We start from the raw sequence: 55,592 nt of genomic DNA, 5'->3' as shown, positions 1-55,592 counted from the left end.
CACCGAAATGACCGAAGACGACACCGCCGATGGGGCGGGCTGCGAACCCGATCGCATAGGTGACGAACGCGATCAGGGTGCCGGTCAGCGGATCGGCGGTGGGGAAGAAGAGGTCGTTGAACACCAGTGCGGCGGCGGCACCGTAGAGGAAGAAGTCGTACCACTCGACGGTGGTGCCGATCAGGCTGGCACCGATGACGCGGCCAATGCCGCCGCGGCGGGGCTGCGGTCTTGCCATGGGGAGTCACCACACTTCGATCGGGGGACGGATGCGGGTCGTCGCGACCGCGACCGCGACGCGGGGAGAGCGGGGGACGGGGAGGGCGGGGGCGGGGGACGGGGATGGCGGGGGGACGGGGAGGGGTGGTCCGCCGCCGGATGGCCGGCAGGAACGGCCGTGCAAGCGGCCGCCAGGAGCGACCGGTGCCGATCAGCGCGACCGTGTCACTGGGCGGTCCAGCCGCCGTCGATGGGCAGGGAGGCCCCGGTGACATAACCGGCGTCGGCACCGCAGAGCCAGACCGCGACGGCCGCCACCTCCTCGGGCTCGATCAGCCTTTTGATCGCGGGCCTGGACAACAGCACCTCCGTGACCACCTGTTCGGGTTCGACGCCGTGCGCCTCGGCCTGAGCGGCGATCTGCCCCTCGACGAGTGCGGTCCGTACATAGCCGGGGTTGACGCAGTTGCTGGTCACGCCGTGGGGTGCCCCCTCCAGCGCGGTGACCTTGCTCAGCCCCTCCAGGGCGTGTTTCGCCGCGACGTAGGCGGCTTTGAAGGCGCTGGCACGCAGTCCGTGCACGCTGGAGATGTTCACCACCCGGCCCCAGCCCCGTCCGTACATGTACGGCAGGCACTGCCGCAGCAGCAGGAACGGCGCGGTGACCATCACCTGCTGCATCCGCTCGAACTGCTCGGGCGGGAAGTCCCCGATGGCCGCCACATGCTGCAGCCCCGCGCTGTTGACCAGGATGTCCACCTCGGTGGGCAGGGCCCGGATCGCCGCGGGATCGGTCAGATCAGCCGCGTGCGGCCGGGCGCCGACGCTCGAAGCGGTCGCCTTCGCCGCGTCGGCGTCGATGTCGACAACGTGGACCAGGGCACCGGCCGCCGCCAGCGCCTGTGCACAGGCCCGGCCGATGCCGCTGCCGCCACCGGTCACCAGTGCACTGCGCCCGGTCAGGGCCGCCGCACCGGGCAGGGCGGATGAGGCGTGAATTGGGCTCGTCATGGCCGGAAACGCTAGGGACACCGGCCGTTCGTGCCCATGTGCGCCGCCCCCACAGTATGGTCCGGCCGAGTGTGGGCATCGCCCATGCCGCCGGCGGCACCGGGTCGTTACCGCCCCCACTTCCCGGGGGCTGGCACCACCCCCGACTGGGCGGAGTGCCCCATGCCTTCCGGCCCGCGAATCCGCGACCGTTGAGGACGTCAGCACGGCACGTCCCCACCGCGATGATTCGAGGCTCCCATGAGCACCAGCACCCTGCCGTACACCGCCACCCGCACCGCGCCCGCGACTCCGGCCGAACGGCCCACAGGCTTCTGGCGCGCGCCGTTCGCCGCTGTGACCTTCCGCGAGCTCGGCTACACGCTGATCTCTCTGCCGGTCGCCATCGCCGGGTTCGTCTTCGCGGTGACCATGTTCTCGCTCGGGACGGGGCTGGCCGTCACCTTGCTGGGGGTGCCCGTACTGGCGGCGATGCTGGCCGGGGCACGCGGGCTCGGCGCCGCCGAACGCGGCCGGGCACGGGCCGGGCTCGCGCTGGACGTCGCGGAACCGGCGCCGCGCAAGGCCCCGCGGCAGGACGGCTGGTGGGCCGGCATGGCATCACGGCTGACCGACGCGGCGGCCTGGAAGGCGCTCCTCTTCCAGGTGGTCATGTTCCCCTGGCGCGTGGCCAGCTTCTGCCTGTCGCTGTCCGTCCTGCTCTCCGGCTGGGTCGCCGCCCTCTACCCCGCGTACCACTGGGTCTTCCCGCACTACGTCGACTGGCCCGGCTACCGCGTGTACGACTTCTACTCCGGCAGCACCCACCACGAGCTGTACCTCGACTCCGTGCCAGAGATCGCCGGTGCCTCCCTGCTCGGAATGGTGATCGTCCTGCTCACCCCGAAGCTGATCCGCGCCCTGACCAACGTCGACCGCGCGGCGGTGCGCTCCCTCCTCGGCTGACAGAGCCGCTCACCGCTCACTGCGCACTGCGCACTGCTCACCGCTGTCGCAGGCGCAACCGCAGGCCGTAGAGCGCGGCACCCGTGAGGAGGACGGCGGCGCCCGGGAGGGAAGAGGCCAGAGGGAGGGAGACGGCGAGGGCGGCGCAGCCCGCCAGTCCCAGCAGGGGGACGACGCGGGGCGGGCGCCCTTCGGCGGGCGTGAGGGTCCAGGCGGCGGCGTTGGCGACCGCGTAGTAGGCAAGCACCCCGAAGGACGAGAAGCCGATGGCGTCACGCACGTCGGCCGTCGCGGCGAGTACGGCGACGACGGCGCCCACCGCCAGCTCCGCGTGGTGCGGGACACCGAAGCGGGGATGCACGGCGGCCAAGGTGTGCGGCAGGTGGCGGTCGCGGGCCATGGCGAGGGTGGTGCGGGAGACTCCGAGGATCAGTGCCAGCAGGGACCCCAGGGCCGCGATGGCCGCGCCGGCGCGCACCACCGGGACCAGTCCGGGTGCGCCCGCCGCTCGTACGGCCTCGCTCAGCGGCGCCGTGGAGTCGGCGAGCCGGCCGGGGCCGAGCACGGCCAGCACCGCGACGGCGACCGCCGCGTACACGACGAGCGTGATGCCCAGGGCGAGCGGAACCGCGCGCGGGATGGTGCGCCGCGGGTCGCGTACCTCCTCGCCGAGGGTGGCGATGCGCGCGTACCCGGCGAAGGCGAAGAAGAGCAGTCCGGCCGCCTCCAGTACGCCGCCCGCCGTGGCGTCCGCGCCGATGTCCAGCCGGGAGGCGGCCGCGCCGCCGCTGGTGAGGCAGGTGGTGACGACGGCGGCGAGTACCGCCAGGACGAAGGCCACGACGGCGCGCGTAAGCCCGGCGGACTTCTGTACGCCGGTGTAGTTCAGGGCGGTCAGGGCGACCACGGCGCCGACCGCGACCGCGTGCGCCTGGCCGGGCCATGCGTAGAACCCGACGGTGAGGGCCATCGCGGCACAGGAGGCGGTCTTGCCGACGACGAAGGACCAGCCCGCCAGATAGCCCCAGAATGCGCCGAGCCGCTCTCGGCCGTAGACGTAGGTGCCGCCGGAGGCGGGGTAGCGGGCGGCAAGCCGGGCGGAGGAGGTCGCGTTGCAGTAGGCGACGAGCGCGGCGAGGGCGAGACCGAGGAGCAGCCCGGAGCCTGCGGCGCTGGCCGCAGGGCCGAGGGCGGCGAAGATGCCCGCCCCGATCATCGAACCCAGTCCGATCATCACCGCGTCGGTGACGCCCAGCCGCCGCTTGAGCCCACCGCCACCCGCCGGTCCCCGCGCTGCCTGCACTCCGCCCCGCTCCTTCGCCCGCCTTCGGTGGCCTGGGTGGCCCCGCGCACCGTAGCGGAGCAACATGTCGAGTGCCGCGCGGCCAGGTTCGCGGGGCGGCGGCCACGTTTCGGCAGGGGCCGAAGCGTCGTGGCTCTACGGTCGCCGCATGACGTCACCTCTCCACGTACGCCGCCACGCCGAGGTGTGTGCCGTGCTGCGCGATCCGTACTTCGTGGTGCCGCCCGCCGGGGCCGGGGCCGGCGACATCCTCGACGGACCGCTGGGATGGCTGCGGCGGAATGTCTCCCGATTCAGCGAGGGAACGGTGCACCGGCGCCGACGGGCGCTGAGCGAGGGCCTGCTGGACGGGATCGGTCCCGTCCGGTTGCGCGCTGAGGCGCGCGACCGGGCACGCGTCGCGCCGCCGGAACAGGTGCCGTTCGTGCCGGTCACCGTGCTCGCCTCCCGGCTCGGGTGGCCGGAGGAGCGGCTGGAGGAGGTTGTACGGGCGACCCGAGCGGTTGCCGGTGCGTACCAGCCGGGGGCGACGGCGGAGCGGGCGGAGCGTGCCGACGACGGTGTGCGGAGGCTGGTCGCCGCACTGCCAGGCGGCTGGTACGGCGACGGCGCGGGCAGGGAGACCGAGGAGACGGCGCAGCGCATCGGGCTGCTGGTGCAGGCGTGCGAGGCGACGGCGGGGCTGATCCGCAACACGCTGCGCCTGAAGGGCACCAGCACCTCACGGGCGGACGTGCCCGGCTCCGCACGCACCGAGGATCTGGTGGCGGAGACGCTGCGCCTCGAACCGCCGGTGCGCGGTACGCGGCGCCAGGCCCTCGCCGGTGCGGTGCTCGCGGGGCACGGAGCCGTGCCGGAAGGGACCGCGGTGCTGCTGGACTTCGCCGCCGCCAATCGGGACCCGGAGGTCTTCGCCGACCCCGACCGCTTCAATCCGGCACGTCCTGCCCCGCCGCACCTCACTTTCGGGCACGGCATCCGGCCCTGCCCCGGCTCGGCACACGCCCTGGCGCTGGCCTGCGGCGTGCTGGACGACAGCACACCGAGCCACAGCGCACCGAGCCACAGCGCACCGAGCCACAGCGCACCCGGAGGGAAGCCGAGGATGAAAGCAATGGACCGCTTTGAGGAGTTCCGGCTGCTGCATCGCGCCGGGGTGCCGCTGCTGCTGCCGAACGCGTGGGACCACGCGTCGGCCGCGGCACTGGCAGGGGCCGGATTCCGTGCGGTCGGGACGACCAGCCTGGGTGTCGCGGCAGCCGCCGGAAAGCCGGACGGGGTGGGCGGTACGCGTGAGGAGACCGTGCGGCTCGCCTGCGCGCTCACCCGTCTGGACGCGCTGATCAGCGTGGACATCGAGGGCGGCTTCAGTGAACGGCCAGAGCAGGTCGCGGCGCTCGCCGCCGAGTTGGCCGGTGCGGGCGTCGTGGGCGTCAACATCGAGGACGGGCGCGCGGACGGCACGCTGGCCGGCCAGGGCAGGCAGTGCGCGCTGATCCGGGCGGTGAAGGACGCGGCGCCCGCGCTGTTCGTCAACGCGCGTACGGACACCCACTGGCTGCCGGGGCCCGGGCACGCGGCGCAGACGGCGGGCCGGGTGGCGGCCTATCAGCAGGCCGGTGCGGACGGTGTGTTCGTACCCGGGCTCCAGGACGGCCCGGCGATCGCCGAACTGGCCGCTGGTCTGGAGGTGCCGCTGAACATCCTGCACTCCCCCACCGGGCTGTCTCTCCCGGCACTCGCGGAGCTGGGCGTACGGCGCGTCAGCTGCGGTTCGCTGCTGTTCCGGGCGGCACTGGGTGCGGCCGTGGCGACCGCCGAGGCGGTGGAGCGCGGCACCTCGCTCCCGGCGTGGCCGGGCGGCTCGACGGGCATCCCGTCGTACGCGCAGGCCCAGGCGCTGGCCGACGAGTACGGGGCGGGGCGGCCGTAGGCCCCGGACGGGCCCCGCGCAAGCCGCCCGGCTCAGGCGGTGCCCGGCTCGGCTCCGGGTGCTGGTTCCCATGCGGCGACCAGGTCGAGGAGGCCGGGGAAGCGGGCGTGGAGGTCGTCGACCCGCACGTGGCTGCGGCGCTCCAGCCCGTACTGGCGCTGGCGTGTGACGCCCGCCAGGCGCAGGGCCCGGAAGTGGTGGGTGAGCGAGGACTTCGGGCGGTCCAGGCCGAACCAGCCGCAGGAGTGGTCGAACTCCTCCGATTCGAGAAGGAGTTTGCGCACGATACCCAGCCGCAGCGGGTCGCTGAGCGCCGCCAGCACGGTTTCCAGACGCAATTCGTCGACGGCCGGCTCGGGCAGTGGCTCGGGCAGCCCCGCCGGCTCGGGCAGCCGCTTGGGCCGCCGGGCGGGTGCGTGCGTGTTCGGTGGCACGGACAGCTCCTCGTCGCGTTCGTAACGTCCCTCCATGTACGAGTCCGATCGTACTGCATGCTAAGTTCGATTGAACTCGTACTGAGCTCGAGAGGGGAGCGGCCGTGGCGTGGAGCCGAACGACGACCGGAGGTGACACACGCACCGGAGGTGACACACGCACCGGCGCGGACATCGGAGGTACCGCCGCGCCGACCTGGTGGATCTGGGCGGCGGCCTGGCCCGTGACCGCCGTGTTCGTCCTCTCCAACGCGGCGACGCCGCTGTACGTGCTCTGGCAGCGCGACATCGGCTTCTCCCGGGGCACCCTGACCGTGGTCTTCGCCAGCTACATCGTCGGACTGCTGGGATCGCTGCTGGTCTCCGGAGTGGTCTCCGACCGGCTGGGCCGCAGGCCCGTGCTGCTGCCCGCACTCGCACTGGCCGTGGCCGCCTGTCTGATCTTCGCGACCGCGTCGAGCGTTGCCGCACTGGTCGCGGCGCGGCTCTTCTCCGGAATCGCCGTCGGCGCCGTCGTCTCCGCCGGGATGGCTGCGGTGACCGAGGTGGCCGGGCCGGGACGCAGGCGGCTGGCCGCGCTGCTCGCCTCGTGCGCGATGGTGTTCGGGGCGGGACTGGGGCCACTGCTGGCGGGGGTGCTCTCGGAGGCCCTCCCGGCGCCGACCTCCACGGTCTTCCTGGTGGAGGCGGTGCTGCTGGCGACGGCGATCGCCGTCGTGCTGCGCATGCCCTTGCCGCGCCCCGCCCCGGCCCCCGGCGCCGCAGCTTCCCCGGATGCCGTGAAAGGCGCCTGGGTGCGGGTGCCGGGCGTGCCGCACGGAAGCGGGTTTCCGCTCCTGCTCGGCATCGCCGTGTTCGCCCCGGGCATCACCGCGACCGCGTTCGTCCTCTCGCTCGGCCCTTCGCTGCTCTCCGGTCTGCTCGGTACGACCAGCCGGGTGGTCGCCGGAGCCCTGGCCTTCGTGATGTTCCTCGGCGCCACCGGTGTGCAGTTCGCCGTCCGGCGCCTGGGCAGGCGTACGATCCTCGCCGCCGGAGCCGCGAGTACGACGGCCGCCATGATCGCGCTGATCGGTGCCGTGCAGACCTCGTCCGTCCCGGTCCTGGCCGTCGCCGCCGTACTGGCGGGCACCGGGCAGGGGATGGGGCAGCTCGGCGGGCTGTCACTGCTCAACTCTTCCGTCCCGCCCGAACGCCTGGCCGAGGCCAACGCGGCGCTCAACGTCGGCGGCTATCTGCCCGCCGGTGCCCTGCCGGTGGCGGCCGGGTACCTCAGCGACGCGGCGGGGCTGACGACCGGGGCGACGGTCTTCGCCGTGGTGCTCACCGCACTGGCCGCCGTCGGCGGACTGGTCGTCGTCGCCACCCGCCGACGGGCGCCGGAAGCAGCCTGAGGCGGCGGCGCAGCGGCTGCGGCTACTCCCCCGCGTACGCCTTCTCGAGGGCGGCCACGTCCAGCTTGGTCATCGAGAGCATCGCCTCGGTGGCACGGGCAGCCTTCGTACGGTCCGGGCTGCTGATCATCTCCATCAGCCGGACGGGGACCACCTGCCAGGACAGGCCGAACTTGTCCTTGACCCAGCCGCAGGGTCCTTCCTCGCCGCCGTCCTTGGTCAGCTCGCTCCAGTAGTGGTCCACCTCCTTCTGGTCGTCGCAGTGGATCTGGAAGGAGATGGCCTCGTCGAAGGTGAACTCCGGCCCGCCGTTGAGCGCCACGAACTTCTGGCCGTTGGCGACGAAGTCGGCGGTGATCACCGTCCCCGCCGGGCCCGGTCCGGCCTCGGTGTAGCGGACGGTCTCACCGAGCTGGGAGTTCGGGAAGATCGAGGTGTAGTACTGCGCCGCCTGCTCGGCCTGGTCGTCGAACCACAGGCAGGTGGTGAAGCCGTCGGTGTTCATCGCTACCTCCGTGGGCTGGGGTGCTGCTACCCATACCGACGGTTCCCGGCGCGGAAACTCATCGGGGCGGCCGAGAGGGTGGACCGCGGCGGCGGTCCACCCTCGGGCGCCGTGCCTCTCAGGCGTGAGGCCTCTCCGGCGCGGGGCGTCTCAGGCGCGGGGCGCCGCGATCAGCGCCGTCGTCTCCGCCGGCAGCTCGGCGATCTCCACCAGATCCAGCCCGGCCCGGTCCAGCATGCCCCGGAACCGCTCGACCGTACGGTGGCGCCCGCCGTTGGTCATCAGCAGGTGGAGGTCCCACAGGGCGGGCAGCACGGTGGAGCCGTCGTCCACCACGACGCGTTCGAGGATCAGCAGCCGCGAGGACGCGTCGGCCATCCCCCTGCGGCAGTTCTCGAAGACCCCGACGACGTCGTCGTCCTCCCAGCCCGCCAGCACCCGGCAGAGCGTATAGACGTCCCCGCCCTGCGGTACGGCGTCGAACATGCTGCCGCCCACGATCTCGACCCGGTCCAGACCGATGGTGGCCGCGAGGTTCTCCCGGGCCGCGGGCACCACATGCTCGCGGTCGAGCAGGGTGCCGCGGGCGTCGGGTGTGGCGCCGAGCACGGAGGCGAGCAGCTGGCCGTTGCCGCCTCCGACGTCGACGACGCTCTTGCCCGAGAAGTCGAAGATCTCCGGCACGTAGTCGAAGAAGAGGTTGCCCGCCTTCATCGCCCGCTGGAAGCGGAGGGAGGCGTCCTCGTCCTGGCTGAGGTACTCGTACAGCGGCTTTCCGTACGCCACCTCGAAGCCCGCGCTGACCGTGCTGATCGCCTCCGGGGCGTGGCCCCAGGCGGTGTAGAACTCCTCGCCGTAGAGCAGGCACATGTCACGCATCGAACCGGGGCGGTCCAGCAGTACGGAGCTGACCGGTGTGTTCCCGTATCCGCTGTCCTCCGAGCCGTCGAAGACTCCCATCGCGACGAGCAGCCGCATCAGGCGGTGAACGCCCTCCTCCTTGGCACCCGTCGCGGCGGCCAGCTCGACGCTGGTGGTGCGCCCCTTCTCGATGTGGTCGGGCAGGCCCAGCTTGCAGGCGGTGTAGACCGCCTGGGCACGCCAGCCACCGGTGATCATCTCGATGGCCTTCTGCGAGGCCTGCAAGTCGACCCGCATCCCGTTGTTCGTCTCGGAGGTCACGTCGGAATCCCCGCGCGCTTGATCACCGGGATGTCAATGCCGAGTGCACGCATCTGATTGTACGGGTTGTGGAATTCTCGCTGCGTGACGATCTTCCCGTCCTTCATGAGAAAGTGGTGGATGAAATGATTGCGATACTCACCGGCGGGGTAGTCCGGGTAATGGATCTCGCCCTTGCCGTCGCACTCGACCCAGAACCGATTGGGATCCTGAGTCTCGGAAACCTCGATGTTGTACCAGACCCAGTTCGGGAATATCTGGAGCGACCACCGGCCATGGGCCTCCAGCTTCTCGTGTCCGCGTGACACGATCGGCTCGGGAGTGTCGCCCGTGTAGAGGCCCGCGCTGCCGTCCTCGGTGAAGAGAAGGTAGCGAGTCAGACGCGTCTCGCCCTTCCGGCCCATATAGTCCTCGACCACGGCACGGTGACGGCGGCGGAGCTCCGTGGCGTCCTGGAATCCGGATGTGTTCGCGGTGGCATCGGTCATATGGATTTCTTAGCAGCTGGGTAATGTCGTCCTCAAGTGTCCAGTTGGACAGACACTCACCCGGACGCTCTCAGACGGGGTGTCCAACCTCGGAAAATCCACAGTTGGACACCTGGAAACATTGACTCCTAAACTTCTTTTCTTGGCGAGTCCGGTGGCGCCCGCTACGGTAAGGGAATGTCCGACTACGTGATTGCAGATGTGTTCACCGAGACCGCCCTGGAAGGCAACCCGGTAGCCGTATTCCTGAAGGCGGACGGCATTTCCGCCGCACTCATGCAGCGCATCGCACGCGAGATGAACCTCTCGGAGACGACGTTCGTGCTCCCGCCCACCAGCGACGGGGACGTGCGGGTGCGCATCTTCACGCCGGTCAACGAACTGCCCTTCGCCGGGCACCCCACGCTGGGCACCGCCATCGTGCTCGGCGCGTCGAGCACGGACGACGGGATACGGCTGGAGACGGCGATGGGCACCATCCCGTTCACCTTCCAGCGGGGAGAGGGCGGCGCCATCACCTCCGCCCGCATGCGCCAGCCGGTGCCCACCTGGGAGCCGTACGCACAGGCGGACGAGCTGCTCGCGGCCCTCGGGCTGGAGGACTCCGTGCTGCCGGTGGAGGTCTACCGCAACGGCCCGCGGCACGTCTACGTCGGGCTGGAGAGTGTTGCCGCGCTCTCCCGGGTGCGCCCCGACCTCCGTGCCCTGGCCGAGCACCTCGACATGGCCGCCAACTGCTTCGCCGGCGAGGGGGCGCACTGGCGGATGCGGATGTTCTCACCCGCCTACGGCGTGGCGGAGGACGCGGCGACGGGATCGGCCGCGGGCCCGCTCGCGATACACCTCGGACGGCACGGGCTGGCCCCGTTCGGCCAGGAGATCGAGATACTCCAGGGCGTCGAGATGGGCCGCCCGTCCCGGATGTACGCGCGGGTGACGGGCAGCGCGGAGCGGATCGACGGTGTCGAGGTGGGCGGCTCGGCCGTGGTGGTCGCCCGGGGCAGCCTCCGGCTCTGAGCGGCCGCGAGGCGGTGGTGCCGCTCTCGCCGGTGGTGCCTCGGCGGGGTCACCCTCGTCAAAGGCACCTCGTCAAAGGCGCCCTCGGTAAAGGCCCGGCCCCCGGGCCGTCGATCCCGGGAGCCGGTCCGCCGTCAGGGCTGGAGCCGCATGCTGGTCCAGCCCTCGGCGCTGTGGTCGTAACGCAGCCTGCGATGCAGCCGGTCGTCGCTGGACTGCCAGAACTCCACCATGCTCGGCACGAGTTGGTAACCCACCCAGGCGGCGGGCCGGGGCAGCATCCCCTCGGTCCTCCCGAGCCGCTCAGCTTCCGCCCGCAGCGTCTCCTCGTCGTCCAGCGGCTCGCTCTGGTGCGAGGCGACGGACATCGGGTGGAGGAACGGCGGGCGTCCCGCCCACAGTTCGTCCGACTTGTGATCGGTCAGCTGCACGACCGGGCCCATGAGCTGGACTTGCTGCTTGGTCTCCCGCCAGTAGACCAGCCCGGACGCCCACCCGTTGGCCTCGATCTCACGGCCCTTGCCGCTGTTGCTGTGGCTGGCGAAGACCAGCCCCACCTCCGTAATAGAGATCACCGAGATAATGCGGTTCGAAGGGCGCCCCGAAGTATCCGAGGTGGCCAGTGCGAGCGCGCCCGGCTCCTGCACCTGACGCTCGACCGCGGTGTCGAACCACTCGCGGAACAGCGCGATCGGATCGGCCGGCGGCTTGTCGAACTCGGGCAGCACCAGTGCGGCGGCCGGTGCGGATGTCGGCGCGGTGTTGTCGGTAGTCCCGGTCATCGCTGCTCATTCCTCCAAGGCCAAGCCTCGCCCGGCCAGTTGCGTATGGGTGAAAATCCCCTCGACGGTGGCTTCCACATCGAAGCGCACCCGCTCGGTGGGTGGGTAGCCGATCAACTCGGCGGCCCGGTGCGGCGGCAGCGGCTGATCCCCGACGTCCGCCGACTCCCACAGCATCACCGCGCCCCAGCGGTCGCCCGCCCGGTCGGAGATCCAGAACTTCAGGCGCAGCCCCTTCACCGCTTCCCAGGGGCTCACCCCTTCGTCCCGGAGATAGACCCGCAGCGAGTCGATGGTCTGCTCGGAATCGCTCAGGTCCCACCAGGCGATCGTCGCTCTCATCAGCCCAGCACCTCCTTGATTCGGTCGGCGAAAATACGGGGGCCGCCGTGGGTGAGCACGGATTCGGCGTGGAACTGCAGTGAGGCGAAGTGCGGCCCGCGCAGGGCGTGCACCTCGCCCGTCCGGAGGTCCCGGCTGACCTCGACCAGCCCGACGCCCGGGGCCTCGACCTTGCCGTCGGCGCTGTGCGCGGCGAAGGTGTTGTAGAAGCCGACCCGTTCACGGTCGCCGAACAGGTCGATCGTGCGCTGTGCGCCCTGGTGGGGCACCTCGCAGCGCTCGATCTCCAGGCCGAGGGTGCGGCTGAGCACCTGATGGCTGAGGCAGACCGCGAGGAACGGCCGTCGCTGGGAGAGCAGTTTCGCGATCGCCCCGTACAGATGGGCGATGCGGGGGTGACTGGTTTCGCGCGGGTCGCCCGGGCCCGGGCCCATCACGACCAGATCGTGCCCGTGCCAGGAGTAGTCCTCGTCGAACCGCCGGACGGCCACCTCCAGTCCGAGCGACCGGAGTTGATGCCCGATCATTCCGGTGAAGGTGTCCTCGGCGTCCACGACGAGCGCCCGCCGCCCCGCCAGCGGGCCGGCGGCCCACCCCGCCCCGTCCTGCTGCCGCTCCTCCCGCACCATGGACCCCTCCCGCACCGCGGACTCAGCCCGTGCCGAGGACTCCGCCCGGGGCCGCTCCGACAGCCAGAATCCCCCCAGTTGGGTGCTGCGCCTGCTCAACGCGGCCCGCACGCCTGCGTCCTGGCCGAACCGCAGCTTCCGTCCGGTGTCCAGCGCGTTCAGCAGACCGGCCGCCTTCGCGCGGGTCTCGGCGGCTTCGGAAGCCGGATCGGAGTGCCGGACGAGGGTGGACCCCACCCCCAGCGTCACCCGTCCCGCGCTGTCGATGTCGGTGGTACGGATCAGGATCGTGGAGTCCATGAACCGCTCGCCCCGGCCGTCCCGCCCGATGAGCGCCAGGACACCGCTGTAGTAGCCGCGGCTGGACGGCTCGTACTGGCTGATCACCCGGCATGCGCTCTCCAGCGGGCTGCCCGTCACCGTCGGCGCGAACATGGTCTCCCGCAGGATCTCGCGGGGCCCCCGGCGGGAGCGGCCCTCGATGAAGTACTCGGTGTGCGCCAGCCGGGCCATCTCCTTGAGGAACGGACCGACGACCCGCCCGCCGTCCTCGCAGATCCGGGCCATCATCTTCAGTTCCTCGTCGACGACCATGTGCAGCTCGTCGCTCTCCTTGCCGTCGCCGAGAAACTCCATCAGGCCTTCGAGCGTCGGCCCGTCCGGCGGATAGCGGTAGGTGCCGCTGATCGGGTTCATCACCGCGTCCCCGCCGTGCAGGCTGACGTGCCGCTCGGGAGTCGCACCGACCAGCGTGCGGGTGCCGGTGTGCAGCAGGAAGGTCCAGTAGGCGCCGGACTCCAGCTCGCACAGGCGGCGGAAGAGGGTGAGAGCGCTTGCTGCGGAGTAGTCCTCGATGTCGACGACGTAGGACCTCTTCAGTACGAAGTTGGCGCCCGTACCCCTGCCGATCTCGTCCCGGACGATCCGGCGGACGATCTCGGCGTACGCGTCGTCGTCCACGTCGAAGTGGCCGCCCGCCAGCTGGATCGGCGTCAGCGGTATCCGCTCCAGCGACTCCTGGAGCGGCAGCACCACCTGGTCGGTGACGCGCATGGCGAGCAGCGGCACGCCGTCGTCGGCGCAGGCGTAGCCGCGTTCGGTGATCTGCCGGTACGGCACGGCGACCAGCACGTCATTGCCCGTTCCCGAGACGTCCTCGGGCAGCGGGATGTCCGCCAGAGCCGGCGGGGTGGTCATCTCGCCGAGCAGTACGTCCAGCCGGTCGGGGCCCGCTCCCGGGCCGGCGGCCTCGGGGCGGTGCAGCAGCGCGAACGGCGCGCCGGGCGGCGCCGCCAGCACCTCGTCCAGCAGGTCGGCACCGGTCATGTGAAGACCTCCGCCGTCGTGACGACCGCCGCGCAGCGCTCCGCCGCGTACTCCAGGGCCAGCCGGTGGTAGTCGGCGGAGAAGTCGGCAGTGGCGTCGACGACCATGAAGGGCTGTATGTCGTTGCTGAACGCCTCGACGGCGCTCATCAGCACGCCCACATGCGCGTAGACGCCGCAGATGATCAGCTGGTCCCTGTCGTGCTCCCGCAGCTGGGCCAGCAGCCCGGAGCGGAAGAAGGCGCTGTACCGCCACTTGGTGAACACCCAGTCGTCCGGCGCCGGATCGAGCGGTGCCACCACCTCGCGGTCCGCCGGGTCGACCCGCATGCCCGGCCCCCAGAAGTCGTTGAGCAGACCGCGCTCCTCGCGCGTCATGCCGCCGGGCTGCTTCGTGTACGCCACCGGCACACCGAGCGCCCGGCACCGGTCCAGGAGCGTCGCGGTGTTCCTGATGAGCTGTTCGGCGATGACGTCGGGAAACGGCCGCAGGAAGAACCGCTGCATGTCGTGGATCAGCAGTACGGCACGGTCGGGGTCAGCGACCCATGGTGCGGTGTTGCCCGGCAGGTCATCCGGTGTCGGTAGCGAGTAGGGCTCGATCGTCGGGATGCCAACCATGTCCGTCCGTCCTCAGCGTGTGTCCGGGAGCGACCGAGCCCCGGGAAGGAGTGCAGGGGTTCCCGCGGTCGGCGCGTTGTTCGTGGTGCTGCTATCTCCGGTCGTGGGCGTCCGGTTCCTCCTGCGCGAGCTGCTCCGCCAGCAGGCGCCAGCCGTCGGCGCATTCGGCCGCCAGCTTCGCGATCACGTGCCGGGTGTGCGGGGGGACTTCATGGACGAGGGCGGTCCACTTCTCGTTGCTCAGCATGTGGACCTCGAGCAGACGCAGCAGGGCCCGGCCGGTCTCGGTGAACCGGAGCGAAGGGTCGGCCCGCAGCCGCTGGACCGTGCGGGAGAGGTCGGGTACGTGGCTTCGCACCGTCGTGTCCACCGGTCCGGCCGCCGCCGGTGCCCGCCGTGCGCCCCGGCGCCGGGGCAGCACCGGATCCTCGCCACCGAGCAGGCGCGCACGCACCGTCCGTACCGTCTCCGGGGAGATGCCCACGGCGGCGGCGACCTGGCGCAGGGAGAGTTGAGGGTTCTCCCGGAGCATGTCGCTGGCGAGCCTGCGCTGTTCCAGGCTGTTCACGGGCCGGACGCGCCCGTCCCGGCCGACCCGGCCGCGCTCTGGAACCTTGGGGGCGGCGCTCCCCCGGCGCAGCTCGGCGATCGTGCGCGGGGAGAGTCCGGTCACCGAGGCGATGAGCCGGTCGGACCACTGCGGGTGGGAGGCGACGATGCGGCATCCCGCCGCCTTGCGGTCCGCAGTGGAAAGGGGCAGCCCGTGCACGACGTTGGCACGGACCGCGAAGACGAACGCGTCGTCGGCGTCGCCGTCGAAGAAGCGGACGGCGATCTCGGGCTGACGGCGCAGCCGGGCCGCCTGGAGCCGGTGCAGGCCGTCGATGACGCGCATCGTCGTACGGTGGACGACGATCGGCGGCAACTCCTCGGAGGTACCGGCCAGGGCCCGGACATGGTCCAGATCCGGGCCCGCCGTGCGGGGTGAACCGGCGCTCCGCAGAGCGCCGACGGCGACCGTGACCACCGGCCCCGGGGCCGCCAGTAGATCCCCCGTCACCTCGCTCGTCCCCGCACCGGGGTATTCAGGTGCTTCCCGTGGCGGGCTCGCAGCGAAATTGACCACGTCTACGCCCTTCAGTCGCCATGGATACCGAAAGTGATCGTGCAGCGCGCCGTTCAACTGCCGCCGCCAGCAACACAGGTGGGCATGTCTGGTCCACGGACTGGCTCAGGAGACCTGTTATTCGTTGCGTTTCCGCCTACCGCCCCGTGCTCCCCCGTCCGGCGGAATTCCTTACTGGCTCAAAGCATGGTTGGAGGTGAGGTGCGATCACGTCAACAGCGAAAATTCTGACGCGGTGAGGGGTTGGCCAGAATGCCCGTCTTGACGGCGCGCCACGCGCGGAAACCGATCATGTGGCCCGCTGGTGGCCGAGGTGCACCGCCGAAACCCGGGAAGGATCCGGAGCGGGCGCAGCTGTCCTGAAATGCGTGTTGCACAGATCACAGCTGCAACTTTTTCACGGCACGACAATTCCGTTAGCACAACTACAATTCCCGGCTCACAGCTGCAATTCTTCGTCAGAACCGTGGCAGGGAAGCTGATGAGGGAAGCCGGTCCGGCAGGCCGCCGGAGGTGGACACCCAGGTGTCCACCTCGTTCCCGGAGTACTCCCGGATGTCCCGCAGGCGCTCTTCCAGGGCGCGAGGGACCTCAAGAGTCACGGCCCGGTCGCGACCTCCCGGTCGGGGTCCGCGATCCACTCGCTCCAGGACCCGACGTACAGCGCCGCGTCGATCCCGGCGAGCCGCAGCGCCAGCACCTGATGTGCGGCCGTCACGCCCGAGCCGCAGTAGGCCGCGGCAGGGGTGCGGCTGGTGACCCCGAGGTCGCGGAAGCGCTCGCGCAGCTCGCCGGGGGGCCGGAAGCGGCCGTCCGGCGCGCTGTTGTCGAAGGTGGGGGCGGAGACGGCGCCCGGGATGTGCCCGGCGACCGGGTCGAGCGGCTCCACCTCGCCCCGGAACCGCTCGCCGAGCCGGGAGTCCAGCAGTACGCCCTCGGCGGCGAAGCCCGGCACCTCGTCCACGGTCAGCCGGGGCATCCCGCCCGGCACGGCGGTGAAGTCCCCCGGCGCGGAGGGCTCTTCGCCCCGCCCCTGTACGACCGGGCCGCCTGCCCGCTCCCACGCCTCGTAGCCGCCGTCCAGCACGCGTACGTCCCGGTGCCCGAAGTACCGCAGCATCCACCACAGCCGGGCGGCGGCGGCAGTGGCGTCGCGCTGGTCGTAGACGACGACCGGCTCCCCGCCCCGCACGCCCACGCGGCGCATGGTCGCCTCGAAGCCGGCAGTCCCGGGCAGCGGGTGCCGACCGCCCGCGCCGGGAGGCCCGGCGAGGTCAGCGCCCAGATCGACGCGGACCGCGCCCGGCAGGTGTCCGGCCAGATAGTGCTCCAGCGGAGGCGGTCCCGAGCGGCTCCAGCGCACGTCGAGCAGGTGCGGCGGCGATCCGGCCGCCAGCAGCTCGCGCAGTTCGGGCACGGTGATCAGGGTGTCCTGCGCATCTGGCACTTCGGACCGCCTCTTCGGGTGCGACATCGGGCGCCCCACGGTAGCGCCCTGCCGGCCCGTTCACGCGGAAAGACCGCGGTCCCGCCCTACCGGCGGGTTGAGTCGGGCGAAGCCCTCCTGGCGCTCGTACGGGAAGTAGGGGTACGGCGCGGGCTTGCCGCTCGCGGCGTCGAGCTTCGCGACCTGCTCGGGCTCCAAGGTCCAGCCGACGGCGCCGATGTTCTGGCGCAGCTGCTTCTCGTCACGGGCGCCGATGATGACGGAGGAGACCGTCGGCCGACGCAGCAGCCAGTTGAGGGCGATCTGCGGGATGGTCCGGCCCGTCTCCTGGGCGACCTCGTCGAGGGCGTCGACCACGCTGAAGAGGTGTTCGTCCTCGACGGGCGGGCCGAACTCGGCGGTCTGGTGCAGCCTGCTCCCGGCCGGCAGCGGCTGGCCGCGCCGCACCTTGCCGGTGAGCCGCCCCCAGCCGAGCGGGCTCCAGACGATCGCGCCGACCCCCTGGTCGAGGCCGAGGGGCAGCAGCTCCCACTCGTAGTCGCGGCCGACGAGCGAGTAGTAGACTTGGTGGGCGACATAGCGCGGGTAGCCGTGCTCGGCGGCGACGCCGAGGGACTTCATCAGCTGCCAGCCCGCGAAGTTGGAGACACCGGTGTAGCGGATCTTCCCCTGGCTGACCAGCTGGTCGAGCGTGGACAGCACCTCCTCGACCGGCGTACCGGCGTCGAAGGCGTGCAGTTGGAAGAGGTCGATGTAGTCGGTGCCGAGGCGGCGCAGCGCGTCCTCGGTCGCCTTGATCAGCCGCGAGCGTGAGGTGCCCGCGTCCTGCGGTCCGTCGCCCATCGGCAGGCCGGCCTTGGTCGACAGGATCACCTCGTCCCGGCGGCCCTTGATCGCCTGACCCAGCACCTCTTCCGACGCACCGCCCGAGTACACGTCGGCGGTGTCGAACATGGTGATGCCCGCCTCCAGGCTGATGTCCAGGAGCCGCCGGGCGTCCTGGGCGTCGGTGCTGCCCCAGTGGCCGAACAGCGGACCCGAGCCACCGAAGGTGCCGGTGCCGAGGCTCAGTGCGGGGACCACGAGCCCGGATGCGCCCAACCGTCGGTATTCCATGGGTGATTCCTCCTTTGTGGTGCACGGCTCTCGCCTTACTCTCGTCTTAACGGAGCTTTGGGCCCGTTAAGACGAGAGCAACGTACCACGACTCTGACTATTAACGGAACTACAGCCCCGTTATCGCTGGCTCGGCTACTGACTCGGCCGTTGGCTGTGCTGCCGGCGGTGGGGCGGGCCCGGCGACCGGCCGCGCCCCCGCACGCAGCCCGAACGCGCTGATCACGGCCGCGAGCAGCGCGGCAGCCAGCGGTACGACCAGCCCCGCGTGGTAGCCGTCCAGCAGCGCGGCGGGCGTATCCCCGTCCGTCGCGGCCACGTTGACCGCCGTCACCGTCGAGAGCCCGAGCGCGGCGCCGAACTGGAGGGAGGTGTAGAGCAGCCCTCCGGCCAGGCCCTGCTCCGCCTCCTCGATGCCGTCGGTGGCCGCGATGGTGAGCGGCCCGTACGCCAGCGAGAAGCTGAGCCCGAGGAGGACGAGGCTGGGCAGCATCACCAGATAGGTCCAGTCCGAGCCGACCGGCAGGAAGAGGGCGTACGCGAGCGCGGCCAGCAGCATCCCTCCGAAGATCACCCGGGCGTTGCCGAACCGGCTGACCAGCCTGGGGGTCAGCGTGGGCGAGAGCACCGCGTCGATGCCCAGCACCATCAGCGCGAAGCTGGTCTCCAGGACCGACCATGCGCGCAGTTCCTGCAGATACAGCACGAGAAGGAACTGGAAGCCGAAGAACCCGGCGAAGAAGAGCAGCCCGGCCAGGTTGGCGCGGACGAGCGGCCCGTTCCGGAAGATGCCCAGGCGTACGAGTGGCTGACTCGTACGCCGCTCGACCCCGACGAAGACGGCGAGCGCGGCCAGGCCCGCCGCGAGGGTGCCGAGAGTCCAGTCCAGGCCGGTGTGGGAGGCCCGTTCGACACCGAGGACGAGGAGCACGATGGCTGCGGTGATGGTGACGCCGCCCGCCAGGTCGATGCGCTGGCCGCTCCGGTCCGGACGTGGCGCCTTCGGGATCAGCGCGAGCGCGGCGACCAGGATGAGGAAGGAGAGCACGACCGGCGCGAAGAACACCCAGCGCCAGCCGATCGAGGTGAGCAGACCGCCCACGACGAGGCCGACGGAGAAGCCGCCCGCGGCGGTGCCGGAGTAGATGAGCAGCGCCTTGTTGCGCTGCGGTCCGGCCTCGAAGCTCGTGGTGACCAGGGAGAGTCCCGCCGGGGTCATGAAGGCGGCGGCGACCCCGGTGACGAACCGGGCGACGATCAGCATCCAGCCCTCGGTCGCGAAACCCCCGAGGCCGGAGAAGAGCAGGAAGACGCCGAGCCAGAAGACGAACATCCGGCGACGCCCGAAGAGGTCCGCCGCCCGGCCGCCCACCAGCATGAAGCCGCCGTAGCCGAGGACATAGGCACTCATGACCCACTGGAGCTGCCCGGTGGCCAGCCCGAGATCGGCACGGATGGACGGCAGGGCGACATTGAGCATGGCGATGTCGATGCCTTCGAGGAAGATCGCACCGCACAGGACGAACAGTACGCCCCATTTGCGCGGACTGATCGTGTTCATATGGATTCCTCACGAGACGGGAGGTTTTTACTGGCTCCCTCAGCTTCGATCACCGCGCGCGGTGGAACAACGGCGAACATCGCAACGTTCATTCAGCCAGACTTACCGATCGTGCCTGCCCGCCGGACACACCTGGGGACTTCCATGGAACGCGATGAGCTGGACTGCTTTCTGATCCTCTCCGAAGAGCTGCACTTCGGCCGCACAGCCGACCGCATGCGGCTGTCGCGGGCCCGGGTGAGCCAGCTGGTCCAGCGCCTGGAACGCCGCGTCGGTGCCCCACTGTTCGTCCGTACGAGCCGACGCGTCGCCCTCACCGCCCTCGGCCACAGCCTGCGCAAGGACATCACCCCGCACCATCGCGCGATCGAGGCCGCCTTCGCCCGTGCGAGCGCCACCGCACGCGGCACCGACGGGGTGCTGCACGTCGGGTTCTCCAACCCGCTGGCCGGAGAGATCGTCATGAAGGCGACAGAGGCCCTGCGCGCCGGCCATCCCGGGCTTGCGGTGGAGATCTGCGAAGTCACCCTCTCCGACCCCTACGGGCAGCTGCGCAAAGGCGAGTTCGACGTACAGCTCACCCCGTTCCCGATGCGCGAGGACGATCTGGGCGGCAGCCAGGCGCTGCTGACGGAGGCCCGGGTGCTGGCAATCTCCACCGGACACCCGCTCTCCGGACGCGACTCGCTGACACTCGAAGACCTGGCGGACGTCCCCCTGCTCACCATCGACGGTGAACTCCCGGACTACTGGCGGGAGTACCACGTCCCCTCGCACACCCCCAGCGGCCGTCCGATCGGCCGGGGCCCGGCCATCACCAACATGGAGGAGGCGCTGACGCTCGTCGCGGGCGGCAAGGGCGCCCTGCTCTCGGCCGCGCACACCGCCACCTACCGCGCCCGTCCGGGCGTCGCCTACGTCCCCTTCGCGGATGCGGCGCCACTCGGCTACGGCCTGGTCTGGCGCGCGGGCGACCACACCGGCGCCGTCCGTGCCTTCGCCCGCACGGCCGCCGAGGCCGCCAGGTCCCTCACCCTGAGCGACCCCGCCCCACCTGACGCCGTGACGGTGGCGCCGTGACGGAGTGGCGCCGTGACGGGGTGACGCCATGACCCCGATAGCCGGTTGTTCCGCCCGGTGCACCGGTCAGGTGCCGGTGAGGATCTCGACTCCGCGGCCCGGGAACAGCGTGCCGACCAGGAAGTCATGCACCTCATCGACAGGGTCGGCACAGACCCCGCTCGCCACGCGGACCCGGAAGTCGCGGTCCGCGGCATCGTAGACCGTGGCCGCCACCATCGCGCCGGTCGCGACACCGGCGACGACCAGCGTCTCGGCACCGCTGCTGCGCAGCACCAGGTCGAGGTCCGTCCCGGCGAAGGCGCTTACCCGTTTCTTCGTGACGACGACATCACCGGGCCGGCGGCCCAGACCAGGATCGAGCTCCACGCCCGTCGAGCCCTCGTGGAAGTCGTCACCCATGGCGAATGCCGCCTGCACGGCCGCGTTCCGCTCCGGCACGTCCGTGCCGTTCGCCCGGAGCTGCGTACGCACGAACACGACAAGGTCCCCCCGCTCCCGGGCCGCAGCCGCAAGAGCGGCCGCCTGCGGGACCAGCTCCGCCGCGAACGGGTAGTTGCGCGTGATGCCGACCTGAAGATCACCGATGATGACTGCCGACTTCGCCATGGATGTGACACCTCCGGGCTCGATAGCGGTGGATATACACCTGTTCACACAGGAAGCACCCACTCGATGGAAAGCCGCTTCAGACTTCTCGCGCAGATCCTCCCCGAGGACGGACCCATCGTGCTCGTGATCTACGAAGTCCCCAGAGGCCCGTCGCGGACAACCCGTTCGCCGCAGGCGGGGGTGGGCGGGTAGCGTCGGGCGGCCGTCGGTGTCGCGGCGGGTGGTCACGGTGCAGGTGCAGGTACAGGTGCAGGGCAGCCAAGGGGAGCCGGTTCCATGTCAGTCGATGTCCGTTTCAGTACGTCCGGTGCGTCCGGTCCGTTCAGCCCGGGGACTGGCGGGGTGGGCGCCGCTGACAGTCACGATGTGATCCGGGTGCGGGGCGCCCGGGAGAACAATCTGGCGGATGTCTCGCTGGACATACCCAAGCGCAGGCTGACCGTCTTCACCGGAGTCTCCGGCTCCGGGAAGTCCTCGCTCGTCTTCGGCACGGTCGCCGCCGAGTCGCAGCGGCTGATCAACGAGACCTACACCGCGTTCATCCAGTCCTTCATGCCGAGCCTGGGGCGGCCCGACATCGACAGCCTGGAGAACCTGAGTGCCGCGATCGTCGTCGACCAGGAGCGGATGGGGGCCAACTCCCGTTCCACCGTGGGCACGGCGACCGACGCGTACACGATGCTGCGGATCATCTTCAGCCGCCTCGGCACCCCGCACATCGGCACCTCGACCGCCTTCAGCTTCAACAGCGCCGAGGGCATGTGCCCCACCTGCGAGGGGCTGGGCCAGGTGTCGAAGATCGACATCGACCAGCTGGTGGACCGGCAGCGGTCGCTCAACGAGGGGGCCGTCACCGTCCCCGGATTCGCCGTGGACTCCTGGTACTGGCAGGTCCTCGCCCATTCCGGCTTCTACGACCCCGACACCAAGCTGGGCGACTTCACCCCCGCCGAGTGGGACGACCTCATGTACAGGCCCACCACCAAGATCAAGGTGGGCACGAACAACATCACGTACGAGGGCCTGATCCCCAAGGTCCAGCGGGTCTACCTCAGCAAGGACCGGGAGTCGATGCAGGCCGGGCTCCGGGCCTTCGTGGACCGGGCCGTCGTCTTCGCCGACTGCGCCGACTGCGGCGGCACCCGGCTCAGCCCCGCCGCGCTGTCCTCCACCATCGACGGCGTCAACATCGCCCAGTGCTCGGCGATGCAGATCAGCGACCTGGCCGGGGTGGTGCGCGGCATCGAGGACGAATCCGTGGCCCCGCTGCTCGCCACCCTGCGCCAGACGCTGGACTCGCTGGTGGAGATCGGGCTCGGCTATCTGAGCCTGGACCGCACCTCCTCCACGCTGTCCGGCGGCGAGGCCCAGCGAGTGAAGATGGTGCGCCATCTCGGCTCCAGCCTGACCGATGTCACCTACGTCTTCGACGAGCCCACCATCGGACTGCACCCGCACGACATCCAGCGCATGAACGGCCTGCTGCTCCTCCTGCGCGACAAGGGCAACACGGTGCTCGTCGTCGAGCACAAGCCCGAGGTCATCGCCATCGCCGACCACGTAGTGGACCTCGGACCCGGCGCGGGCACGGCGGGCGGCCGGATCTGCTACACGGGCGACGTCCCCGGGCTGCGCGCCTCCGACACGCTGACCGGGCGGCACCTGGAGCACCGGGCCCGGCTGCGCGAGACGGTACGGGAACCGCGCGGGCAACTGCCGGTGCGCGGGGCGGGGCTGCACAACCTCAGGAACGTCGATGTCGATCTCCCGCTCGGTGTGCTGACCGTGGTCACCGGTGTCGCCGGTTCCGGCAAAAGCTCGCTCATCCACGGCTATGTGTCGCCGCTGGAGGGCGTGGTAGTGGCCGACCAGACACCGATACGCGGCTCCCGCCGCAGCAACCCGGCCACGTACACCGGACTGCTGGGCCCCGTCCGTACCGCATTCGCCAAGGCCAACGGCGTCAAGGCGGCGCTCTTCAGCGCGAATTCGGCGGGCGCCTGCCCCACCTGCAACGGCCTGGGCCTCGTCTACACCGACCTGGCGATGATGGCCGGGGTGGCGTCCGTCTGCGAGAAGTGCGAAGGCAGGCGCTTCACTCCCGAGGTGCTGACGTACACGCTGCGCGGAAAGAACATCAGCGAGGTACTGGGCATGTCGGTGGCCCAGGCGCAGGAGTTCTTCCCCGGCGGCCAGGCGCGCACCATCCTCGACCGGCTCGTCGATGTCGGGCTGAGCTATCTGCGGCTCGGGCAGCCGCTGAACACCCTCTCCGGCGGCGAGCGGCAGCGGCTCAAGCTCGCCATCCACATGGCGGAGAAGTCGGCGACGTACGTGCTGGACGAGCCGACGACGGGGCTGCACATGGCGGATGTGGACCAACTGCTGGCCCTGCTGGACCGGCTGGTCGACGACGGGAACACGGTGATCGTCATCGAGCACCACCAGGCGGTGATGGCCCGCGCCGACTGGATCGTGGACCTCGGCCCGGGCGGCGGCCACGACGGCGGGCAGGTGACCTTCACCGGCACGCCGGCCGACCTCGTCGCGCACGGGGACACGCTCACGGCGGAGCACCTGCGGCGGTACGTGGGCGCCGGTTCCGGCGCGTAGCGGCTAAAGCCGGGGACAGCCCTTAGGCCCCCGGCGAACGGCCGGTGAGCAGGCGGTAGGCCGTGGGCCCGAGGGCGCGGGAGCGCGTGTAGCGGCGGGTGGCGAGGGCTACCAGCGCGGTGCCGGTCGCAGGGCGGAAGCCGAGGAACGTCTCCTGGCCCATCGTCGCGCCCGAGTGGAAGTAGAGCGGGCCTTCGTCGGTGGGGTGACGGAACCAGGACAGGGTGTGCGTGTGGCGATACCCCAGCCCCCGTCTGAGTACGGGTTTCTGGACTTCACGCAGTGCCGCGCGCAGCCCCGGGGGCGCGTCACCGGGGGACAGATGGGCTTCCAGATAGCTCAGCAGATCCCCCGGCGTGGCCCTGACCGCACCGCTCGCGAAGAAACCGCCGGCGTCGAACGGCGGGAGCGCGGTCACTCCGTCGCCGGCGTGACCAGTCGCGTCCTTACCTGCCCCCAGCGGCACGGTCCCGGTTTCCCACAGGCCCAGCGGCTCGAAGATATGCCGCGACAGCAGCCGCTCGTACGGGCTCCCGGCGGCGCCGGAGAGTGCCGGGCCGAGGAGGGCGGCACCGAAGTTGGAGTAGTGCCAGCGCCTGCCGGGCGGATGGCGGGGGCGGCTGCGCGCGAAGGCGGCGAGCAGCCGCTCGCGCGAGTATCCGGCGTACGGATTGGTGCGCCAGTGTGGCAGCGCCTGAGGGTAGAAGTCCCAGGGCAGCCGGGGCAGTCCGGCGGTGTGGGTCACCAGGTGCAGGAGGGTGACGGCGCTGAGATGCGGGTGGGGGCGCGCATCCGGGTGCGGATGCCGGTGCAGGTGTGAATGCCGGTGTGCGTGCGGCGCGGGCAGGTGGTCCAGTGCGCGGTCGTCCAGTTCCAGCTCACCGCGCAGAGACAGGTCCGCGAGCAGCAGGCCGGTCAGCGTCTTGGATGCCGAACCGATCTCGTAACGCAGCGCCTCACGCGGCGTGCCGGGGGCCGCGGGGCCCGTACCACCGGTGACGACGGTGCGCCGCCCGTGCTGGGAGTGCGCGAGGACGACGTCGGGCGCGTCGAAGCCGCACACCGCCGAGCACAGCAGCGGAGCCACCTCCGGATCGGCGTCGTAGCCCGATACGGCCGCGGCGGACGTACGGACACCCGCCCGGGTCACGGCTGCGGCACCGTCAGCGCCGTCATGGCACGCGAGGTGGCCATCACCGAGGCGAACGCCGCGACCAGCGTGGGGTGATAGGCCAGGTCGAAGGTGTCCGCCGGGTCTCCGGGCGGCAGGGTGCGCTGCACGGGCATCGCACCGTCCGGCTGCTGCGCCGCCGCGTACAGCTGCCAGGCAGCCGGGTCGAGGGTGGGACGCGGCAGGCAGGCGTCGACGACGAGCAGCTCACCGAGCAGATCCCAGTGTTCGACGGAGGCCCAGTCCTCGATCCACACCGGCAGCCACAGTTCGAGATAGTCGGCGATGTCCGTTGGCAGCGCCTCGGGATGCTCTCCCCAGTCGGTGAGGTGGAAGACGGTGTGGGTGACGTCGTACGCGATGTGGTAGACGGCCGTCCACGGTTCGGGCGTACGCCCCAGCCAGGTGCGCCGGGCGGCCTCCGCCACCTCGATGCTGGGCGGCAGCCCCGCACGGATCTCGACCCGGGCCAGGCCGAGCCGCCGGTTGGGCGCCATCTCCAGGGCCGTCCAGCTGGTCAGCCCCCGGGCGAGCCGGGCCCGGCCCTCGACCTCCTGATTGCGGTAGCCGAGCTCCTGGAACGGCACGTACAGCTCCAGCGGGATGGGCGAGAGCGGCTCCCGGCGCTGGAGCCAGGCCAGCAGCTCACCTCCGTCCAGCACCTCCCGCCAGGCGTAGTCGAGCAGCTTCCGGATGATGGCGGACTGCTGGGATCCGGCGACGCCCTCGCGGAAGAGCACCTTGCCGATGACGGCGAGTTCACCGATGGGCTTGAAGCGCTCCCCGATCTCCAGGGCCGAAGTGGACGCGTCCGTCCGGGCCCTGAAGTGCGTACGGTTCGCCGCGAGCCACTCCAGCGCTCCGGCACCCACGCGGTGCAGCAGTTGCGGGCTGATGGGAGGTGCGCTCGTCGCGAGGGGGCCGGGCGGGGGCGGGCTTGTGGGGGAACTGGACGGGCGACTGGTCACGAACGGCCTCCACCGGACGTCGAAGGGACGGGTGCCGCGCGCGTTCCGGATTCCGGTGCCGGGGCCCGTGACAATCCCGGTGCCGCATCCGGCGGCACGGCGGCGGCACGGATGCGGGCGGCGGTCAGTACGGCGGCGAAGGCGCCGACCAGAGTGGAGTGGTAGCAGGAGAGGAAGGACTCCCGGCTGCCCGGCACGGGCCGCACATCGACGGCGGGCGGCGGCCCGGACTCCGCGATGGCTCCCGCGGCGTTCTGCGCCCTCGCGTATGCCCCCCACACCTCAGCGACCGGTACCTGCCACGGGCCGGAGCCGGGCAGGCTCGCGGCGACGGCCAGCAGTTCGCCGGTGAGGTCCCACAACTCGCTCTCCGCGCAGGAGTCCAGCCAGGCGGGCAGCCACAACGTGAGGTGGTCGCAGACCTCCACCGGGAGCCGCTCGGGCTCCGCACCCCAGTTGGTGACATGGAAGACGTAGTGCGTCAGGGCGTATCCCGCGTGCACTTCGAAGGTCCACGGCTCGGCCAGACCGCCCAGCCAGGTGCGCCGCATCGCCTCGTCGAACTTTGCTTCGGCGCGGTACGCGTCCGCGATCCTCGCCTCGATGCCCGCGCCCGGGCCGTCCTCGGGCCAGTCCGGTCCGGGACAGACGCCCAGCCTGCGCTGCACGTTGAGCAGCGCGAGTTTGCGGGTCGGCTCGTGTTCGGCCAGCCCCCACGCCCGTGTCGTGGCGATGAAACGGGCGAACTCCTCGAACTGCGGGTGCCGCAGCCCCGCTTCGGCGAACGCCCCGTAGACCTCCAGCGGGTAGGTGGCGTACGGCTCACCGCGTGCCAACGTCTGGAGCAGTTCGCCCTGGCCGGTCTCGCACCAGGCGAAGTCAAGGAGTTCACCCGCGAGTTGATGCTGAACGCTGCCTGCGGGGCTCACTCGCAGAGTGTTCGAGCTGATCTCGGCAAGCTCCGCCAGCGGCTTCAGGGTGAGGCTGCGGCTCACCTCGGGTGCGGTGACGTCCTCGGGCAGCCGGAAGTCCGGGAGGTGGCCGTGCAGCCAGGACAGCGCGGAGAGCGAGACACGGTCCAGCTCCGCCGCGGTGTCCTGCGCCGCCGTGGAATGCGCCGCGCTCACCCGGACGCTCCTTCGCGGGCGAGCTGCGCGGCCCGTACCTGGAGGGCCACACGGGCGTCAGCCGCACCCATGTGGTGGATGAGGTCCAGGCCGCCGTCGAGCCCGAGCGAGGCCGGGACCCCTTCGGTCACCGCCAGCCAGCGCCCCGCTCCGGCCGCCTGCAGCCAGTCCCGCCGCCGCACCGCCCGTACGAAGCCCCGCGCCAGGTCCACCGGCCGCTTGGCGACCGCCGCCGCCAGCGGAGAGGGCAGGCCGGGGACGGCCAGCGCGGCGAGTTGGGAGAGCTGATGGGTCATGCGCTGCCAGGGCTCGCTTGCGACCCAGCCGGTTTCCGGGTCCGGTTCGGGACCCAGGTCGGGACCCGGTGCACCCGTCCGTACGCGGTGCAGCGCCGCACGCATGCCCCAGTGACTCCACGCGCTGGCGGACGACGCACCGGGCTTCGGCGGGAAGGCTCCGACGGCGCCTTCGACCAGCGCCACATCGGCGTCCGTGGGTGTCTTGCCGCGCAGGGTGCACGGGGCGAACGCATCGGCCCCCAGCACCCGTACGGCCGCGACCGTCGCCGGGTCGTCGGAACGGCTCAGCACCGAACCCAGCAGGTCAAAGGGGTCGCCCCCGCCCCGAAGGGCGAGGACGACCACTGACGCGAATTCCTGTACTACGTCCGACACGCGGCTCGCAGTATCAGAGTGCTCCGCTGACACGATTCGAGTCAGCCCTTCTTCGGCCGCGGGGTCTGCGGCGAGAGAAGCAGCGCACCGACGAACAGCAGGAGGCCGGCGCACTCGGCCGAGTCACGGAAGATTCCGTCTGCTTCTGTGGGGTTGAGGAGCGATTCGACGTCGTCCGCCATCGTCTCGGTAGCCAGGGTGTTCGGAGTGCCAACGGGCATCATGGGATCATCCCCTAAGGGGTAGGTTGTCTGACTTTAGTCAGTAGAAACCGATATGCACGGTTCTGCAAACCCAGTGGGCGGGAACTTCCCAAGGCCCGCTCCCACCAGCGGATTTCCTCGACAACTGAGGGAGCGCCATGGGCCGTTCGGGGGAGAGTGCTTCGCGCGTCCGGCACAAATCCGGTGGCCGATCCACACCCGCGCCGCGATGATTCCCGCATGGCGTCCCAGAGATCACGTACGTTCGAGGACCTTGCGGCCGAGGCCGAAGCCGCACCCGTGGAGGGGTGGGACTTCTCCTGGCTGGACGGCCGCGCCACCGAGCAGCGGCCCTCCTGGGGGTACCAGCGCGTGATGAGCGGGCGGCTGGCCGAGGCGTCCGCCGCACTGGACATCCAGACGGGCGGCGGCGAAGTCCTCGCCGAGGCACCGCGCTTCCCTGCGGCGATGGCCGCCACGGAGTTCTGGCCACCGAACCTCGCGAAGGCCACACAGCTGCTGCACCCGCGTGGAGCCGTCGTGGTGGCGGACCCGGACGAACCGCCGCTGCCGTTCGCCGACGCCGCGTTCGACCTGGTGACCAGCCGGCACCCGGTGACCGTCTGGTGGGACGAGATCGCCCGGGTACTGCTGCCCGGTGGTACGTATCTGGCGCAGCATGTCGGCCCCGCGAGCATGTTCGAGCTGGTCGAGTACTTTCTTGGGCCGCAGTCCGAGGAGGTACGGCACAGCCGCCACCCCGACGATGCCCGGCGGGCGGCGGGAGAAGCCGGTCTGGAGGTCAGGGATCTGCGGATGGAGACGCTGCGCTCCGAGTTCTTCGACATCGGCGCGGTGATCTACTTCCTGCGCAAGGTGATCTGGATGGTGCCCGGCTTCACGGTCGGCGCCTACCGGGAGCGGCTGGGCGAGCTGCACGACCGGCTCGCAACGGAAGGCCCCTTCGTCGCCCATGCGACCCGCTACCTGATCGAGGCCCGCAAGCCCGCCGGGTGAGGAGCCCGGCCGGGTGATGTGCCTGCAATCGGGTGACGCGGCTCAGCCGCCCGGAGTAACGAGCCGCGCCTCGTACGCGAAGACCGCCGCCTGCGTACGGTCGCGCAGTCCGAGCTTGACCAGGATGCGCCCCACATGAGTCTTCACCGTCTGCTCGGCGACCACCAGCCGGGCGGCGATCTCGCCGTTCGACAGGCCCTGTGCGATCAGCGACAGCACCTCCGTCTCACGCTCGGTGAGTGTGCCCAGCCGCTCCACGCGCGGCCCGCGTACCGTGCCCTGCTGGGCGAACTCGGCGATCAGCCGCCGCGTGATGTTCGGCGCGAGCAGCGCCTCGCCCGCCGCCACCACCCTTACCGCCTCGGCGAGCTGCCCGGCGGAGGCGTCCTTGAGCAGGAAACCGCTGGCTCCGGCACGCAGCGCGTCGTAGACGTACTCGTCCAGATCGAAGGTGGTCAGTACGAGGACGCGGGTGGTCTCGCCGGACCGGGCCGCGATCTGCCGCGTGGCCTCGATGCCGTTCAGCTCCGGCATCCGGATGTCCATGAGCATGACGTCCGGGCGGAGCGCGGCGGCCTGGGTGACGGCCTCCCGGCCGTCCTCCGCGTGGCCGACGACCTCGATGCCCGGCTGCGCGTTGAGCAGCACGGAGAAGCCCTCGCGCACCATCATCTGGTCGTCGGCGATCACGACGCGGATCGTCTCCACCGTCATTCGCGTTCTCCTTCTGGGTTGCGGGGGTCGGCGTTGCGGGCGCCGGCGGGAGGGGCATGTGCGTCGGGGTGGTCGGCCGCTTCCTGATGAACGGGGAGGAAGGCGGTGACCTGGAAGCCACCGTCCGGGCCTGGTCCGGCGGCGAGCTCACCGCCGAGCATGGTGGCGCGTTCCCGCATGCCCAGCAGTCCGTGACCGGCGCCCGGCGAGGGCTCGGGCGGCTGGCGTGGCGCGGTGTTGGCGACGCTCACCCGTATGCCGTCCGGCCCGTGCGCGATCTCCACCCGCACCCGCGAGCCCGCCGCGTGACGCAGCGCGTTGCTCAGCGCCTCCTGCACGATGCGGTAGACCGACAGCTCGACGCCCGGCGGCAGGAGGCGGGGCTCGCCGGTGACGTTGGTCCGTACGTCCAGCCCGGCCGTACGGACGTTGGCGACCAGGTCGTCGAGCCGGTCCAGTGAGGGCTGCGGGGCGTCGGGGGTGCCGTCGGACGGGCGCCCGCCGTGCTCCTCGGAGCGCAGGACGCCGAGCACCCGGCGCAGTTCGGCCAGCGCCTCCAACGCGTTGGAGCGGATCACGGTGAAACTGCGGGTGAGTTCCTCAGGCGGATCCTGCACCCGGTACGGCGCGGCCTCCGCCTGGATGGAGATCACCGACATGTGGTGCGCGACGACGTCGTGCAACTCGCGCGCGATGCGGCTGCGCTCCTCCAGGAGCGTGCGCCGGGCGCGTTCCTCGGCGGTCAGCGTCTCTTGCGCCCGCAGCTGCTGACGCGCCTCGCGCGCCCGGTGCATCGAGACGCCGATGACGGCTGCGAGGGAGAACAGGGCAGCCGCGAAGACGACGCTGTCCGAGTACTCCCCTCCGGGGCCGCGCGCGTTGATCGCCACCGTCAGCAGCAGCGCGGCGGACAGCGTCTGCGCGGTCACCCGCGCCGGTACGCGGAGTGACAGCAGCAGTTGCACGGCGGTGTGCGCGAAGAGCCCGGCCACGGGCCAGGGCCAGACCGCGCTGGGGTCGGCGGGCGGGGCCGTCGCCGCGGCGCCGGCGACGAAGACGGCGATCGAGAGCCACCAGCCCAGCATCGGCCGGTACAGACCGAGCGCGACGGCTGCGGAGTGGCCGAGCCCGAGCACCGTCGCTGGGCCGCTCGCGACCCCGTAGGCGTCCTGGAACTGCACGGCGCTGGTCAGCAGCACCAGCGCCAGGGCACCGAAGAACACGTGCGGCAGCCTGCGCAGCAGGCGCGGCCCGGCCATGGGGGGCATGGGCAGCACGGGTGCCCGCAGCAGGTCCTCCCGCAGCCCGCCCGCCGCATGGCGCAGCCACCCGGTGATCTTCTCCCTGGCCATGGCGGGGAGTCTAGGCGGCAGCATCACGGCCCCCGCCTCCCCGCGGCGCCCGCGGCGTTCTCCATCCGTCGGCGCGGAGACCACGGAAGGACGGTGGAAGCGCTCATACCGTCGACCGGTGAAGAGGTGCCCCACCGGCTCCGCGCCAGGGCCACCGCCGCGCTCCGGCAGGGCGGGCGAGCCACCTTCGCAGGGGCCCGCGCAGCAGCAGTGCTCCCCCGCACTGAGCGAGACCGAGGAAGACAACGGTCAAGCTGGGCGGCTGGAGGCCGGGCGGCTCGGTGGGGGAGGCGCCGGCCCACAGCACCAGACCTGTGAAGCCCGCCGCGCCCACGGCCAGCAGCGCGGCAGCCGTACGAGCGCGGGCGAACGCGCCGTGCGCCCAGGAGGCGCCCAGACAGTACGGGACCAGCCAGACCGCCAGGACGTTGGTCCAGCTGAGCCATTCCGGGGTGCTCTCGTGGCCGGAGCGGTACAGGTCGGCATGGAGCACCACGGCCAGCGGCCAGAGCGGATTCAATCGGGCGGTCAGGGGTGTGATCGCGATCAGTACGCCGAGGACCGGCAGGAACCACAGGGGTGCGACCACCATCGTCAACAGGGTGTGAACAGTCCCGCCGTCCGCGCCGATCGTGACAAGTGATACCGCCGACGCGGCCCACGCCACCAGCAGTGCCAGGACCGGCCGCGCGGCACGGCCGAGCCACCCCCGCAGCCATGCTCCGTACGGCGCTCCCTGGGCGTGGGCCTGACTGCGTACGGCGGTATAGCCGCCGAGCAGGAACAGGACGGCGAGGGGGTACAGCACCCAGGAAGCCGGGGCCAGTGCCGGCAGCCAGGTCAGCGAGCCGGCCCCGTCCAGTTGCACGTCGCCCTGGCGCGATGCCGCGAGCAGCCAACCCCCGAGGACGAGAACCAGGGCGAGTAGCGCGAGCGCGCCCGGCGCCCCGGTGGCGCCGTCCTGCCCGCGCCGTTCAACCATGGCCGACCGCCGATGATTCACCGCGCGCGATCCGAGCGAGGTTGCGCAGCGACTCCGATCCGGGGCGCAGATAGTCGCTGTGCCCGCCGTCTCCGGCGGCGAAGCGGCGGGCGCCGAAGTCGCCGGAGAGCGGGTCGGGGCCGAGCCCCAGGTGCGTACCGAGCAGGTCGGGGCCGGCATGGGGGACGTGCTCTATCCAGTCGTCGCCACCCCGCCCGGCCCAGACACGGGCCTCGGTGCCGAGCGCGTCGGCGCTCTCGGCACCCGTGCCAGGGCTGCCGAAGAAGGCGATGTCGGTAACCGCCCGATCGACCGCAGCCGCACCCCGCCCGCGGGCTGTTGCCGCCGGAAGCTCATCGGCAGCACGCCCGCAGACTGCCGAGCCGTACGAGTGGCACAGCAGCGCGAACCGTGCGTCCGGAGCGGTGACGTGGCGCAATGAGTTGATGAAGCTCCGCAGTTCCACGGCCCCGTCGTCGGCGCGGCCGGTGGTCAGGGCCTCCGTGCTGACCGTCCCCGGAGTGTCGTAACCCAGCCAGGCCACCACGGCGACACGCGCGCGCGGGGCCTGCCGCCGGGCCTCCGCGTACAGAGAACGGGCCGCACCGGCAAGCGACTTGGCGGGGTTGTCGGTGCCCTCGGACGGATCGAAGGTGTCCACGGTGGTATCGGCGCCTGGCACCAGGACGGCGATGCGGTCGGCGGTCGCCAGCTCGCCAAGCACCTCGACGGCGCGGCCGTCGCCCCGGCCGTCGAAGGCGAGCAACTGGCGCTGGGGGGAGGCGAGTGCGTAGAGGTTCGCTGCCCGCTCGCCGTCTCCGTGGGTCTGTGCCATCCGGGCGGCGGCGCGGGCCGCGGCGCGGTCGGCCGCGTAGTGCTCCGCCAGATTGGCGGCGGTGAGGGCGGGAAGCCGGGGCGGTGCGGGTGCGGGCGTCGCCCGCGCCTGCCCGGCACCGGACAGCGGCACCACGACGGCCGCCGCCACGATCGTGGCAAGCACTCCCCTGCGCAGCCGCCCGCCCCGCTCCCACCAGCCTCGCAGCCGCAGCCCCATCGCTTACCCCCTCCGCCACCCCGGCCCCAGCGGCCGGTCATGGCAGAGAACTTACGAATCACAGCAGGTCAACCGCGTCCCGCTACGGAGCCCACCTCGCGCCTGGCTCTCAGGTATGACCGGTACGGGGTGCAAGCGCTCAGGGTGCAAGCGCTCAGGGAGTAAGAAGCCGTTGTCGTACCGAGAAAAGGCAGGACCTCCTGCGCAGCTCGAAGGTTGGTGAAGCCGAGCGCAAGGAGGCCTGTTGTCGCAGTTGTACGCGGTTGCTCGGTGATGCTGGTCCCGCGCTCCTCGGCGAGGACGCGGAGCCGGTCCCGGACGGCTTCGGTGGTCTTCATACTCGTCGGCTTACTCAGCCACGGATGATGGCCGGCTTCGACCCATTCCCCATCGCCGGGGCGGAGGGGGAAGTACCCGAACGGCCGCGCCCAGCGGCGCACCTCACCCTGCCGCATTACGGTGAAAAGCAGCATTTCTTTGCAGGTCAACTGACAGGGGAAGAAGGAGGGGGCTCGCATGGAGAGTGACAGAGCCTCACTTCTTCTGGTCCTGGGGAACAGGAGGGCATGATGAAAACCGGCAGGCAGCGAATGCGGCATGCCGCTCTGGCGACAGGCGCCGCCGTCGTGGTGTCGCTGACACTCAGTGGCGGAGGCCCTCCCGGGGGCAGGCAGGACCACACCCAGGCCCCGGCGCCGCCCACGGTGTCGAAGGACGGCGGGTCGCAGGCGAAGGATGCCCCGGTGAGAGGCGGCCGCACCATCCGTGTGACAGCGAATCTGCAGGTCGGCGAAGAGCTGGATCTGGGCGCGCAGGGCCGCAGTGTCGGCGACCAGTTCGTCTTCAGCGGAAACCTGCGCTCGAGACCGGGAGATCGCCCCGTTGGCCGCTTTGGCGGGTTCTGCGTCATCAACGACCTGCAACGCAACGCCGGGGAGTGCTCGCTGACCGCTGTACTGGAGGGGGGACAGATCGCCGTTCAGGGCGAGCAGGCAGGGATTCCGACGCCGAGTCCGGTGACCAATGCGATCACGGGCGGCACCGGGAAGTTCCGTAATGCGCATGGCCAGATGACACTGAGAGTCCTGACGGCGTCGACGTGGGAACTCACGTTCCACGTGACCGGCCACTGACCGTACCGCCGGGAATCCGGCTATGACTTCGCCACATGGGACGCCCCGGACCATGATCGTCCAGTCGTTTATCGTGGTGGGCCAAGGCTGCTGTGGCCTGGCGGTCCTGGCGCTGAACACACTGCTGCTCGATGTCCCTGCCCAGCGCGCCGCCGAGGCTGCCGAAGGCGAGGACGACGGCCCGACGCGATGCCCCGGACACGCGGACGAGGTTGACCGCTTTGGAAAGACAACAGCTTTGGCTGTTGTCTTTCCGGACCTGAGGGCTGCGTTTCCGCTGGTCGGGCGTAGGGTCGGCGGTCCCGTGGGAGTAGTGGCCTGTCGTGCTGTTGCTCCCTGGGAGGTCGCGGATACCGTCGGTGGTCGGGCTGCTGGAACAGCGTGAGCTGGGTGCTCGCCGTCGCGTAGACGAGCTACGGGAGGAGGCCGACCGTATCCAGGCCGAACTGGCCGTGGCCGAGCGGGAATGGAAGGAGTGAGCCATCGCCCGCTCGCGGGTCGGCGAAGTGCTGGCCCCGGCGGACGAGACCGGGCAGGACCACGCCCGGGCCGACCGGACCGCGCAGGCCGCCGAGGAGCAGGCCGGAAAGACCGCGCAGGTGCCGGATGCAGCCAAGGCGAAGCCGCAGGTGCCGGTGTGGCGTGAGGGGCTGGACAGGTCGGTGCTGTCGGTGGACTACCAGCGCATCCTGGAATTGCTCGCGGACCGGTGTCGGCTGGGTCAAGGGCCGCTGACCTGCCAGGAGATGGCCGCAGCGTTCGGCATGGACGTGGTGCCGGCGCGGGTGGAGGCGCTGCGGTCGAAGGCGAAACGACTGGTCGCGCGCGGCTGGCTGGCCGAGCCCGCGCCGGGCCGGTTCACGCCTGCTGCGGGCGTGAGCGGGCAAGGCGGCGGGTCATGAGCAGGGTCATCGACCAGTAGACCATCGCCTCGGCACTGGTGGTGCGCCGCTCGTAGTCGCGTGCCAGGCGGCGGGTACGCATCAGCCACGCGAAGAGGCGCTCGACGATCCACCGCTTGGGCAGCACCACGAAGCCGCGCATGTCGTCGCTGCGTTTGACGATCGCCAACACCAGCGCGAGGAAGGTAAGGACGCAGGAGCAGTTCACCGCAGGGTGGCCGACAGGGCCGCCGAGAAGGCCCGGGTGTGCGCCGTCTCCTTGCCCTGGGGCCAGATCAGGCCGAGGGCGGAGTCCGGCAGACCGGCGACCGGGACGAAGCGGATGCCGCGCGCCCCCGCGTACTCGGCGGTCGGCCCGCACAGCAGCATCGCACCGCGTCCGGCGGCGATCAGGGTCAGGCCCTCCTGGAGCGTACGTACGGCCGTCTCATGCCGGACGGGCGCGCCGCCCGGCGTACGGGAGGGGGCGTGCGCCCGGCGCCAGTATCCGGGCGCCGGTCCGGCGACCGGGATGAGCGGGACCTCGGCGAGATCCTCCGCCGTCAGCGACTCCCGTGCCGCGAGCGGATGGTCGGCGGACACCGCGAGGTGCTGCGGCTGCTTCGAGAACACCGGACCGAGCGTGAGCCCCTTCTCCGCCAGCGGCAGCAGCACGACCGCGAGGTCGACCTCCTGGCGCCGCAGCGGGCCGAAAGGGTCCGAGAGCGGGATCTCCACGATGTCCGTGTCGCACTCCGGGCAGTGCGTCTGGAAGGCGGTGATCGCCGTCATCACGGCGCCGTGCACCGTCCCCTGGAATCCGACGCGCAGCCGCCCCCTCACTCCGCGCGCCGCACTGCGGGCGTCCTCGACGGTGAGGCGCAGATTGTCGTAGGCGGGACGCAACGAGGCGAGGAAACCCTCCCCGAAGGGGGTGAGCCGCACGCGGCGGCTGGTGCGGTCGACGAGCCGGGTGCCGATCCGGTGCTCCAGCGCACGCAGGAGCTGGCTGACCCGGCTCTGCGAGACATAGAGCCGCTCGCCGGTACGCCCGAAGTGCAGTTCCTCGGCGAGCACCAGGAAGCACTCCAGCTCCCGTACCTCCACACCGCTCATACGGCTCCCCTCACTCCCTCCTCGCCGATCAATGAGCCCAGCTCATAGAAGGATGAGGAACTCACCGTTGTTCCCGAGAGCGTTCGCGGCTTCCCTGGGGCCATGTCCAAGAGTGCGCAGAGCGCGGAAGCCGCAGGCCGGACCGACACCCCGGCGGAACCCGCCACATCACCGCCCCGCCCGTCAACGGGCGCCACACCTCCGCGCGGCTGGCTCGCGGTGGGCGCCGTGGCGCTCAGCACGTTCACCGTGGTCACCTCCGAGATGCTGCCGGTGGGCCTGCTCACCCCGATGGGGCGGGCCCTCGGCGTGTCGGAGGGCACGGCGGGCCTGACCCTGACGATCACCGGCGTGCTGGCGGCGCTGTCCGCACCGCTGATCACGCTCACCGTCGGACGGCGCGACCGGCGCACGCTGCTCGTCGCCCTGATGACGCTGCTCGCGGCGGCGAATCTGCTGGCGGCCTGGTCGCCGAACTTCGCGGTCATGGTGCTGGCACGGGTGCTTGTGGGCTTCGGAATGGGCGGCGTGTGGACGCTGGCGGCCGGGCTCGCCGTACGGCTCGTACCGGCGAAGTCGGTGGCCTCGGCAACCTCGTTGATCTTCAGCGGGGTCGCCGTCGCCTCCGTGCTGGGCGTGCCGGCGGGCACCTATCTCGGTGATCTGGCGGGCTGGCGCGCCGCGTTCGCAGGTGCCGGGGGGCTGGCGCTGCTGGTGGCGGCGGCGTTGACCGTACTGCTGCCACGCCTGCCCGCCGAGCGTGCCGTACGGCTGGGCGGGGTGCTGCGGCTGCTCCGCGAGCCCCGGCTGCGTACCGGACTGACCGTGGTCGCGCTGCTCGTCACCGCGCACTTCGCCGCGTACACCTACGTCCGGCCCGTGCTGGAGGACGTCGCCGGGGTCGGCCCGGCACTGGTCGGCACTCTGCTGCTGGTGTACGGAGTCGCGGGCGTCGCGGGCAACTTCGCCTCCGGCACGCTGGCCGCGCGCTCTCCGCGTACGACGGTCGCCGCGCTCAGCGCGGTGCTGGCGGCGGCGGTACTGCTGCTCCCCGCGCTGGGCGGTTCCGTGGCGGGCGCGGTGGTGGTGCTGGCGGTGTGGGGTGTGGCGTACGGCGGGGTGTCGGTGGGCGCGCAGACCTGGCTGATGGCGTCGGCGCCGGAGCAGCGGGAGGCGGCCTCGTCCCTCTTCGTGGGTGTCTTCAACGGCTCGATCGCTCTCGGCGCGCTGACGGGCGGGCTGCTCGCCGACGGCGTGGGGGTCGCGTCAGTGACCTGGCTGGCAGGCGCCCTGGCCGCCGGCGCGACGGCGGCGGCGCTCACCGGCCGCGCGCCAGCGGGGACGCGCGCCTGAGGAGGGGCGCACCGACCGCCCCTGCCGAGGTCGGCCCCGGTCGTACGCCCCGCGACCGGCTCCCCCTCATGCGAATGCCGGATGCCGGGCCCGACCTCCCTTGCGAGGATCACGGCATGACCCCCTCCGACTCCTCCGGCTCCTCGCTCTCCTGGCCCGCACACCTCGATGTCGGCGCCGTCCGCTTCGCCCGGCCGACCGCGAGGTACGGCGAGGTGCTCGTCTTCTACCGCGACGTACTCGGTCTGCCGGTGCTCGCGCAGTGGCGCGGGCACGCCGGCTACGACGGCATCGTGCTCGGGCTCCCCGGCACCCCCGTACACATGGAGATCACCCAGCACGGAGACCCGCCGCACATTCCCGAGGCGCACCCGGAGAACCAGCTCGTGCTCTATCTGCACGGCCCGGAGGCCCTCGCGGCGGCGGTACGTCGGCTCACCGCGCACGGCCACACCCCCGTCGAGGCGGCCAACCCGTACTGGCCGGAGCGCGGCGCGGTCCTCTTCGAGGATCCCGACGGCTGGCTCCTCGTCCTGGCGCCCTGGGTCTTCGGCGTCCAGGACCCGCCCCTCATCTCCGCCCCCTGAGCCGGCCCGCCCTCACCGCTCCCACTATCGTCAACTGAAGGTTGACGATGAGCGGTCGTCAACTTATGGTTGACGCATGGAGAATCCCATGCGGCTCGCGCATCCCGTCCGCCTCGACGACCTGATCGAGGCCATCAAGAAGGTCCACTCCGACTCCCTGGACCAGCTGTCCGACGCGGTCATCGCCGCCGATCACCTCGGCGACGTGGCCGACCACCTGATCGGCCACTTCGTGGACCAGGCAAGGCGCTCCGGCGCGTCCTGGACGGACATCGGCAGGAGCATGGGCGTCACAAAGCAGGCGGCGCAGAAGCGGTTCGTGACGAAGGACTCCGGCCAGCCGCTGGACCTCGACCCCAGTCAGGGCTTCAGCCGCTTCACCGTACGGGCGAAGAACGTCATGATGGCGGCGCAGAACGAGGCCCGTGCGGCGGGCAACGACGAAATCCACCCCGTACACCTCGTGCTGGGCCTCCTGAGCGAGCCGGACGCGCTCGCCGCACAGGCGATGGGCACGCAGGGCGTGACGCCGGAGTCCGTCCGGGAGGCGATGGGCGGGGCGCTGCCCCCGAAGGCCGACCGGGTGCCCGACCTCATCCCGTACGCGGCTCAGGCGCGCAAGGCGCTGGAACTCACCTTCCGGGAAGCGCTGCGGCTGGGGCACAACTTCATCGGCACCGAACACATCCTGCTCGCGCTGCTGGAGCACGAGGACGCCACGGGTGCGGGAACGCTCGCCGGTCTCGGCCTCGACAAGGCCGCCGCCGAGGCCCACATCACCTCGGTACTCGCGGTCCTGGATCAGTCGGCGGACTGACCGGGGCCGGGACCGGGGCCGAAGCCGGGACCGGGACCGGCAAGGGGAACGGGACCGGCGGGGACCGAACCCCGGCGGCTGCCCCGGTCAGCCCGGCCAGCATGCGGAGGGCGGATGCGGAGGGCGAGCCCGGCTCCGCGTTGAGCACCGCCACCCGCTGGCCGTCGTCCTCCGGGAGCACCATCAACTCCGCCCGGATCGCCATGCTGCCGACCACCGGGTGGTGGTACGTGCGGGTGTCGGTGCCGCAGTCTCCCACCGAATGGGCAGCCCACAGCTCGGCGAACTCCGGGCTCCCCTCGGTCAGTTCGCCGAGCAGCCGGGTCAGGCGCGGGTGGTCGGGCCAGCGGCCGGAGATGAGCCGCAGGTCGGCGACGGTGGCCCGCGCCTTACGGATCCAGTCCCCGTACAGCTCGCGTGTGCGGGGGTCGAGGAAGAGCAGGCTGGCGATGTTGGGGCGGTCGGCGGGGCGGTCCGGCGCGGCGAAGTCGAGGTGCCCGGCCAGCACCGCGTGCGCCATGGGGTTCCACGCGAGGACGTCCAGGAATCGCCCCATGACCAGTGCGGGCACCGTCCCGAACGACTCGATCATGACCCGTACGCCGGGCCGCACCCGTTCGGGCCGGGCCGGTGCCGCCGGTCGGGGGCGCGCCTGGGGGCGGACCAGCGTGTAGAGGTGGGACCGTTCGGCGGCGTCCAGGCGCAGTACGCGGGCGACGGCATCGAGCACGGCATCCGAGACGTTGGGGCTCAGGTTCTGTTCCAGCCGCGTGTAGTAGCCGGGGCTGACCCCGGCGAGCTGCGCCAGTTCCTCCCGGCGGAGACCGGGCACGCGCCGCTGGCCACCGTAGGTGGGGAGCCCGGCGTCGCCGGGCGTCAGCCGGGCGCGGCGCGAGCGCAGGAACTCACCGAGGTCCGGGCGTGTGTCCATACCCGCCATTGTCCCGGACGTGCTCCCTCTGAGCCTGTACCTGCCAGGTGTACCCACGGCGGGAGTACCTCCGGTGCGGGTACCCCGGGTGGGGGGCTGGGCCGGGTGGACGCGCCGGCCCAGCCTGGTTCCGGGGCAGCACGTGCCCACAGGACAGCGCGGACAGGACGGAACATCATGAAGGTCATCGTGATCGGGGCGACGGGCACCATCGGCAGCGCGGTCGCCGACGCGCTGGAGGCACGGCAGCACGAGGTCGTACGCGCGGCCCGGCGCGGCCCGGTACGAGTGGACATGACGGACGCGGACTCGATCGACGCGCTGTTCACGACGGCCGGGCGTACGGGGCCCGTCGACGCGGTGGTCTGCTGTGCGGCGAGCGGCGGGCTGACGCCGCTGGACACGGCGTCCGACACGGACTTCTGGCGCGGCATGGACGGGAAACTGACCGGCCAGGTCAACCTGGTCCGGCGCGCGCTCTCCCAGTTGCGGGACGAGGGGTCGATCACGCTGTCGAGCGGGCAGTTCCCAGGGCCGGTACCGGGGAGCTCGATGACCTATCTGATCAACTCGGCACTGGAGGCGTTCGTGCACCCCGCCTCCGTCGAGCTGCCGCGCGGCCTGCGGCTGAACACGGTCAGTCCCGGCTGGGTGCGCGAAACCCTGGTCTCCCTGGGCATGGACCCGGCCGGCGGCACCCCGGCAGCCGAGGTCGCCCGGCGCTATGTCGACGCGGTCGAAGGCACCGCGCAGGGCCGCACGCTCACCATCCCCTCTGGCGAGGAGCGGCCGTAGCGCCGGCGGGACGAGGCGGCCGTACGGGGGAACGTACGGATCGGGCGGGGTGTGGCTGAGGCGGGAGCGGGCGGGGCGCGGCTTCACTGACGATCGGGAGGCCCTGTCCGATTCGGTCGGCTGCGGGGGATTCGCGGTGAGGGTTTCTCTCAGTTCACCGAGGAGAAGTGGTCCAGTTGCGTTCGGAGGGTTGTCGCGTACATGGCGTTCTGGCTTTACTAGCTACGCGCGTAACCAGCCAGCAGGCACCACACCGCGCCGCCTCGCATCGCCGCGAGCACAGGCTTCCCTGGCAACAACGGGACTCCCCCCACGGTTTGTCCCACCCCCCACTGCCGAAGGAGACCGGAAGATGGCCGTACAACCACACTTCGACCGCCGCGCCCTGCTGCGCGGCGGGCTGACCGTCGGAGCCGCTGGAGCGCTCGGGCTGACCGGCGCGGGCCTCGCGAGCGCCGCGACCCGCAGCACCGGCGCCGCCGCCCCCGAGCCCCGCGTCTACACCACCGCCGAGTGGGGTGCGCGCCCGCCGTCGAGCGGGATCAACATCCTGGACCACGTACCGACGTACGTCGTCGTGCACCACACGGCCTCGCCGGGCAACAGCGAGGACTACTCCCTCGAGCACGCGATGGAGATCTGCCGGAACATCCAGACCTACCACATGGACAGCAACGGCTGGGCCGACAGCGGCCAGCAGTTCACCAACAGCCGGGGCGGCTTCGTCCTCGAAGGCCGTCACGAGAGCCTGGACGTCGTACGCGGAGGCACCCGGCATGTGCAGGGCGCCAACGTCGGCGGGCACAACAGCGAGATCATCGGTATCGAGAACGAGGGCCTCTACACCGAGGTGGACGTCCCCAAAGCGCTGTGGGACTCGCTGGTCGGACTGGTCGCCTGGATCGCCGGGCAGTACGGGCGGCCGGTCGAACACATCATGGGCCACCGGGACTTCAACTCCACCGAGTGCCCCGGCGAGGTGCTGTACGGCCGGCTCCAGGAACTGCGGGACGCGGTGGCGGGCACGCTCGGCGTACGCTCCGTCGCCCCGGCCGTCTGGCCGCTGCTGCGACCGGGCGACACCGGTGCCCGAGTACGTGCCGCACAGCACCTGCTGCGTGCGAAGGGCTTCGCGGATCTGCCGGTAGACGGCGTCTTCGGCGCTTCCACCAGGCGGGCGGTGGCCACACTCGCGGACACGCACGACATCGAGCAGCACGCCTGCGCCGCGCTGCACCACAGCAAGGTGGACGAGACCGGCTATCTCGGCTCGGACCTGTGGCCGCTGATCACGCCGGGGCGGGTACGGGCGGGCGGGACGGACGAGGTCGCCAAGGCGGTCGAGACGCTTCGCCGCAGCGCGGGCCGCGAGCGGGCCGGGGCGGGAAGCGAGCTCTCCACGCTGGACTGGAAGCGCCTCCTCGCCTGACGGGCGCCGCGCCGGGGAACCGGCGGCCCGGTCCCGGCGCGTGAGAGCGCCGGGACCGGGCCGGGCCGGAGCAGTACCTCAGCGGAGGGAGTCCAACAGGACCCCGAACGCCGGGGTGTTCGGCGTGACCGGCGCGAAGTGCCCGCTGGCGAGGAGGTGGAGCCGGGCGCCCCAGTCCGTGGTGTAGCGGCGGGAGAGCTCCACCGGCACGATGCGGTCCGCCGTGCCGTGCAGGATCTCCACCGGCACCCGGGGCATCAGCTTCATCGGATCCGCATCCGACAGCCGGGAGACCAGCTCCTCCTCACCCCCGAGGAATTCCGACACCGCCTCGTCGCTGAGGCGGAGTTCGTGCGCCCGCCGCAGATCCGCGAGCGGAGACACCGCGAGGATGCGGGCGCTCGCCGCCCGCTCCCGCTTGGCCGCCGCCCACAGGGCGAGCTGACCACCCGCCGAATGACCAAGCAGCACATGGGGCGGTGGACCCAGTGCTTCGAGTGCGGCGTCGATGTCCTCCACCGTCTGCGGCCAGCCGCCGCCACCGCCGACCCGGCGGTACTCGACGAGTTCCACCGCATACCCGTGTCCGGCCAGCGCGGCGGCGAGCGGGGTGAGATGACCGCGGTCGTACTTCTCGCGCCAGAAGCCGCCGTGCAGCACGGTGATCCGCCGGCCGTTCCCCTGCCCGTACAGGTCGATGACCTGTGAGGGGTGTTGCCCGTACCGCACGGTGCGCTCTGGTGCGACCGGTGCCAGCCCGGCCAGCGCGTCCCACTCCGTATCATCGCTCAACCGACGACCTCCCCCAGCGCGCGCGCCGCACGCTCCGCATCCAGGAACGAAGTGTAGAGCGGGGTGAAGCCGAAGCGCAGTACGTCGGGGTGCCGGAAATCTCCGATGATGCCCCGCGAGATCAGCGCGTCCATGACTTCGGCCGCCGAAAGCTCACCCGCCTCCACCCCCTCTCCGGTGCCCGCTCCCGTGCCGGGCCCGGCGCAACGCAGGGAGATCTGGCTGCCGCGACGCTCCCGCTCGGTCGGGGTGACACTGCTGACCCGGCCTGCCCGTACATACGTGCTCACGCAGCGCAGGAAGAAGTCGCCGAGCGCGAGGCTCTTCCGGCGTACGGCCGCGAGGTCGACGTCGTCCCAGACGGTCAGCGCCGCCTCCAGCGCGAGCATCGAGAGGATGTCCGGAGTGCCGACCCTGCCCCGCACCGCGCCTTCGGCGGGGACGTAGCCGGAGGACATGGCGAACGGGTCGGCGTGCGAATGCCAGCCGGGCAGCGGCGAGTCGAAGCGAGGCTGAAGGTCGCCGTGCACGTAGAGGAAGGCGGGCGCCCCTGGGCCGCCGTTGAGGTACTTGTAGGTGCAGCCGACGGCGAAGTCGACGCCGTGCGCGTCGAGTCCGACAGGCAGCGCCCCCACGCTGTGGCACAGATCCCACACGATGCGGGCGCCCGCGTCGTGCGCGAGCGCCGTCAGGGTCGGCAGGTCCTGCAGTTCGCCGGTGCGGTAGTCGACGTGGTTGACCAGCGCGACGGCCGTACGCGGCCCGAGGGCCGACGGCAGCACGGCGGCGGGGACGGCGCGCAGTCTGGTGCCGGTCAGCCGGGCGGCGGATTCGGCGATGTAGCCGTCGGTGGGGAACGTCGCCTCGTCGACCAGCACTTCGTCGCGGCCGGGATCGTCCTGCCGCGCGATCCGGACGGCCGCCACCACCGCCTTGAAGACGTTGACGCTTGTCGAGTCGCCGACGACGATCCGGTCCGGTCCGGCACCGACCAGCGGGGCGATGCGGTCGCCGACCCGCTCCGGCGCCGTCCACCAGCCGGATTCACCCCAGGACCGGATGCGCAGCTCGCCCCACTCGCGGGCGACGACGTCGGCGAGCCGGGCCGGGACGTCGCGGGGCAGGGCGCCGAGGGAGTTTCCGTCCAGATAGACGGTGTCCTCGTCGAGGACGAACTCGGCGCGCTTGGCGGCGAGTACGTCGGCCCTGTCGAGCGCGGCGGCTTCGGCGGCGAGCGGGCCGTTCACCGGCGCCGAGGGGCGGCTCAGCAGCGGGCGGGGCGCCGGCGCGGGGTTCTCAGACCCGGAGCTCCCCGACCCGAGGTGCCCCGACCCGAGGTGCCCAGACGCAGGGTGGTTCGCGGACGACGGGCTCGCAGCCGGGCGGCCGGAAAGGGGACGGCCCACGCCGGAGGCCGGGCGGATGGGCTCAGACATGGCTTCGGGCCGTCCACAGCTCGGGGAACACGTTCTTCGCCGCACGCTTCTCCAGCCAGGCGACGCCCGCCGATCCGCCCGTGCCGGTCTTGGAGCCCATGGCCCGGCGCGTGGCCACCAGGTGGTCGTTGCGCCAGCGCCAGACCAGCTCGGCGACCTCCGTGAGCGCCTCCCCGAGGCGGACCAGCTCTGCTTCCGGATCGTGCGTGTAGACCCTCGCCCAGACGGCCTCCACCGCAGGGTCGGGCTCGTACCTCCGGGTGACGTCCCGCTCCAGCGCGGCCGCCGGGACGTCCTCGCCACGCCGGGAGAGATAGCGCAGCACCTCGTCGTAGAGGCTCGGCTCGTGCAGCGCCTTCTCCAGCTCGCCGTGCACCCGGGGGGCGCCCCGATGCGGCACCAGCATGGACGCGGACTTCTCACCCAGCAGGAACTCCATCCGGCGGTACATCGCGGACTGGAAGCCGGACCCCTCGCCGAGGGCGGAGCGGTAGGCGTTGAACTGCACGGGGGTGAGATGGGCGAGCGGCTCCCAGGAGGCGTTGAGCGACTGGAGCTCGTACGCCGACCGCTTCAGCGCGGCGAAGGCGCCCGGCAGGTCGTCCCGGCGCAGCGCCTTGGCTGCGGTCTCCCACTCGTGCACGATCACGGTGAACCACAGCTCCATGACCTGGGTGGTGACGAGGAAGACCATCTCGCCCGGGTCCTTGGAGAGGGGGTGCTGCAGGTGGGTGAGGACGTCGGCCTGGACGTAGTCCTCGTACGGCGTGGTGCCCTCGAAGTCGAGGCCGGGGGCCTGCTCGGAGTCCTCCGCGGCCTCGGCCGGCATGCGCTCATGGGGGTGCTGGGACATCGCTGTCTCCTCACGGTGGGTGCCGGGTAGCGGTCCGCCCCTTCCGTACGGCAGTGGAGCCCCGGTCCCCTGGGTCCGCAGTATGTGACCGCGGCCCCAGGAGCATCATCGGCGACGCGGCCGGTCCCTCACAAGCCCCTGCAGGCTGTGCGGGCGCCCGCGCCCGCGCTACGACAGGGTCGCCGCCGCCGTGGGCGAGCTGTCCTTCAGGAACGTGCTGCAGCGCTCGTATTCATCTTGCTCCCCGATCGACTCCGCCGCCCGCGCGAGAGCGTGCAGGGCACGCAGGAAGCCGCGGTTCGGCTCGTGCTCGAAGGGAACCGGGCCGTGGCCCTTCCAGCCGCTGCGGCGCAGCGAGTCCAGGCCCCGGTGGTAGCCGGTGCGGGCATAGGCGTACGACTCGACGACACGGCCGCCCTCGAAGGCGTCGTCGGCCAGCCGGGCCCAGGCCAGCGAGGAGGTCGGGTACTGCGCGGCCACCTCGGCGGGTGAGGTGCCCGAGGCGAGCAGCTCGCGCGGCTCGGGGTCGTCGGGCAGGTGAGTCGGGGGCGGACCCCCGAGAAGGTTCTCGTGTGTGGACATGTGTCCCAGTCTGCCTGTCCCGCGCGGCGGATGACCCGGCAACCCCCGGGGAGCGCCGTGGGGCGCCGTGGGGCGCTTCGCGGCAGACGGTGAGCGACTCCACCCCTTTTGTGACTATTTCGAGTGAAATGCTCTGCTTCTTCTGTTATGGGCAGGCGGCTTCCTTGATCCTTTCCCCTGGCTCCGCGTTCACGGAACCGCACATTCTCGCCAAGGGAGATCTGATGAAGAAGGCCGTCGCGCTGCTCGCACCCGCCGTACTGACCGCCCTGTGCCTCGCCGCTCCGCCCGCCCACGCCGCCCCCGTGCCAGTCGGAGAAGAGGTGTTCATCGACCACGTGCAGACGGGCGAGCACATCACGCCCAACGGTTTCTCCCCCACCCCCACCGGCATCGTCGACATCTGGGAGGACCACGACGACGTCATCCTGGACAGCGAGAAGTGGGTCTACGAGCGCGTCGCCACGAACACCTACGTGATCAGCAACGCGGGTGACGGCGACGCCTGCCTGCACCCGTCCAGCGTGGAGAGCCGGAGGCTGATCGCGACCAAGGCGTGCAGGCACTCCAACAAGCAGCAGTGGTGGATGCTCTACCCCACCGACACCGGCGTCGTGGACGGCTTCACCCTGCGGCCCTACATCGACACCACCCTGGCGATCACACCCGACGCCGTGCCGAGCCACAACGACCAGCCCCTCGTGCTCTCACCGGCGGGCGACTACCTGAACCAGGTCTTCCACAACCGGATCGCCTGACCGGCGCCCCGGCGAACCGGCACCCCGGCACCCCGGCACCCCGGCACACCTTCGGACGCGGTCCGGCCCGGCACCGCTCGGGTGCCGGGCCGGACCGGATCACTTCAGGCAAGTCACTTCGGGCCAGTCACGTCAGGCCGGTCACTTCAGGGCGGTCACTTCAGTCGCGTGCCCGTGGAGCGCAGGTCGGCGCAGGCCTTCTGGACGCGCTCCGCCATGCCCTTCTCGGCCGCCTTGCCCCAGCTGCGCGGGTCGTAGACCTTCTTGTTGCCGACCTCGCCGTCGACCTTCAGCACACCGTCGTAGTTGCTGAACATGTGGTCCACGACCGGGCGGGTGAAGGCGTACTGGGTGTCGGTGTCGAGGTTCATCTTCACGACGCCGTTCTCCAGTGCGGTGGCGATCTCCTCCGCGGTGGAACCCGAGCCGCCGTGGAAGACGAAGTCGAAGGGGGCCTGCTTGCCGTGCTTCTCGGCGACGCCTGCCTGAAGGTCCCTGAGCAGCTCGGGACGGAGCACGACGTTGCCCGGCTTGTACACGCCGTGCACGTTGCCGAAGGAGGCGGCCAGCAGGTAGCGGCCCTTCTCGCCCAGGCCGAGCGCCTCCGCCGTACGCAGTGCGTCGTCGACGGTGGTGTACAGCTCGTCGTTGATCTCGTGCGTGACGCCGTCCTCCTCACCGCCGGTCGGGGTGATCTCGACCTCGAGGATGATCCGGGCGGCGGCGGCCGCCGCCAGCAGCTCCTCGCCGATCGCCAGGTTGTCCTTGAGGGTCTCGGCGGAGCCGTCCCACATGTGGGACTGGAACAGCGGGTTGCGGCCCGCGTCCACCCGCTCCTTGGAGACGGCGATCAGCGGACGTACGTAACCGTCCAGCTTGTCCTTCGGGCAGTGGTCGGTGTGCAGCGCGACACTGACCGGGTACTTCTCGGCGACGATGTGCGCGAACTCGGCCAGCGCCACCGCGCCGCTCACCATGTCCTTGCTGTACTGGCCGCCCAGGAACTCCGCACCGCCGGTGGAGATCTGGATGATCCCGTCGCTCTCCGCATCGGCGAAGCCGCGCAGTGCGGCGTGCAGGGTCTGCGTGGAGGTGACGTTGATGGCCGGGTAGGCGAATTTGCCCGCCTTCGCCCGGTCGAGCATCTCGTTGTAGACCTCGGGGGTTGCGATGGGCATCTGTCCGCTCCTCAGGTATGCGAATGCGTGTCGGCTCTGTTACGGCTCAACTAGGGCTCAACGGGGAACGACGTCATCGTCGGGGTCATCCTCCCAGATGCGGTCCCTGTGCCCGACGCCGGTTCACGAGATCACGAGCGGTGCGCAAGGGCCTTGAGGCAGGGCCAGGAAGGTTTCACGTGGAACGATCTGGCTCAGAAGCTCAGTTCAGCCCCAGGTCGGCGAGATCATACGGATGGACGTACGGCAGCCCCGACTGCCGTACCGCCTCGGCAGCCGAACGCTCAACGACCGTGGCGACCGCGACGACCTCCGCGCCCGCCTCCCGGGCCGCCTGCACCGCCGTGAGCGGCGAGTTCCCGGTGGTCGTGGTGTCCTCGACGACCAGCACCCGGCGGCCCGCGACGTCCGGCCCCTCAATGCGCCGCTGAAGCCCGTGGGCCTTGCCCGCCTTGCGTACGACGAACGCGTCCAGCTTCCGCCCGCGCGCGGCGGCGGCGTGCAGCATGGCGGCGGCGACCGGATCCGCGCCCAAGGTCAGACCGCCCACCGCCTCGTACTCCAGATGGGCGGTGGCGTCCAGCATCACCTGCCCCACGAGCGGCGCGGACTCACCGTCGAGGGTGATCCGGCGCAGGTCGATGTAGAAGTCCGCCTCGATCCCGGAGGAGAGGATCACCTTGCCGTGCACCACGGCCTTGTCCTTGATCTGCTGGAGCAGCTCTGCGCGCACATCACTCATGGGGGTGAGCCTATGACAGCGGCAGCCCGCGACTGCGGCTGCGCCACGTCAGTCAGGCAGGCGAGGGGGCCGACCGCCAGCTCCAGGTCGTCGCGATCTCCAGCGGCTCGATGGGGGTGACGAAACGGGGCAGTGTGTTGAGGCCGTTCGGCGGGCCCGACTGGGGCTCCACACACACGGCCTCGGGCTGCTTGTCGTAGACCACGGCCCACTCGGCACGGCTCGCGACGTTGACTTCCAGCTCTCCGGGCCAGGTCAGCGTGACGTCCACACCCTGCGGCATACCGAAGCAGTCGTCCCAGGGGCCGGGGAGCGGGTCGATCCGCTCGCCCGTGGGCAGATAGTCCTCGCCGCGCTTCTCCTGCCACTCGGCGTCGAAGCCGATGCGCACGTCCTCACCGCCGTTCCCGAGGTTCCGCAGGAACCAGGGGTGCCAGCCCGCCTGCGCGGGGAACGAGTCGCTCAGCGTCTCGACTCCCAGCGTGAGGGTGAGCGAGGCGCCGTCCTCGGCCAGCTCCACGAGCTGGGTGACCCGCCCCTCCCAGGGCCAGGGATCGGTGAGGTCGCAGGTGAAGGCGGCGGAACGCTCATCCGCACGCACGGTGCGCCAGGCGGCCTTGTACACGGTGCCGTGCATGGCGTGGGCGCCGGAGTCGACCGGAAGCTGATGCAGCTCGCCACCGTTGCGGAACCGGCCCCGGTCCGTGCGCCCGCACCACGGCACCATCACGAACGAGCCGTACTGCTGCCCTTGGCGCAGCAGCTCCGTACCCCCGACCCGGAGCGAGGAGAGACGGCATCCGTGCTGGGGCTCGACGGCCAACTCGGCATCGGCGGCGCGCAGGAGGACCCGCTGGGCGGGGGCGTGATCGGTCATGGCACGAGCCTATGCGGTGTCCCCCGCATCAACCGAAGCGACAGCCACGATCCAGCCGCGTACGGCCGCCCGAACGGCGGCGGTACGGCGGCACGGCACGCAGCGGTGCGGTCCGGTGCGGTGCGGCGGCACGGACCAGCACGCCGCAGCGCTGCCCGGTGCGGTACGGCCCGGTCCGGTGCGGCACGGCACGGCGCAGCGCGGCACGGTCCGGCGTCGCGAACCGGCACGCCGCAGCACGGCAGGGTCCGGTGCGGCACGGCACGGCGCAGCGCGGTCCGGCGCGGTCCGGTGCAGCACGGTCCGGCGGCATGGCGCAGGGCGGTGCGGCGCGGTCCGGTGCAGCACGGTCCGGCGGCATGGCGCAGGGCGGTGCGGCGCGGTCCGGTGCAGCACGGTCCGGCGGCATGGCGCAGGGCGGTGCGGCGCCGTGAGGAAAGCCGGCCCCCGGCGGGCGAGCTGACGGCCAAGCCGCCGATCCGGGACTGGCCGGACGGGAGCCGCACTTCGGCCCTTGCCCGGCCTTACGCCAGGCGCGGCCGCACCCCACGGCACGCCGGTGGTCAGCGGCGGCGGTGCAGCGCCCGCCTGAGGACCACCGCGACCACCGGCGCAGGCGGCGCAGGCGGCGGGAGAGCCCGCCAAGGCGCCGGGCTCACGGCACGGCACGGCCCGTCGGTCCGGGACTGGCCGACCGCCCGAGTGCTGTGCACCGGTCAGCGGCGGCGGCGGAGTGCCCGGCCGAGGATGACCGCGCCCGCAACCACCAGTGCGGCGGCGGGGGCCGCCCAGCGGAGCGTGGCCGCCGCCGCCGTGGAGTCCGCTGCGGGGACCGGGGCGTAGCGTCCGCGCGGCGGCGCGTGGTCGACCTCCTCGGCGCTGCGGCCGATCATGGTGCGGCGAGCATGCGCGGCCTCGGCTGTCAGACGGCCTTCGCCGTCGTCGACGGGCTCGCCGTCGGCGTCGTCATCCGCGTCCTCAGGGCCGCCCTGGCCATCCACCTCGTCGACCAGGCCGTCCTCGGAGTCCAGCGGGTCGAGTGAGGGCGGCGGGACCTCCGTCCCGAAGACACCCGGCGTCGCTTCGCTGTCGGCCGGGCCGCCTTCGGCGGATCGGGGCGTGTCCTCCTCGCCGTCGGTACCGGGACGGGCTTCCGCGTCGGCGGACCCGTCGTCCTTGCCCTTGCCGTCTTCCTTGCGGGAACGGTCCTGCTCGCCCTTCTCCGGGGCCGGAATCCCAGGGATGGCGCGATCGTTGTCGTCCGGCTCACCGATCCCGGCCGCCGCCCGCGTCTCCGACCCGGCGCCCGACCCGTTCCGCATGCGCTCGGTGAGCGCCGTGGCGAAACGGTCCAGCAGTCTCCGGCCTGCGGCTGCCGTCACCTTCTCCTCGAACTCGGCGATCCGCCCGTCTCCGGACAGCTTGCCGGAACAGACGAGCCGGGTGCCCTCGCCGTCGGCGGACGGTCTCGGCACCACCTTCAGTACCAGCCGCACGGCTCCCTGGCCGCGCACCTCCGCGCCGGATGCCTTGACACTGAAGCCGTCGCCCTGCGCGGTGATCTTCAGCTCGCCGCGATAGGTGATCGTCGAGCCGCCGATGCGGAGGCGCAGCCGCCCTTCGACCGCGTCCCCGCGGCCTTCGGCCGCAGCCTGCTGGAAGCCCGGGACACTGCGCGCCACGCGCACCCGGTCGGCGAGCGCCTCGCGCACCGAGCCGACGGGAAACGGAACGTACACCTCATGCTCCATAGGCCGGAGCCTACCCACCGTGCCCCGTACATGCGCCCGATCACACGCAACACCCGCACCACCCGCGTCGCTCCCCTCCGGTCAGTCCAGGAAGCGTGGATGCATCAGGGAAGACGGCGGCAGGCCGGATATCCGCTCGCGGCGGGCCCACTCCACGGCCTCACGCAGCGAAGCCGAGGTGACGGCCGCCGCCCGAGGTGCGCGCCCGGCCGCCGCCAACCGCACCGGTGGCCGCTCCTTCCCCCGCGCGGCCAGCACGAGGCCCCAGTCCCGTGGACGCGGCCCTCGCCCGCGCATGGCGTGGTCCGGCCCGGCCTGGTAGCCCGAGACCCGGCCGTCGACGGCGTACGGCGTCGTACGCAGTCCGGCGGAACGGAGTGTGGCCTCCACCGTCCAGACATCGCGGGGGCGGCTGGTGAGCGCGCCCGCGTGCACGGCAAGGCGGCCGCGCTCGGTCAGCGCCCGCTCGGCAAGCCCGTAGAACTCCCGCGAATACAGCTTGGTGCTCTCGGATATCCCGGGATCGGGCAGCGCCGAGATGATCACGTCGAACGCTCCGCCCCGGCCGGGCGCGCGCTCCCGCAGCCAGCCGAAGACATCCCCCGTACGCACCTGTACGCGCGGGTCGCCGAATGCGCCGCCGTTGAGCCGGGAGAGGCCCGGATCGGTGCGGGCCAGCGACACGAGCTGCGGGTCGCGGGCGACGACGGTCACCGAGCGCACCTCCTGGTAACCCAGCACCTCACGCAGCGCGAGGCCGTCTCCGCCGCCGAGGATCAGCACTCGCGCCCGCGAGCCGCCGGCCATCGCGGGGTGCACCAGTGCCTCGTGAAAGCGCTCCTCGTCCAGCGAGCACACCCGCAGCCGCCCGTCCAGGAAGAGCCGGAGCGGGGGTGCGGCCCCGGGTGTCCGGCGCGGCACGGAGCGGCCACCGCCGCCCTCTCCTCCCGCACCGGCGCTGTGCGTCTCCAGGCCGGGGTGCCCGTCCGCGGCTCTCGGCGTCGGTATGCCTCCGGTCAGCACTATCTCCTGCGTCTCCGTCCGCATCGCCACCCGCACATCCTCCCCGTACATCGCCTCGCGGGCCGCCCGCTCGAACGAGGCGACGAAAGCAGTGCCGATGAGCAGCAGTGCGACGACCCCGCCGTTGACGGCCAGCAGGGACCAGCGGCCACGGGTGCTCAGATCGCGCCGGAAGAGCCAGAGGACGACAACACCCCCCGCCACGGCGTTCACCACCCCGGTCAGCAGGACGCCCGTCAGCTGTCCGAAGAACGGCAGGAGCAGAAAGGGAAAGGTCAACCCGCCCAGCAGGGCGCCCACATAGTCGGCGGCGAACAGGTCGGCGACAGCGACGCCCGGGTCCTGGGCGCGGATCCGCTGGATGAGCGTCATCAGCAACGGCATCTCCGCGCCGATCAGCATCCCGATGGCTATCGAGAAGACGATCAGCGCCCAACGCGACTCCCCGAACCAGGCGAAGGTGGCGTAGAGCGCCATCGCGGAGCCGCCGCCGATCAGCGCCAGCACCGCCTCGATCACGCCGAAGCCGACGGCGGCATGACAGCGCAGCCGCTTGGCGAGCAGCGAGCCGAGACCCATGGCGAAGACCATCACGGACAGCACGACGGATGCCTGGGTGACGGAATCCCCTACCAAATAGGCAGCGAGCGCCACGAGTTCCAGCTCGTACACCAGCCCGCAGGCGGCGCAGACGAAGACGGAGACGAGCACTGCGGCCCGCCCGATCCCGGCCGGAACGGGCAGCCTTGCAGGACTGAAGGGGCGATCGATCATGCCGATAACGCTACGTCGCCACCCGAGTACTCCTGGTCACCCACACGAGTACTATCCGGAAGGGAAACCGGAGATTCCGCCTCCTTCGGGTGTTCTCAGACCAACACCTGTTCCCGCCCCTCGCGCACCCGTACACCCACCCTCGTACGGGTCGACACCAACTTCCCCTCCTGTGGGTACGAATGCCAGGTACGCCAGTGCACCTGACCGTCGTGCTGCTGCACGAGCAACGCGGTGAAAGCCGTGGGGCTGCCGGGGAACGTGCCGGCCAGTCCGTTGGGATGGTCGGCGACCAGCGCGAGTAATTCCTGCGCGCGCCCCAGGAACGACCCCGCTGACAGGGTTTCGACACGTGCCGCGAATTCGTACTCCCATTCCCCTATTCGTTTGGACACGCCCAGCGGCAGCGGCGAACTGCTGCCGGGCATGCATGCGACGGTCTCGGAGCGGAAGCGGTCGCCCTCATCGAGAAGCACCTGATGAGAGGCGCCGAGTAACCGCAACTGCACCTTGACTCCGGACAGTTCGAGATCGAGCGATGCCAGCGCGGGCAACGGCTCCCGCCCCAGCGCCCAGGCGAGGTCGCCCGCGCGGGTGTCGCTGTAGGCAGTCTTGAGAGAAGTGAGCATGGACCGGCTCCGCAAGACGCAGTTGAGGGTGGGATTCACCGAATCACGAAAAGCGCCGAGCCCATAGTGGTTTTCCCATCTTCGCAGGGGTTTCCATCCCCCCGAGGGCAAGGCTGCTCAAACGTTCAACTCAACGGCGCGGATTAAGGATTACGAAATCCGCGCGTGGCCGAATCAGCTGCCACCGTCGCCACCGCCGCCACCACCGCCGCCACTGCCGCCGCCTCCGTGACCCCAGCCTCCGCCGACGCCACTGCCCCCGCCGCCGTCACCCCAGCCGCCTCCGTGACCCCAGCCTCCGTCGGCGCCACTGCCGCCGTCGGCACCCCAGCCATCGTCATCGCCTCTGGCCGGGCTTCTCCCACTGGAAAAGCGCCCTCCGCCGCGAGATCCACTGCTGAACCCCGTGAGTGACATCACCACAAGTACGATCAAGATCACGAGAAAAATTACCCCGGCCATGGCGTCCCCCTGTCTTCGGCCACGACCTCACCGTCAGAGACGGCGAGTACGACGGAGTGTTCCCCACCCGCGCTGCCTGCAACCCCCGGGGCCCGTGATCATCCTCGGGCCGCCGAGTCCTCCACCTCGCGACGTTCCGTCACCAGCCGCCACACGCGGGGCAGTCGGGGCGCCGGCTGAATCGTTCCGTGACCGGCTCACCCGGCACCATCAGGTTGAAGCCGAGCCGGTATCCCGGCTCCATCGGCGGCGCCCCGGTGATCAGCGCCAGCGCGGCATGCGCCAGCAGGCTCCCGGAGAGACCCGCGGTGACCGCGTTGACCGGGTTCCACGGCATCCGCGGCGAAGCCGCCTCCTCATCCTGATCGGGGCCGAGCCGCAGGTCACGGCGCTCGATCTCGCCCGCCCTGTGGCACTCCCAGCATGCGCCCCGCCCCGGCACATGCACGCCCACCGACACCAGCGGACCGCGATAGCCCCCCTCGGCCCACGGCAGATCCGCCTTGAGGCAGGCCGCGTTGGCCCAGCCCCGGATCTCGGGCGGCCGGTCCGCGCAGAGCGCCAGCAGGTCGTAGCCGGGGCTCAGCAGGGCGGCGAGGTCGTCCGCACCGCGTACGCAGAACCGCTCGCCCGTGACGGTCACGTCGGAGTTGAGCATCCGCAGTCTCGCGACTGCGGCCTCGACCTTGGGGAGCCCGATGTCGGCTTCCTGGAAGAGGAGTTGCCGGTTCAGGTTGGACAGCTCCACGACGTCCGGGTCCACACAGTGCAGCGCGCCGATCCCGGACGCCACCAGGCTCTGGGCGACGACGCCGCCGGTGCCGCCCACTCCGACCAGCAGCACGCGCGACTCGCGCAGTCGTAACTGCAGCTCCCACGCGCTGGCCCGCGGGGCCAGATCCATCCAGCGCAGCAGGGCGACCCCCCGTCCGTACCGGGTGCGTTCACGCTCGGTGAGGCCGGACGGCAAGGGCACCGCGGCATCCTCGACAAAGCCCGCCTGCAACAGGTCGTCCATCGCCTGGAGCACCTCCTCTCGGGCCAGACCGGAATGCCGTGCCAGCACCGTGGTCACGACCTCGCCGGGGGAACGGAACCCGTCCATCGCTTCGGTGAGGGTCCATATCCACCCTTCCGGGTCCCGGACTTCGGCACCGATTCCGAAGATCACACTACCGATCCGGATATGACCATCCACCGTCCGATACGGCCGGTGCTCGGGCTTCACCCGAGGTTGTCCTATCGTCGATATCGTCACCGACACACCGCTCCCCCTTTACGGCCGAAATCCACCCTTGACAGGGCGTCGTTGCCATGGACTACTGGCACGGTACTATCCGTAGAATTCGCGCCTGCCCAGATTCCGTGCGCATTATTCGTACTTTTGATCGGCGTATACGGCACTCCGTCTTCCGCATCCCGCATAGGGCGCCCCGTGTACGACGCCACGCGTACGGCACTGCGAGCAGGAGGGAAGGAAGTCCGCATGGCACATCGAATAGAAATCCGACCGCTGGAGAAGCGGGAAACCACCGGCCTCAGCGGTACCAGCAACAGCTGACCGTCAATCGCGACACTCACGCCGCGCCCGCGTGCAGTTGCCACGCGGGCGTTGTCACGCGGCGATTTCCACCCCACCTCCCCGACCCGGCCCGTCACTCCGCCACCGTCACCCAGCCATCCCGTCACCCGTCACACCTGTCACCCGTCACCCCGTGAGTCCACGCAGAGAAGCGAGGCAGTGCC

Annotated in this window: 54 protein-coding genes and 1 pseudogene (1 of these 55 cut by a window edge); 15 read left to right on the top strand and 40 right to left on the bottom strand. The window is 71.3% G+C overall.

Translation table 11 applies throughout. From position 1 onward, the window contains the following. Together LHJ74_RS07485 and LHJ74_RS07480 are read right to left on the bottom strand one after the other, a co-directional pair. Window positions 1-238 carry the beginning of an MFS transporter gene (locus LHJ74_RS07485; RefSeq protein WP_260216760.1) on the bottom strand. Its footprint begins 1,184 nt before the window's first position, so 238 of the gene's 1,422 nt are visible here — the first part of the coding sequence; it begins with the start codon at window positions 236-238; its stop codon lies off the left edge, out of view. Between the two features lie 206 nt (window positions 239-444). Further along, complete coding sequence (locus tag LHJ74_RS07480; RefSeq protein ID WP_260216759.1) at window positions 445-1,230, bottom strand: 3-hydroxybutyrate dehydrogenase; 786 nt, start codon at window positions 1,228-1,230, stop codon at window positions 445-447. 240 nt (window positions 1,231-1,470) lie between these two features. Here LHJ74_RS07480 and LHJ74_RS07475 point away from each other — a divergent pair, with 240 nt between their 5' ends. Next, window positions 1,471-2,175 carry a sensor domain-containing protein gene (locus LHJ74_RS07475; protein ID WP_260216758.1) on the top strand — a complete coding sequence of 235 codons (705 nt, stop codon included), beginning with the start codon at window positions 1,471-1,473 and terminating at the stop codon, window positions 2,173-2,175. Between the two features lie 37 nt (window positions 2,176-2,212). Here the strand turns inward: LHJ74_RS07475 and LHJ74_RS07470 are convergent, their stop codons facing one another. Beyond that, on the bottom strand, window positions 2,213-3,478 hold the full coding sequence (locus LHJ74_RS07470; protein WP_260216757.1) for an APC family permease: 1,266 nt from the start codon (window positions 3,476-3,478) through the stop codon (window positions 2,213-2,215). Window positions 3,479-3,626: 148 nt separating this feature from the next. Here LHJ74_RS07470 and LHJ74_RS07465 point away from each other — a divergent pair, with 148 nt between their 5' ends. Continuing rightward, the gene (locus LHJ74_RS07465; RefSeq protein WP_260216756.1) at window positions 3,627-5,411 is read left to right on the top strand and encodes a cytochrome P450; all 1,785 of its coding nucleotides are present in this window, start codon (window positions 3,627-3,629) and stop codon (window positions 5,409-5,411) included. Window positions 5,412-5,443: 32 nt separating this feature from the next. On the opposite strand, the gene LHJ74_RS07460 is transcribed toward LHJ74_RS07465, so the two are convergent. Beyond that, on the bottom strand, window positions 5,444-5,881 hold the full coding sequence (locus LHJ74_RS07460; protein WP_260216755.1) for an ArsR/SmtB family transcription factor: 438 nt from the start codon (window positions 5,879-5,881) through the stop codon (window positions 5,444-5,446). Window positions 5,882-6,018: 137 nt separating this feature from the next. Between LHJ74_RS07460 and LHJ74_RS07455 the strand changes: the two genes are divergently transcribed. Further along, complete coding sequence (locus tag LHJ74_RS07455) at window positions 6,019-7,239, top strand: MFS transporter (protein WP_260217366.1); 1,221 nt, start codon at window positions 6,019-6,021, stop codon at window positions 7,237-7,239. Window positions 7,240-7,261: 22 nt separating this feature from the next. Here LHJ74_RS07455 and LHJ74_RS07450 read toward each other — a convergent pair whose 3' ends face one another. The 3 genes from LHJ74_RS07450 to LHJ74_RS07440 all read right to left on the bottom strand — a co-directional run bounded on the left by LHJ74_RS07450 (window position 7,262) and on the right by LHJ74_RS07440 (window position 9,414). Beyond that, window positions 7,262-7,744: a VOC family protein gene (locus LHJ74_RS07450; protein WP_260216754.1), complete on the bottom strand. Its 483-nt coding sequence runs from the start codon at window positions 7,742-7,744 to the stop codon at window positions 7,262-7,264. 150 nt (window positions 7,745-7,894) lie between these two features. Then, window positions 7,895-8,926, bottom strand: a complete 1,032-nt coding sequence (locus tag LHJ74_RS07445) for a methyltransferase (RefSeq protein ID WP_260216753.1) — start codon at window positions 8,924-8,926, stop codon at window positions 7,895-7,897. Beyond that, window positions 8,923-9,414: a PhzA/PhzB family protein gene (locus LHJ74_RS07440; RefSeq protein WP_260216752.1), complete on the bottom strand. Its 492-nt coding sequence runs from the start codon at window positions 9,412-9,414 to the stop codon at window positions 8,923-8,925. Before LHJ74_RS07440 ends, LHJ74_RS07445 begins: the two co-directional genes overlap by 4 nt. Window positions 9,415-9,591: 177 nt before the next feature. On the opposite strand from LHJ74_RS07440, the gene LHJ74_RS07435 reads away from it, so the two are divergent. Beyond that, window positions 9,592-10,431, top strand: a complete 840-nt coding sequence (locus tag LHJ74_RS07435; RefSeq protein WP_260216751.1) for a PhzF family protein — start codon at window positions 9,592-9,594, stop codon at window positions 10,429-10,431. Window positions 10,432-10,565: 134 nt separating this feature from the next. Here LHJ74_RS07435 and phzG read toward each other — a convergent pair whose 3' ends face one another. From phzG to LHJ74_RS07390, 9 genes are all read right to left on the bottom strand, one after another. Next, window positions 10,566-11,213, bottom strand: coding sequence for a phenazine biosynthesis FMN-dependent oxidase PhzG (gene phzG, locus LHJ74_RS07430; RefSeq protein WP_260216750.1), 648 nt, complete (start codon window positions 11,211-11,213; stop codon window positions 10,566-10,568). Window positions 11,214-11,219: 6 nt separating this feature from the next. Continuing rightward, the gene (locus LHJ74_RS07425; RefSeq protein WP_260216749.1) at window positions 11,220-11,555 is read right to left on the bottom strand and encodes a hypothetical protein; all 336 of its coding nucleotides are present in this window, start codon (window positions 11,553-11,555) and stop codon (window positions 11,220-11,222) included. Beyond that, entirely contained in the window at window positions 11,555-13,510 is a 1,956-nt protein-coding gene (locus LHJ74_RS07420; protein WP_260216748.1) for an anthranilate synthase family protein, read from the bottom strand. The genes LHJ74_RS07425 and LHJ74_RS07420 overlap by 1 nt, the downstream gene beginning before the upstream one ends. Next, window positions 13,507-14,130, bottom strand: coding sequence for an isochorismatase family protein (locus tag LHJ74_RS07415; protein ID WP_260216747.1), 624 nt, complete (start codon window positions 14,128-14,130; stop codon window positions 13,507-13,509). The genes LHJ74_RS07420 and LHJ74_RS07415 overlap by 4 nt, the downstream gene beginning before the upstream one ends. A gap of 91 nt (window positions 14,131-14,221) precedes the next feature. Beyond that, window positions 14,222-15,190, bottom strand: coding sequence for a ParB/RepB/Spo0J family partition protein (locus LHJ74_RS07410; RefSeq protein ID WP_260216746.1), 969 nt, complete (start codon window positions 15,188-15,190; stop codon window positions 14,222-14,224). Window positions 15,191-15,714: 524 nt separating this feature from the next. After that, complete coding sequence (locus LHJ74_RS07405) at window positions 15,715-15,858, bottom strand: hypothetical protein (RefSeq protein WP_260216745.1); 144 nt, start codon at window positions 15,856-15,858, stop codon at window positions 15,715-15,717. Continuing rightward, entirely contained in the window at window positions 15,855-16,730 is an 876-nt protein-coding gene (locus LHJ74_RS07400; protein WP_375546684.1) for a sulfurtransferase, read from the bottom strand. The genes LHJ74_RS07405 and LHJ74_RS07400 overlap by 4 nt, the downstream gene beginning before the upstream one ends. A 33-nt stretch (window positions 16,731-16,763) precedes the next feature. Further along, window positions 16,764-17,819, bottom strand: coding sequence for an aldo/keto reductase (locus tag LHJ74_RS07395; protein ID WP_260216743.1), 1,056 nt, complete (start codon window positions 17,817-17,819; stop codon window positions 16,764-16,766). A gap of 109 nt (window positions 17,820-17,928) precedes the next feature. Next, entirely contained in the window at window positions 17,929-19,380 is a 1,452-nt protein-coding gene (locus LHJ74_RS07390; RefSeq protein WP_260216742.1) for an MFS transporter, read from the bottom strand. 144 nt (window positions 19,381-19,524) lie between these two features. Here LHJ74_RS07390 and LHJ74_RS07385 point away from each other — a divergent pair, with 144 nt between their 5' ends. Then, complete coding sequence (locus tag LHJ74_RS07385) at window positions 19,525-20,460, top strand: LysR family transcriptional regulator (protein ID WP_260216741.1); 936 nt, start codon at window positions 19,525-19,527, stop codon at window positions 20,458-20,460. A 66-nt stretch (window positions 20,461-20,526) separates the two neighbouring features. Here the strand turns inward: LHJ74_RS07385 and LHJ74_RS07380 are convergent, their stop codons facing one another. Then, on the bottom strand, window positions 20,527-21,069 hold the full coding sequence (locus LHJ74_RS07380) for a cysteine hydrolase family protein (RefSeq protein WP_260216740.1): 543 nt from the start codon (window positions 21,067-21,069) through the stop codon (window positions 20,527-20,529). Window positions 21,070-21,438: 369 nt separating this feature from the next. On the opposite strand from LHJ74_RS07380, the gene LHJ74_RS07375 reads away from it, so the two are divergent. Next, window positions 21,439-23,685 (top strand): ATP-binding cassette domain-containing protein, encoded by a 2,247-nt coding sequence (locus tag LHJ74_RS07375; RefSeq protein ID WP_260217365.1) that lies wholly within the window; start codon window positions 21,439-21,441, stop codon window positions 23,683-23,685. Between the two features lie 22 nt (window positions 23,686-23,707). On the opposite strand, the gene LHJ74_RS07370 is transcribed toward LHJ74_RS07375, so the two are convergent. From LHJ74_RS07370 to LHJ74_RS07350, 5 genes are all read right to left on the bottom strand, one after another. Further along, complete coding sequence (locus LHJ74_RS07370; RefSeq protein WP_375546683.1) at window positions 23,708-24,835, bottom strand: serine hydrolase domain-containing protein; 1,128 nt, start codon at window positions 24,833-24,835, stop codon at window positions 23,708-23,710. Next, window positions 24,832-25,752 (bottom strand): DUF6895 family protein, encoded by a 921-nt coding sequence (locus LHJ74_RS07365; protein WP_260217362.1) that lies wholly within the window; start codon window positions 25,750-25,752, stop codon window positions 24,832-24,834. Before LHJ74_RS07365 ends, LHJ74_RS07370 begins: the two co-directional genes overlap by 4 nt. A 68-nt stretch (window positions 25,753-25,820) precedes the next feature. Continuing rightward, the gene (locus LHJ74_RS07360; protein ID WP_260216739.1) at window positions 25,821-26,951 is read right to left on the bottom strand and encodes a DUF6895 family protein; all 1,131 of its coding nucleotides are present in this window, start codon (window positions 26,949-26,951) and stop codon (window positions 25,821-25,823) included. Continuing rightward, window positions 26,948-27,625 (bottom strand): hypothetical protein, encoded by a 678-nt coding sequence (locus tag LHJ74_RS07355; RefSeq protein WP_260216738.1) that lies wholly within the window; start codon window positions 27,623-27,625, stop codon window positions 26,948-26,950. Before LHJ74_RS07355 ends, LHJ74_RS07360 begins: the two co-directional genes overlap by 4 nt. 41 nt (window positions 27,626-27,666) lie before the next feature. Continuing rightward, a complete protein-coding gene (locus LHJ74_RS07350; protein ID WP_260216737.1) occupies window positions 27,667-27,849 on the bottom strand; it encodes a hypothetical protein in 183 nt (60 codons plus the stop codon). 219 nt (window positions 27,850-28,068) lie between these two features. Between LHJ74_RS07350 and LHJ74_RS07345 the strand changes: the two genes are divergently transcribed. Continuing rightward, window positions 28,069-28,845, top strand: coding sequence for a class I SAM-dependent methyltransferase (locus tag LHJ74_RS07345; RefSeq protein ID WP_260216736.1), 777 nt, complete (start codon window positions 28,069-28,071; stop codon window positions 28,843-28,845). Between the two features lie 42 nt (window positions 28,846-28,887). Here LHJ74_RS07345 and LHJ74_RS07340 read toward each other — a convergent pair whose 3' ends face one another. The 4 genes from LHJ74_RS07340 to LHJ74_RS07325 all read right to left on the bottom strand — a co-directional run bounded on the left by LHJ74_RS07340 (window position 28,888) and on the right by LHJ74_RS07325 (window position 32,947). After that, complete coding sequence (locus LHJ74_RS07340) at window positions 28,888-29,559, bottom strand: response regulator (RefSeq protein WP_260216735.1); 672 nt, start codon at window positions 29,557-29,559, stop codon at window positions 28,888-28,890. Further along, the gene (locus LHJ74_RS07335; protein ID WP_260216734.1) at window positions 29,556-30,911 is read right to left on the bottom strand and encodes a sensor histidine kinase; all 1,356 of its coding nucleotides are present in this window, start codon (window positions 30,909-30,911) and stop codon (window positions 29,556-29,558) included. The genes LHJ74_RS07340 and LHJ74_RS07335 overlap by 4 nt, the downstream gene beginning before the upstream one ends. A 103-nt stretch (window positions 30,912-31,014) precedes the next feature. Further along, a complete protein-coding gene (locus tag LHJ74_RS07330; protein WP_260216732.1) occupies window positions 31,015-31,893 on the bottom strand; it encodes an MFS transporter in 879 nt (292 codons plus the stop codon). Then, window positions 31,886-32,947 carry an alpha/beta hydrolase gene (locus LHJ74_RS07325; RefSeq protein ID WP_260216731.1) on the bottom strand — a complete coding sequence of 354 codons (1,062 nt, stop codon included), beginning with the start codon at window positions 32,945-32,947 and terminating at the stop codon, window positions 31,886-31,888. The genes LHJ74_RS07330 and LHJ74_RS07325 overlap by 8 nt, the downstream gene beginning before the upstream one ends. Before the next feature lie 566 nt (window positions 32,948-33,513). Between LHJ74_RS07325 and LHJ74_RS07320 the strand changes: the two genes are divergently transcribed. Together LHJ74_RS07320 and LHJ74_RS07315 are read left to right on the top strand one after the other, a co-directional pair. Continuing rightward, window positions 33,514-34,080: a dirigent protein gene (locus tag LHJ74_RS07320; protein ID WP_260216730.1), complete on the top strand. Its 567-nt coding sequence runs from the start codon at window positions 33,514-33,516 to the stop codon at window positions 34,078-34,080. 350 nt (window positions 34,081-34,430) lie between these two features. Beyond that, window positions 34,431-34,982, top strand: a pseudogene (locus LHJ74_RS07315) (hypothetical protein). Here LHJ74_RS07315 and LHJ74_RS07310 read toward each other — a convergent pair. Continuing rightward, window positions 34,939-35,190: a transposase gene (locus LHJ74_RS07310; protein WP_260216728.1), complete on the bottom strand. Its 252-nt coding sequence runs from the start codon at window positions 35,188-35,190 to the stop codon at window positions 34,939-34,941. The pseudogene LHJ74_RS07315 and the gene LHJ74_RS07310 sit on opposite strands and share 44 nt — an antisense overlap. After that, the gene (locus tag LHJ74_RS07305) at window positions 35,187-36,077 is read right to left on the bottom strand and encodes a LysR family transcriptional regulator (RefSeq protein WP_260216727.1); all 891 of its coding nucleotides are present in this window, start codon (window positions 36,075-36,077) and stop codon (window positions 35,187-35,189) included. Before LHJ74_RS07305 ends, LHJ74_RS07310 begins: the two co-directional genes overlap by 4 nt. 102 nt (window positions 36,078-36,179) lie before the next feature. Here LHJ74_RS07305 and LHJ74_RS07300 point away from each other — a divergent pair, with 102 nt between their 5' ends. From LHJ74_RS07300 to LHJ74_RS07290, 3 genes are all read left to right on the top strand, one after another. Beyond that, window positions 36,180-37,430, top strand: a complete 1,251-nt coding sequence (locus tag LHJ74_RS07300; protein WP_375546682.1) for an MFS transporter — start codon at window positions 36,180-36,182, stop codon at window positions 37,428-37,430. Window positions 37,431-37,546: 116 nt separating this feature from the next. Beyond that, window positions 37,547-38,017 (top strand): VOC family protein, encoded by a 471-nt coding sequence (locus LHJ74_RS07295; protein ID WP_260216726.1) that lies wholly within the window; start codon window positions 37,547-37,549, stop codon window positions 38,015-38,017. A 76-nt stretch (window positions 38,018-38,093) separates the two neighbouring features. After that, a complete protein-coding gene (locus LHJ74_RS07290) occupies window positions 38,094-38,834 on the top strand; it encodes a Clp protease N-terminal domain-containing protein (protein WP_260216725.1) in 741 nt (246 codons plus the stop codon). On the opposite strand, the gene LHJ74_RS07285 is transcribed toward LHJ74_RS07290, so the two are convergent. Next, on the bottom strand, window positions 38,794-39,765 hold the full coding sequence (locus LHJ74_RS07285; RefSeq protein WP_260216724.1) for a helix-turn-helix transcriptional regulator: 972 nt from the start codon (window positions 39,763-39,765) through the stop codon (window positions 38,794-38,796). The genes LHJ74_RS07290 and LHJ74_RS07285 overlap by 41 nt on opposite strands. A 177-nt stretch (window positions 39,766-39,942) precedes the next feature. Here LHJ74_RS07285 and LHJ74_RS07280 point away from each other — a divergent pair, with 177 nt between their 5' ends. Together LHJ74_RS07280 and LHJ74_RS07275 are read left to right on the top strand one after the other, a co-directional pair. Continuing rightward, a complete protein-coding gene (locus tag LHJ74_RS07280; protein WP_260216723.1) occupies window positions 39,943-40,560 on the top strand; it encodes a short chain dehydrogenase in 618 nt (205 codons plus the stop codon). A gap of 352 nt (window positions 40,561-40,912) precedes the next feature. Continuing rightward, window positions 40,913-41,989 (top strand): peptidoglycan recognition protein family protein, encoded by a 1,077-nt coding sequence (locus tag LHJ74_RS07275; protein ID WP_260216722.1) that lies wholly within the window; start codon window positions 40,913-40,915, stop codon window positions 41,987-41,989. A gap of 78 nt (window positions 41,990-42,067) precedes the next feature. Here LHJ74_RS07275 and LHJ74_RS07270 read toward each other — a convergent pair whose 3' ends face one another. The 4 genes from LHJ74_RS07270 to LHJ74_RS07255 all read right to left on the bottom strand — a co-directional run bounded on the left by LHJ74_RS07270 (window position 42,068) and on the right by LHJ74_RS07255 (window position 45,652). Beyond that, window positions 42,068-42,781: an alpha/beta hydrolase family protein gene (locus LHJ74_RS07270; protein WP_260216720.1), complete on the bottom strand. Its 714-nt coding sequence runs from the start codon at window positions 42,779-42,781 to the stop codon at window positions 42,068-42,070. Beyond that, window positions 42,778-44,028: a kynureninase gene (gene kynU / locus LHJ74_RS07265; protein ID WP_260216719.1), complete on the bottom strand. Its 1,251-nt coding sequence runs from the start codon at window positions 44,026-44,028 to the stop codon at window positions 42,778-42,780. Before kynU ends, LHJ74_RS07270 begins: the two co-directional genes overlap by 4 nt. Before the next feature lie 181 nt (window positions 44,029-44,209). After that, on the bottom strand, window positions 44,210-45,070 hold the full coding sequence (locus tag LHJ74_RS07260) for a tryptophan 2,3-dioxygenase family protein (protein ID WP_260216718.1): 861 nt from the start codon (window positions 45,068-45,070) through the stop codon (window positions 44,210-44,212). A 168-nt stretch (window positions 45,071-45,238) separates the two neighbouring features. After that, a complete protein-coding gene (locus LHJ74_RS07255) occupies window positions 45,239-45,652 on the bottom strand; it encodes a DUF3151 domain-containing protein (protein ID WP_260216717.1) in 414 nt (137 codons plus the stop codon). Window positions 45,653-45,816: 164 nt separating this feature from the next. On the opposite strand from LHJ74_RS07255, the gene LHJ74_RS07250 reads away from it, so the two are divergent. After that, window positions 45,817-46,410: an RICIN domain-containing protein gene (locus LHJ74_RS07250; protein ID WP_260216716.1), complete on the top strand. Its 594-nt coding sequence runs from the start codon at window positions 45,817-45,819 to the stop codon at window positions 46,408-46,410. Between the two features lie 155 nt (window positions 46,411-46,565). On the opposite strand, the gene fbaA is transcribed toward LHJ74_RS07250, so the two are convergent. From fbaA to LHJ74_RS07215, 7 genes are all read right to left on the bottom strand, one after another. After that, window positions 46,566-47,588, bottom strand: coding sequence for a class II fructose-bisphosphate aldolase (gene fbaA / locus LHJ74_RS07245; RefSeq protein WP_260216715.1), 1,023 nt, complete (start codon window positions 47,586-47,588; stop codon window positions 46,566-46,568). A 202-nt stretch (window positions 47,589-47,790) separates the two neighbouring features. After that, a complete protein-coding gene (pyrE, locus tag LHJ74_RS07240; protein ID WP_260216714.1) occupies window positions 47,791-48,330 on the bottom strand; it encodes an orotate phosphoribosyltransferase in 540 nt (179 codons plus the stop codon). Window positions 48,331-48,382: 52 nt separating this feature from the next. Next, complete coding sequence (locus LHJ74_RS07235) at window positions 48,383-49,207, bottom strand: aldose epimerase family protein (RefSeq protein WP_260216713.1); 825 nt, start codon at window positions 49,205-49,207, stop codon at window positions 48,383-48,385. Between the two features lie 716 nt (window positions 49,208-49,923). After that, window positions 49,924-50,958: an SRPBCC family protein gene (locus LHJ74_RS07230; protein WP_260216712.1), complete on the bottom strand. Its 1,035-nt coding sequence runs from the start codon at window positions 50,956-50,958 to the stop codon at window positions 49,924-49,926. An 81-nt stretch (window positions 50,959-51,039) separates the two neighbouring features. Further along, complete coding sequence (locus LHJ74_RS07225; protein ID WP_260216711.1) at window positions 51,040-52,755, bottom strand: spermidine synthase; 1,716 nt, start codon at window positions 52,753-52,755, stop codon at window positions 51,040-51,042. Between the two features lie 95 nt (window positions 52,756-52,850). Continuing rightward, window positions 52,851-53,384, bottom strand: coding sequence for a DUF2617 family protein (locus LHJ74_RS07220; RefSeq protein ID WP_260216710.1), 534 nt, complete (start codon window positions 53,382-53,384; stop codon window positions 52,851-52,853). A gap of 601 nt (window positions 53,385-53,985) precedes the next feature. Beyond that, the gene (locus tag LHJ74_RS07215) at window positions 53,986-55,074 is read right to left on the bottom strand and encodes a HesA/MoeB/ThiF family protein (RefSeq protein WP_375546681.1); all 1,089 of its coding nucleotides are present in this window, start codon (window positions 55,072-55,074) and stop codon (window positions 53,986-53,988) included. Between the last annotated feature and the right edge of the window lie 518 nt (window positions 55,075-55,592).

Source organism: Streptomyces gossypii (assembly GCF_025165795.1).
Lineage (GTDB): Bacteria > Actinomycetota > Actinomycetes > Streptomycetales > Streptomycetaceae > Streptomyces > Streptomyces gossypii.
This window is presented reverse-complemented; position numbering and strand designations above follow the sequence as displayed.

Coding starts and splice junctions, on each gene's coding strand:
- LHJ74_RS07480 (WP_260216759.1), bottom strand. CDS start 1,230: ATGACGAGCCCAATTCACGCCTCATCCGCCCTGCCCGGTGCGGCGGCC.
- LHJ74_RS07475 (WP_260216758.1), top strand. CDS start 1,471: ATGAGCACCAGCACCCTGCCGTACACCGCCACCCGCACCGCGCCCGCG.
- LHJ74_RS07465 (WP_260216756.1), top strand. CDS start 3,627: ATGACGTCACCTCTCCACGTACGCCGCCACGCCGAGGTGTGTGCCGTG.
- LHJ74_RS07460 (WP_260216755.1), bottom strand. CDS start 5,881: ATGGAGGGACGTTACGAACGCGACGAGGAGCTGTCCGTGCCACCGAAC.
- LHJ74_RS07450 (WP_260216754.1), bottom strand. CDS start 7,744: ATGAACACCGACGGCTTCACCACCTGCCTGTGGTTCGACGACCAGGCC.
- LHJ74_RS07440 (WP_260216752.1), bottom strand. CDS start 9,414: ATGACCGATGCCACCGCGAACACATCCGGATTCCAGGACGCCACGGAG.
- LHJ74_RS07435 (WP_260216751.1), top strand. CDS start 9,592: ATGTCCGACTACGTGATTGCAGATGTGTTCACCGAGACCGCCCTGGAA.
- phzG (WP_260216750.1), bottom strand. CDS start 11,213: ATGACCGGGACTACCGACAACACCGCGCCGACATCCGCACCGGCCGCC.
- LHJ74_RS07425 (WP_260216749.1), bottom strand. CDS start 11,555: ATGAGAGCGACGATCGCCTGGTGGGACCTGAGCGATTCCGAGCAGACC.
- LHJ74_RS07420 (WP_260216748.1), bottom strand. CDS start 13,510: ATGACCGGTGCCGACCTGCTGGACGAGGTGCTGGCGGCGCCGCCCGGC.
- LHJ74_RS07415 (WP_260216747.1), bottom strand. CDS start 14,130: ATGGTTGGCATCCCGACGATCGAGCCCTACTCGCTACCGACACCGGAT.
- LHJ74_RS07400 (WP_375546684.1), bottom strand. CDS start 16,730: ATGTCGCACCCGAAGAGGCGGTCCGAAGTGCCAGATGCGCAGGACACC.
- LHJ74_RS07395 (WP_260216743.1), bottom strand. CDS start 17,819: ATGGAATACCGACGGTTGGGCGCATCCGGGCTCGTGGTCCCCGCACTG.
- LHJ74_RS07390 (WP_260216742.1), bottom strand. CDS start 19,380: ATGAACACGATCAGTCCGCGCAAATGGGGCGTACTGTTCGTCCTGTGC.
- LHJ74_RS07385 (WP_260216741.1), top strand. CDS start 19,525: ATGGAACGCGATGAGCTGGACTGCTTTCTGATCCTCTCCGAAGAGCTG.
- LHJ74_RS07380 (WP_260216740.1), bottom strand. CDS start 21,069: ATGGCGAAGTCGGCAGTCATCATCGGTGATCTTCAGGTCGGCATCACG.
- LHJ74_RS07350 (WP_260216737.1), bottom strand. CDS start 27,849: ATGATGCCCGTTGGCACTCCGAACACCCTGGCTACCGAGACGATGGCG.
- LHJ74_RS07345 (WP_260216736.1), top strand. CDS start 28,069: ATGGCGTCCCAGAGATCACGTACGTTCGAGGACCTTGCGGCCGAGGCC.
- LHJ74_RS07340 (WP_260216735.1), bottom strand. CDS start 29,559: ATGACGGTGGAGACGATCCGCGTCGTGATCGCCGACGACCAGATGATG.
- LHJ74_RS07335 (WP_260216734.1), bottom strand. CDS start 30,911: ATGGCCAGGGAGAAGATCACCGGGTGGCTGCGCCATGCGGCGGGCGGG.
- LHJ74_RS07330 (WP_260216732.1), bottom strand. CDS start 31,893: ATGGTTGAACGGCGCGGGCAGGACGGCGCCACCGGGGCGCCGGGCGCG.
- LHJ74_RS07325 (WP_260216731.1), bottom strand. CDS start 32,947: ATGGGGCTGCGGCTGCGAGGCTGGTGGGAGCGGGGCGGGCGGCTGCGC.
- LHJ74_RS07320 (WP_260216730.1), top strand. CDS start 33,514: ATGATGAAAACCGGCAGGCAGCGAATGCGGCATGCCGCTCTGGCGACA.
- LHJ74_RS07305 (WP_260216727.1), bottom strand. CDS start 36,077: ATGAGCGGTGTGGAGGTACGGGAGCTGGAGTGCTTCCTGGTGCTCGCC.
- LHJ74_RS07300 (WP_375546682.1), top strand. CDS start 36,180: ATGTCCAAGAGTGCGCAGAGCGCGGAAGCCGCAGGCCGGACCGACACC.
- LHJ74_RS07295 (WP_260216726.1), top strand. CDS start 37,547: ATGACCCCCTCCGACTCCTCCGGCTCCTCGCTCTCCTGGCCCGCACAC.
- LHJ74_RS07290 (WP_260216725.1), top strand. CDS start 38,094: ATGGAGAATCCCATGCGGCTCGCGCATCCCGTCCGCCTCGACGACCTG.
- LHJ74_RS07285 (WP_260216724.1), bottom strand. CDS start 39,765: ATGGACACACGCCCGGACCTCGGTGAGTTCCTGCGCTCGCGCCGCGCC.
- LHJ74_RS07280 (WP_260216723.1), top strand. CDS start 39,943: ATGAAGGTCATCGTGATCGGGGCGACGGGCACCATCGGCAGCGCGGTC.
- LHJ74_RS07275 (WP_260216722.1), top strand. CDS start 40,913: ATGGCCGTACAACCACACTTCGACCGCCGCGCCCTGCTGCGCGGCGGG.
- LHJ74_RS07260 (WP_260216718.1), bottom strand. CDS start 45,070: ATGTCCCAGCACCCCCATGAGCGCATGCCGGCCGAGGCCGCGGAGGAC.
- LHJ74_RS07255 (WP_260216717.1), bottom strand. CDS start 45,652: ATGTCCACACACGAGAACCTTCTCGGGGGTCCGCCCCCGACTCACCTG.
- fbaA (WP_260216715.1), bottom strand. CDS start 47,588: ATGCCCATCGCAACCCCCGAGGTCTACAACGAGATGCTCGACCGGGCG.
- pyrE (WP_260216714.1), bottom strand. CDS start 48,330: ATGAGTGATGTGCGCGCAGAGCTGCTCCAGCAGATCAAGGACAAGGCC.
- LHJ74_RS07235 (WP_260216713.1), bottom strand. CDS start 49,207: ATGACCGATCACGCCCCCGCCCAGCGGGTCCTCCTGCGCGCCGCCGAT.
- LHJ74_RS07230 (WP_260216712.1), bottom strand. CDS start 50,958: ATGGAGCATGAGGTGTACGTTCCGTTTCCCGTCGGCTCGGTGCGCGAG.
- LHJ74_RS07225 (WP_260216711.1), bottom strand. CDS start 52,755: ATGATCGATCGCCCCTTCAGTCCTGCAAGGCTGCCCGTTCCGGCCGGG.
- LHJ74_RS07220 (WP_260216710.1), bottom strand. CDS start 53,384: ATGCTCACTTCTCTCAAGACTGCCTACAGCGACACCCGCGCGGGCGAC.